The organism is Seongchinamella sediminis (genome assembly GCF_003457605.1).
In the GTDB taxonomy this organism is placed as follows: Bacteria; Pseudomonadota; Gammaproteobacteria; order Pseudomonadales; family Halieaceae; genus Halioglobus; species Halioglobus sediminis.
Genome location: NZ_QRAN01000011.1, coordinates 114,881 through 156,920, shown reverse-complemented (window position 1 = coordinate 156,920; position 42,040 = coordinate 114,881). Strand labels below are relative to the sequence as shown.

The 42,040-nt window shown below is 62.1% G+C and carries 40 protein-coding genes (1 of these 40 only partly in view); 23 read left to right on the top strand and 17 right to left on the bottom strand.

Going from position 1 to position 42,040, the window contains the following annotated elements; genetic code table 11:
- Positions 1 to 383: 383 nt before the first annotated feature.
- Positions 384 to 599 carry a YgdI/YgdR family lipoprotein gene (locus DWB85_RS11840; RefSeq protein ID WP_133300610.1) on the top strand — a complete coding sequence of 72 codons (216 nt, stop codon included), beginning with the start codon at positions 384 to 386 and terminating at the stop codon, positions 597 to 599.
- A gap of 54 nt (positions 600 to 653) precedes the next feature.
- On the opposite strand, the gene DWB85_RS11835 is transcribed toward DWB85_RS11840, so the two are convergent.
- Together DWB85_RS11835 and DWB85_RS11830 are read right to left on the bottom strand one after the other, a co-directional pair.
- Complete coding sequence (locus DWB85_RS11835; RefSeq protein WP_117954826.1) at positions 654 to 3,803, bottom strand: HD domain-containing phosphohydrolase; 3,150 nt, start codon at positions 3,801 to 3,803, stop codon at positions 654 to 656.
- Positions 3,804 to 3,929: 126 nt separating this feature from the next.
- Entirely contained in the window at positions 3,930 to 6,206 is a 2,277-nt protein-coding gene (locus DWB85_RS11830; protein ID WP_133300609.1) for an Ig-like domain-containing protein, read from the bottom strand.
- Between the two features lie 335 nt (positions 6,207 to 6,541).
- On the opposite strand from DWB85_RS11830, the gene DWB85_RS11825 reads away from it, so the two are divergent.
- The 4 genes from DWB85_RS11825 to DWB85_RS11810 are packed head-to-tail and all read left to right on the top strand — an operon-like array spanning position 6,542 to position 8,956.
- Positions 6,542 to 7,378 (top strand): glycosyltransferase family 2 protein, encoded by an 837-nt coding sequence (locus DWB85_RS11825; RefSeq protein WP_117954821.1) that lies wholly within the window; start codon positions 6,542 to 6,544, stop codon positions 7,376 to 7,378.
- Positions 7,379 to 7,430: 52 nt separating this feature from the next.
- Positions 7,431 to 8,096: a hypothetical protein gene (locus DWB85_RS11820; RefSeq protein WP_117954819.1), complete on the top strand. Its 666-nt coding sequence runs from the start codon at positions 7,431 to 7,433 to the stop codon at positions 8,094 to 8,096.
- A complete protein-coding gene (gene rimI, locus DWB85_RS11815) occupies positions 8,089 to 8,556 on the top strand; it encodes a ribosomal protein S18-alanine N-acetyltransferase (RefSeq protein WP_133300608.1) in 468 nt (155 codons plus the stop codon). The genes DWB85_RS11820 and rimI overlap by 8 nt, the downstream gene beginning before the upstream one ends.
- A gap of 1 nt (position 8,557) precedes the next feature.
- A complete protein-coding gene (locus DWB85_RS11810; protein WP_239017307.1) occupies positions 8,558 to 8,956 on the top strand; it encodes a hypothetical protein in 399 nt (132 codons plus the stop codon).
- Here DWB85_RS11810 and DWB85_RS11805 read toward each other — a convergent pair.
- The 7 genes from DWB85_RS11805 to metG all read right to left on the bottom strand — a co-directional run bounded on the left by DWB85_RS11805 (position 8,953) and on the right by metG (position 16,727).
- Positions 8,953 to 9,666: an electron transport complex subunit E gene (locus DWB85_RS11805; RefSeq protein WP_117954815.1), complete on the bottom strand. Its 714-nt coding sequence runs from the start codon at positions 9,664 to 9,666 to the stop codon at positions 8,953 to 8,955. The two genes, DWB85_RS11810 and DWB85_RS11805, sit on opposite strands and share 4 nt — an antisense overlap.
- Positions 9,667 to 9,668: 2 nt before the next feature.
- Positions 9,669 to 10,313: an electron transport complex subunit RsxG gene (rsxG, locus tag DWB85_RS11800; protein WP_117954813.1), complete on the bottom strand. Its 645-nt coding sequence runs from the start codon at positions 10,311 to 10,313 to the stop codon at positions 9,669 to 9,671.
- Positions 10,313 to 11,341: an electron transport complex subunit RsxD gene (gene rsxD, locus DWB85_RS11795; RefSeq protein WP_117954811.1), complete on the bottom strand. Its 1,029-nt coding sequence runs from the start codon at positions 11,339 to 11,341 to the stop codon at positions 10,313 to 10,315. The genes rsxG and rsxD overlap by 1 nt, the downstream gene beginning before the upstream one ends.
- Before the next feature lies 1 nt (position 11,342).
- A complete protein-coding gene (gene rsxC / locus DWB85_RS11790; RefSeq protein WP_117954809.1) occupies positions 11,343 to 13,367 on the bottom strand; it encodes an electron transport complex subunit RsxC in 2,025 nt (674 codons plus the stop codon).
- The gene (gene rsxB / locus DWB85_RS11785; RefSeq protein WP_117954806.1) at positions 13,364 to 13,978 is read right to left on the bottom strand and encodes an electron transport complex subunit RsxB; all 615 of its coding nucleotides are present in this window, start codon (positions 13,976 to 13,978) and stop codon (positions 13,364 to 13,366) included. Before rsxB ends, rsxC begins: the two co-directional genes overlap by 4 nt.
- 6 nt (positions 13,979 to 13,984) lie before the next feature.
- Positions 13,985 to 14,563, bottom strand: a complete 579-nt coding sequence (gene rsxA / locus DWB85_RS11780; RefSeq protein WP_117954804.1) for an electron transport complex subunit RsxA — start codon at positions 14,561 to 14,563, stop codon at positions 13,985 to 13,987.
- A gap of 121 nt (positions 14,564 to 14,684) precedes the next feature.
- Positions 14,685 to 16,727: a methionine--tRNA ligase gene (gene metG, locus DWB85_RS11775; RefSeq protein WP_117954802.1), complete on the bottom strand. Its 2,043-nt coding sequence runs from the start codon at positions 16,725 to 16,727 to the stop codon at positions 14,685 to 14,687.
- A gap of 238 nt (positions 16,728 to 16,965) precedes the next feature.
- On the opposite strand from metG, the gene apbC reads away from it, so the two are divergent.
- Together apbC and dcd are read left to right on the top strand one after the other, a co-directional pair.
- The gene (apbC, locus tag DWB85_RS11770) at positions 16,966 to 17,781 is read left to right on the top strand and encodes an iron-sulfur cluster carrier protein ApbC (RefSeq protein ID WP_117954800.1); all 816 of its coding nucleotides are present in this window, start codon (positions 16,966 to 16,968) and stop codon (positions 17,779 to 17,781) included.
- 14 nt (positions 17,782 to 17,795) lie between these two features.
- Positions 17,796 to 18,365, top strand: a complete 570-nt coding sequence (gene dcd / locus DWB85_RS11765) for a dCTP deaminase (RefSeq protein WP_117954798.1) — start codon at positions 17,796 to 17,798, stop codon at positions 18,363 to 18,365.
- An 11-nt stretch (positions 18,366 to 18,376) separates the two neighbouring features.
- Here the strand turns inward: dcd and DWB85_RS11760 are convergent, their stop codons facing one another.
- From DWB85_RS11760 to purM, 3 genes are read right to left on the bottom strand one after another with little or no spacing between them, the layout of a single operon-like run.
- Positions 18,377 to 19,096 carry a DUF3108 domain-containing protein gene (locus DWB85_RS11760; RefSeq protein WP_239017306.1) on the bottom strand — a complete coding sequence of 240 codons (720 nt, stop codon included), beginning with the start codon at positions 19,094 to 19,096 and terminating at the stop codon, positions 18,377 to 18,379.
- Positions 19,089 to 19,754 carry a phosphoribosylglycinamide formyltransferase gene (gene purN / locus DWB85_RS11755; RefSeq protein ID WP_117954797.1) on the bottom strand — a complete coding sequence of 222 codons (666 nt, stop codon included), beginning with the start codon at positions 19,752 to 19,754 and terminating at the stop codon, positions 19,089 to 19,091. Before purN ends, DWB85_RS11760 begins: the two co-directional genes overlap by 8 nt.
- On the bottom strand, positions 19,751 to 20,791 hold the full coding sequence (gene purM, locus DWB85_RS11750) for a phosphoribosylformylglycinamidine cyclo-ligase (protein WP_117954795.1): 1,041 nt from the start codon (positions 20,789 to 20,791) through the stop codon (positions 19,751 to 19,753). The genes purN and purM overlap by 4 nt, the downstream gene beginning before the upstream one ends.
- Positions 20,792 to 20,950: 159 nt before the next feature.
- On the opposite strand from purM, the gene DWB85_RS11745 reads away from it, so the two are divergent.
- The 5 genes from DWB85_RS11745 (at position 20,951) to DWB85_RS19870 (ending at position 24,928) form a co-directional block, all read left to right on the top strand.
- Positions 20,951 to 21,988, top strand: a complete 1,038-nt coding sequence (locus DWB85_RS11745; RefSeq protein ID WP_117954793.1) for a DUF2066 domain-containing protein — start codon at positions 20,951 to 20,953, stop codon at positions 21,986 to 21,988.
- Positions 21,976 to 23,058: an AI-2E family transporter gene (locus DWB85_RS11740; protein ID WP_117954791.1), complete on the top strand. Its 1,083-nt coding sequence runs from the start codon at positions 21,976 to 21,978 to the stop codon at positions 23,056 to 23,058. Before DWB85_RS11745 ends, DWB85_RS11740 begins: the two co-directional genes overlap by 13 nt.
- Before the next feature lies 1 nt (position 23,059).
- Positions 23,060 to 23,758: a DnaA regulatory inactivator Hda gene (gene hda / locus DWB85_RS11735; protein ID WP_117954789.1), complete on the top strand. Its 699-nt coding sequence runs from the start codon at positions 23,060 to 23,062 to the stop codon at positions 23,756 to 23,758.
- 172 nt (positions 23,759 to 23,930) lie between these two features.
- Positions 23,931 to 24,434, top strand: coding sequence for a methyl-accepting chemotaxis protein (locus DWB85_RS11730; RefSeq protein WP_117954787.1), 504 nt, complete (start codon positions 23,931 to 23,933; stop codon positions 24,432 to 24,434).
- Positions 24,431 to 24,928, top strand: coding sequence for a pilin (locus tag DWB85_RS19870; protein WP_117954785.1), 498 nt, complete (start codon positions 24,431 to 24,433; stop codon positions 24,926 to 24,928). Before DWB85_RS11730 ends, DWB85_RS19870 begins: the two co-directional genes overlap by 4 nt.
- A gap of 68 nt (positions 24,929 to 24,996) precedes the next feature.
- Here DWB85_RS19870 and DWB85_RS11720 read toward each other — a convergent pair whose 3' ends face one another.
- Together DWB85_RS11720 and DWB85_RS11715 are read right to left on the bottom strand one after the other, a co-directional pair.
- On the bottom strand, positions 24,997 to 25,695 hold the full coding sequence (locus DWB85_RS11720) for a LolA family protein (protein WP_117954783.1): 699 nt from the start codon (positions 25,693 to 25,695) through the stop codon (positions 24,997 to 24,999).
- Between the two features lie 61 nt (positions 25,696 to 25,756).
- A complete protein-coding gene (locus DWB85_RS11715) occupies positions 25,757 to 26,638 on the bottom strand; it encodes an AraC family transcriptional regulator (protein WP_117954781.1) in 882 nt (293 codons plus the stop codon).
- A 135-nt stretch (positions 26,639 to 26,773) separates the two neighbouring features.
- On the opposite strand from DWB85_RS11715, the gene DWB85_RS11710 reads away from it, so the two are divergent.
- The 5 genes from DWB85_RS11710 to mmsB all read left to right on the top strand — a co-directional run bounded on the left by DWB85_RS11710 (position 26,774) and on the right by mmsB (position 32,388).
- Entirely contained in the window at positions 26,774 to 28,270 is a 1,497-nt protein-coding gene (locus DWB85_RS11710) for a CoA-acylating methylmalonate-semialdehyde dehydrogenase (protein ID WP_117954779.1), read from the top strand.
- Between the two features lie 59 nt (positions 28,271 to 28,329).
- A complete protein-coding gene (locus DWB85_RS11705; RefSeq protein WP_117954777.1) occupies positions 28,330 to 29,490 on the top strand; it encodes an acyl-CoA dehydrogenase family protein in 1,161 nt (386 codons plus the stop codon).
- On the top strand, positions 29,487 to 30,275 hold the full coding sequence (locus tag DWB85_RS11700) for an enoyl-CoA hydratase (RefSeq protein ID WP_117954775.1): 789 nt from the start codon (positions 29,487 to 29,489) through the stop codon (positions 30,273 to 30,275). Before DWB85_RS11705 ends, DWB85_RS11700 begins: the two co-directional genes overlap by 4 nt.
- Positions 30,275 to 31,387 carry an enoyl-CoA hydratase/isomerase family protein gene (locus tag DWB85_RS11695; protein WP_162846102.1) on the top strand — a complete coding sequence of 371 codons (1,113 nt, stop codon included), beginning with the start codon at positions 30,275 to 30,277 and terminating at the stop codon, positions 31,385 to 31,387. Before DWB85_RS11700 ends, DWB85_RS11695 begins: the two co-directional genes overlap by 1 nt.
- Positions 31,388 to 31,500: 113 nt before the next feature.
- Complete coding sequence (gene mmsB / locus DWB85_RS11690) at positions 31,501 to 32,388, top strand: 3-hydroxyisobutyrate dehydrogenase (RefSeq protein WP_117954771.1); 888 nt, start codon at positions 31,501 to 31,503, stop codon at positions 32,386 to 32,388.
- Positions 32,389 to 32,416: 28 nt separating this feature from the next.
- On the opposite strand, the gene DWB85_RS11685 is transcribed toward mmsB, so the two are convergent.
- Positions 32,417 to 33,769, bottom strand: a complete 1,353-nt coding sequence (locus DWB85_RS11685) for a malonyl-CoA decarboxylase (protein WP_117954769.1) — start codon at positions 33,767 to 33,769, stop codon at positions 32,417 to 32,419.
- Positions 33,770 to 34,118: 349 nt separating this feature from the next.
- Between DWB85_RS11685 and recA the strand changes: the two genes are divergently transcribed.
- From recA to DWB85_RS11650, 6 genes are all read left to right on the top strand, one after another.
- The gene (recA, locus tag DWB85_RS11680; RefSeq protein WP_117954767.1) at positions 34,119 to 35,162 is read left to right on the top strand and encodes a recombinase RecA; all 1,044 of its coding nucleotides are present in this window, start codon (positions 34,119 to 34,121) and stop codon (positions 35,160 to 35,162) included.
- 94 nt (positions 35,163 to 35,256) lie between these two features.
- Positions 35,257 to 35,757, top strand: coding sequence for a regulatory protein RecX (locus DWB85_RS11675; protein ID WP_117954765.1), 501 nt, complete (start codon positions 35,257 to 35,259; stop codon positions 35,755 to 35,757).
- A gap of 363 nt (positions 35,758 to 36,120) precedes the next feature.
- Complete coding sequence (locus DWB85_RS11665; RefSeq protein WP_117954761.1) at positions 36,121 to 37,524, top strand: MBL fold metallo-hydrolase RNA specificity domain-containing protein; 1,404 nt, start codon at positions 36,121 to 36,123, stop codon at positions 37,522 to 37,524.
- Between the two features lie 39 nt (positions 37,525 to 37,563).
- Positions 37,564 to 38,334: a glucose 1-dehydrogenase gene (locus DWB85_RS11660; RefSeq protein WP_117954759.1), complete on the top strand. Its 771-nt coding sequence runs from the start codon at positions 37,564 to 37,566 to the stop codon at positions 38,332 to 38,334.
- Positions 38,335 to 38,422: 88 nt separating this feature from the next.
- Positions 38,423 to 39,943, top strand: a complete 1,521-nt coding sequence (exaC, locus tag DWB85_RS11655; protein WP_117954757.1) for an acetaldehyde dehydrogenase ExaC — start codon at positions 38,423 to 38,425, stop codon at positions 39,941 to 39,943.
- A gap of 138 nt (positions 39,944 to 40,081) precedes the next feature.
- Positions 40,082 to 41,209, top strand: coding sequence for an Rv3169 family protein (locus DWB85_RS11650; protein WP_117954755.1), 1,128 nt, complete (start codon positions 40,082 to 40,084; stop codon positions 41,207 to 41,209).
- A 93-nt stretch (positions 41,210 to 41,302) separates the two neighbouring features.
- Here DWB85_RS11650 and arfB read toward each other — a convergent pair whose 3' ends face one another.
- Together arfB and recQ are read right to left on the bottom strand one after the other, a co-directional pair.
- A complete protein-coding gene (arfB, locus tag DWB85_RS11645) occupies positions 41,303 to 41,722 on the bottom strand; it encodes an alternative ribosome rescue aminoacyl-tRNA hydrolase ArfB (RefSeq protein ID WP_117954753.1) in 420 nt (139 codons plus the stop codon).
- Between the two features lie 42 nt (positions 41,723 to 41,764).
- A protein-coding gene (recQ, locus tag DWB85_RS11640; RefSeq protein ID WP_117954751.1) for a DNA helicase RecQ crosses the window boundary here: on the bottom strand, positions 41,765 to 42,040 show its 3' end. It continues 1,539 nt past the right edge of the window; 276 of the gene's 1,815 nt are visible here — the last part of the coding sequence; its start codon lies beyond the right edge, outside the window; its stop codon occupies positions 41,765 to 41,767.

Below are 42,040 nucleotides of genomic sequence, written 5' to 3'. Positions count from 1 at the left end.
TAGTGTTCGCTGCTCCCACATGGGGAAGCCCGCTTTTTATATGGGGCTCCGGTGTGCCGGACCACCCCATGTGAAAACCCCTGTACCGCAGGTACGGGGTTTGGGCGCCGCAGGCGTTCCGAAGGAATTGCGAGCACTGCTCGCAACCCAAAGTAGGTCATGCCCGATAAGAAGCACGGCTGTCTTTAGCCGACCAAGCCGACCAAGCCGGGCAGCCAGTTCCCGGGCACCCCAAACCGCTCGCCCCGGAATTGGCGGGAATTTTTATCCCGCCTTACAGCCAAAATCTGCCAACTCCATCACAAAGCCATCGAAAGATGTGGCTGGCGCATTGGCTGAAACTGCCTTAGGCTAAAACTGAATTCAACAGCGGAGACCTGTTCATGCGTACCTTATTGGCAATGTCGGCAATGGCCCTGCTGGCGGGCTGTTCGACCCACGGTGTTGTGCACTACTCGCCCTATGACCTGGATCGTAACGGCGTGCTCGATGCCCGTTGCCCGGGCATGGAATATGACACCAGCGATAACACCCTTTACGGCTGGCGTTCGCACGCTTCCGGCGAGTGTGAAGAGCAGGCGCCGCTGGAAGATAGCTGAGTTTCTTACCCCGGGCCGCGCCTGAGAGCAGCCGGGAGACACTGTCACTGGAGTTCAGCTCAGGTACTGCTGCACGTCCACCTCATCGACCTGCTCCGGCTCCAGGTATTCCCGGGCATACCGCAGGTACACACCCGACTTGAGAAACAGCTCGAAGCAGTCGCGATCCAAGTGATTGTCTTCCACCATCTTGTGCAGGATGTCGATAGCCACGCTGACCGGCTTGGCTTTCTTGTAAGGCCGGTCTGAGGCGGTCAGCGCTTCGAATACATCAGCCACCGCGAGAATGCGTTCCGGTATGCTCAACTGGTCGCCGGGCAGTTTGCGCGGGTAGCCGCTGCCTTTCATGGTTTCGTGATGGGTGGAGGCGTAGCGGGGCACGTTTTTGAGCTCTTCCGGGAAAGGCAGGCTCTCCAGCATCTTGATGGTGCTGATCATGTGCTCATTGATCTTGAAGCGGTCCTCGGCGGTCAGGGTGCCGCGGGAAACCGAGAGGTTGTACACTTCGCCCAGGTTGTACAGGTGCTCGGGTACGTCCATGTTGATGCCCAGTTTGGGGTCGTAATCGGTGGAGCGGGTGCGCTCGATAATGTGTTCGGGCTTGTCGGCGAGCAGTTGCTCGGTTACCGGTGGTTCGGGCGTCTCCTGTGGCTGACGAAATTCCTCGACCGGCGACAGGCCGAGCTGGTTATCAAACCGGCGCTGCCAGGTCTTTTGGGCAATCTCCACCAGCCGTTGCTGTTTGCTCTCGTCGAGGTATTCACCGCCGACGTTACACTCGGCCACAAAGGCAAAATCATCCTGTAATTGTTGCTGGGTTTTCTCCAGGGCAGCTTCGTATTCTGCCTTCTTCGTGGGGTTACGCTGCACCGCCGCCCAGTACTCCAGTTCGGCGTCCCGTGACAGCACCTCAAAGCGCATACGCACCTCGTGAATCCGGTTGTAAATGGTTTCCAGCTTGCTGCCTTTGTCGACAATGTGCTCCGGTGTAGTAATTTTGCCGCAGTCATGGAGCCACGCGGCGATACGATATTCGCGCCATTGCTCATCGTCTTCCAGGGCAAAGTCGGCGAATGCCGGGTCATTACTGCGGTTGGCCGCTTCTGCCAGCAGCAGCGCGATCTGTGGCACCCGTTCACAGTGGCCGCCAGTGTAGGCCGACTTGTCGTCGATGGCCTGGGCAATCAGGCGGATAAAGGAATCCATGAGCTCCCGCTGGGCGCGCTCGTGGGCCTGGATTGACGCTACCATGCTCACCATGGACTCGGATAACTCGTCCAGTTCCTTGATCCGCGAATTGACCCGCTGCACCTTGTCGAATTCCAGGCGCTTTACCTTGTCATTTTCATCAGCCAGCTGCTTGACCGGCCGGACAATGGGTTGGGAAAAAAACCAGGAAAGTGGCAACAGGGCAAGCAGTATGCCGGCGGTGCTGGCCAGGCTAATGACCAGGCTGTCCAGAAATGGTCCCAGAATCGCCGACTCAGGAGTGATGATGCCGACGAACATCTGGTTGTCCTGTTCGCTGGTGGAGGTGGCGAACAGGACGTGATTCTCACCGTCTATCCGGTCCTTCTGCAACTTTCCGTGCAGAGAGGGGGTATTGGCTGCCTTAATCAACAGGCGGCTGGGTACGGTCTGCGATGCGCTGGTGCTCTCCATGCCTTCAGGGCTCAACCAGGTTTGTTCGAGAAAGCCCCGGTGCTCTGCCTTGATGGCAACAATGGCGCGGTCGATGAGTTCCCGCAACTGTGGCTCATCCGCTGGCGACAGGATGTAGAGTCCATCCGGTACCTGCTCCAGCCCCAGTTGGATCTGGTTGTTGAAGCGCAGGCCGGTCATAAAGTAGTGCTTCGCGACGTAGCGCAGGATGACTTCATTGTCCAGGGCGGCCATGACTTCCCCTGACTGCACTTTTTCAATAGCGTCAAGGGTCGATGTCGCTTCTACAATTTCGATTGCTGGCCATGCTTTGGCAATGAGTGGCAGGATTGACCATTCCCTGGGAATAGCCAGTCGCTTGCCGTTAAGTTGGTCCATTTGCTCCGGAGCCATTGCGGTGTCTCTGGTGAGCAGGGCGAATGGCAGGTCGAGGTGCGACACGCCAGCAAGCCCCCAGTCGCGGTTATCGGGGGTAAGTACAACCGGATGCAACAGGTCGATTTCGCCCAGTCGAAATCTCTCGACTAATTCGGGCCAGCTGTAGCCATTTTCAAACTTGATCGGTATCCCAAGTGCTGCGGCAATCATGCGGATAATGTCGACGGAGTAGCCGCGAGGCTGACCCTGCTGGGCATAGTCGATAGGTGGCCAGTCCAGTTCATTGGATACTGTCAGCGTGCCGAGACCGTCCAGATAGGCCCGTTCCTGGCGGCTGAGGCTGACCTGTGGCAGGGGCAGGCGGGAGAGGTGCTCCTCTGCCAGCAGGTTAGAGGCAATTACCTGGCCTTCGCTATCGTAAATGAACATCGAGCTTTCAGCAGAAATGGAATGGGTGGCGAGGAACTCGGACATCGTCGCCAGCGTCATGTCCAGGCCGACGACAGATTCGCTGTCGGCAATCCGCTTGGAGAAGGTGATGCCGGCGCTCGCCAGTTGCGCAAACAGGTAGGGGGCGCTGACTTCGGCGACGCCAGAAGACATGGCCGCCTGGTACCAGGGTCTTTCGGTAGCCGAATATTCGGTAGGCTCATCTCGGCTTATTCGCGGTCGCAGGTCCTGGTCCAGGTAAGTGTATGTGCGCAGACGCTGCCCATCGGTTTGACTTACGGTCATGACCAGCCAGCGATCAGGGGGCAGGGCGAGGACTTTGCGGCGGGATCTCTTATTGGCGTTCAGGTTGATCACTTCGTACAGGCTGCCATCGGGACGGCCCACGTATACGCCGTAGAGCATGGGATTTTTTTCCAGCACCTCCACGAACATTTTCAGCAAAGCCGTTTCCTGCCCCGCGTCCGCTATGGCAGGGTTGTCCGCCAGCAGGTCGATGACACTGCGGTTGGTTCTGGTGATACCGTTGATTTCGGAAGCAACGCTCACCGCTGTTGTGGCGTACAGTTCCGCTGCCGCTTCGTGTGCCAGTTTTTGACTGAAGTAATACTGCAGGCCAAGCGCGACCCCGGCGGTCAGGGCGGTGGCGAGAATAAACACCGTGACCACGGTCAGGCGAATCGTGGTGCGGGCTTGGCCGCGTACTTTTTGCATCAAACGATTTTGACCAGCAATAATTCAAATCCTAGCGAAGTATAGAGCACTTGTGCTTTGCCTGGTCCCGATTCAGAGGCAAAAAAAAGCCGCGTCGAAAGACGCGGCTTGTGATCAGGCTGGTTATTAGCCGCCTGCGCACAGTTCCACATTGGGGTCGCAGGGTTCGGGCTCTACCGGCTCGGGTTCGGGGGTACAGGGCCAGGACTCCGAATAGTCGGGGCCGCCACCGTTGGGGCTGAGGGTCACGGTTACTTCCCCAGCCTCTTCGCCAACACCGCCCTGGGAGAAGCTCACTGCAAAGGCACCGGGCGCCGTGGTGTTGGGCACTTCGAAGCTTTCCTTGCCGGTAATTTCGCAATCACCGCTGGCCTCGATGCTGACGGTGGAGCCGCCGGTGGGTTTGCTGTTGTAGTAGTCGGAGATATACGCGGTGTAGGTGCCGCCATTATAAGTCGTGCTGTTGGCCGGTGTGACGCCGCGGTAGAGCGCAATGTCCCAGTTGGGGTCGGTAGACAGAATCAGCACCAGGCTGTCATTGACGTTCAGCAACTCGCGGCTGCAGTACACGCCATCACCTTCCTTGGGACAGAGCAGACCGTTATACAGCGCCTGAACTCCCTCATCCGGGTAGCCGTTGAGCTCGTCATCGCCATTGGCATCGAAGACGCCATTGCTGTTGAAGTCGGTGAAGATTTCTTCGGAGCCGGCTTTGCAGGTCAGAGTGTCCGGGTTGTTGTTACAGGCGGTTGTAGACTGATCGTAGAAACCGTTCTCGTTGATGTCCAGGAACGCCTCGGACTGGTTGGCGAAGCGTTCGCCCTCGTCGTAAATACCGTTGGCGTTGCTGTCGATGAAGGACTCTTCACCGATTGCAGTGACCAGAATGGTAGAGCGTCCGCCGCGGATCATGCCCAGGTCGTCCGGGCAGGGACCACTGGAACCGTTATGGCTCGGACAGTCGTAACCGGGATCAAAAATGGTAACCACCAGGTCCTGGTTTTCGTTCAGTGTCGGCACGCGTGGCGCCTGGCTGTTCCAGGTTACGCTGCACTGGCCACCCACGGTTTCACAGGACGACTGGATGGCGCCGTATTCCGTGGTGAACACCGCCGCTGTGCCATCGGGTACCGGGTTGTTGAACTTGTCGGCCATGCGTACGGTCAACTGGCGGGTGACGCCGTCTTTGGTCATGCCTTCTTCGACCACGAAGTTACCGTCCACTGACAGGGAAATTGAGTTCTGGTCCGGCAGTCCGGTGCTGACTGTCAGCACGTCGGATACCGCCGAGACCTCTCCCAGGTCATCCGCTTCCGCTGTCGCCACGACACGCACCACGGTGGCCACGTCACCGGAAGATACGACGGTTGATGCGGTACCGTCGGCACCAGTTGTTGCTGACTGGGGAGAGAAGCTCAGCCCGCCAACGTCGGTGGTGAGGCTGAATACCACGTCCACGCCCTCCAGCGGCTGGGCATTGGCATCCACTGCCTGGAAAGTCACCTCAGACTTCTCCTGGCGAGTGGGGCCGCCGCCGGTGCCACGCAGTACAATCAGGTTGGGCTCGGCGCTGACGAAGGTGAGGCCGTTGGCGATAGTGTCGGAGATCTCAATGGTGCCAAAGGCCTGGGCGCCAACGCCGATGACCTCGGCGGTCAGTTCGTCCATGCCCTGGCAGCCAGCCGCGGTATAGGTGACCTCGACACGGCCATCAACTACCGGAATGGGGTTTTCCGGGCTCAGGCTGGCATCACCGATGTCGAGGCATAGGCTATTGATTTTGATGCTCTCGGCAGTGCCGATCGGCAGGCCTTTGGGGTCAACGATGGCCAGCGACAGAATGGCCTCGCCCCTGGCGGCGATGGGACCCTCCGGGGTGATGCCGATCTCGGCGTCAAAAAAGCTGGATCCCTGCAGGTGACCCAGGCGCAAATCGCCGATGCCGATCTGGAAGTTGACGGATTCCTCGATAACGACCCCGGCAGGGTCCTCCACGCTGACGACGATGGTGCCGGCGCCCCGATCCTGCCCGGCCCGCACGGTGAAGGTAACCGCACCCTCGGCATTGGTCAGGGCATTGCCGCTTGCGGGGTCAAGCAGGCCGCTATCGGTGCTTGCGGTGACGATGACATCGGGGACCGGGTCGCCTTTGGCGTTTTTCTCGGTGACCAGTACCTGCAGCGTGCCGGGAGAGTTGGAAGTAACGATGCTGCTGGGTTCGCCCTCGGAGTCACGCAGCGCCAGCTGGATGAAATAGGTGTCGTTGTCGGCGTCCCCACCGGAGCCGCCATCGCCCTTGAAGCCGCCTCCGCCGCCACCTCCGCCACCGCAGGCGGCGATAGCCAGTAATAGGGTCAGAGCGACAGCCATACGGCTGCTGAAAGTGGCGAATCGATTAGTCATCTTGGTCCCCTGTTGCCCACTGTCCAGTGAGTCTTTATATGATGATCCGGCATCTTCTGATTCTCGGTTGAAAAACCAGCGTGTCAACCATTCACTTGCCTACATTTTTACAGCTTACCACGGTGCCAGCCAAAAACCCCGTTTTAGCTAGCGACAGCTAAGTCTCATGCAGCGGTCCAGACCGCCCCAATACCTGAATGATAGTGAGATAGCATCGTTATTAAAGGAAAAATTCGGGAAAAGTTATAAAACTTCGCAGCTGCGCGAATTCGCAGGGAACGGCCAGATTGGCCGCCAGCGGCGACCGCCACAGATTGAACTGCTAACATGGCGCGATGAACCCGGATTCCGCCCACCTGCCCCGCCTGACGGTGACCATCGTGGTCTACAACAGCCCGCTGCCCTTGCTGGCGCGGACCCTGCACAGCCTCGTTGCCGCCTGTGAGTTCCTGCGCAACCATAGTATGAGTGGTGTTGCTATCCAACTGGTGGATAACGGCTCGAGCGCAGACTACCAGCGGGAGTTGACGCAGCTGCTGGCCGCCCAGGCGTGGCCAGACCTCACCCTGGAAACGCTGGACAGTAACCTGGGCTTTGGCGCCGGCCACAATCGGGCCCTGGCTGCGGGTGTGGGCGACTACCACCTGGTGCTCAACCCGGACGTGGAACTGGCCCCCGATGCATTGCTGCGGGGGCTGCGGACCATGAGCGGGAATTCTTCCCTGGTTCTGTTGAGCCCCGCGGCCTGCGGGGGCAATGGGGAGCCGGAGTTCCTCTGCAAGCGCTACCCCTCAGTGGCGGTGCTGTTGCTGCGGGCCTTGCTGCCGCGCCTGGGCCGGCGCCTGTTCCCGGCGTACATGTCCCGTTATGACATGAGCGACGTCTGCGGTACGGAGGACGCGGTGGACGTGCCGCTCGCCAGCGGCTGTTTCATGTTGCTGAGGGGGAACGCCTTTGTCGAGGTAGGCGGTTTTGACGAGTCATTTTTCCTCTATTTTGAGGACTTCGACCTGTCCCTGCGGCTGGGGCAACTCGGTAGCCTGCGGTACGAACCCACGGTGCACATAGTCCACCACGGGGGCTATGCCGCCCGTAAAGGCTGGCTTCACCTGAAGCTGTTTGCCCGCTCCGGCTGGCAGTTTTTCAGTCGCCACGGCTGGCGCTGGATATAGCAGTGACGCTAAAACTGGTAATATGGCCGACAGCAATTCCAGCGGGACGTAAATGAACGAGATCGACAGACTGCGCTACCTGCATGCCATGGGTGTGGATGCCTATGTATCCCGCGGGCAGTTGCCGGGCGCCGCACCGAGCAAACGGTTGCTGCTGGTGGCGGCCCCTGGCCACCAGGCGACGCCTGCCGCACCTGAGCCGGCCGCGCGCCCGGCGGCAACGCCCCAACTGGATGTGGTCAAGGACAAACCCGCCCCCCGGCCCGCGCCGGCCCGGGCGCAAACCCTGGCGCCAACAGTGCGGTTTCGCCTGGCAGCGGTGTTCTGCGGCGGTATCGCCTGGGTAGAGTCGCTGGGAGACCGGCCCCTGGCGCGGGAGCAGGTGCAATTAATCCAGGGTATGGCCCGGGCGGTGCATGGCAGCGCCGATACGCCGAAGGTGGCTCAGTTTGACTGGCCCATCCACAACAATCCCCAACTCGACCAGGGAGAAGCCGCGGCCCGCGCCGGGGTGCTGGCCTTTCTGCAGCGGCATATCGAGGAACAGAAATGCCGGGGCCTGGTCATCCTGGGCGAGGACGCCGCCGCCTACGTCGACGCCGGTGGCCTGGGGGCGTTGCCCCGGGTGGCTACCCTGAGTACCCTGCAAATGCTGGAGCAGCCCGCCGGCAAGCGCCAGGTCTGGGCGGATTTGCAGCCACTGGTGTTGCGTGCCTGAGGACCAGCCGTCGCGGGTGAGGCAGGCTAAAGCGGGTGAGCTCCCTGCGGTGCTGGCGCTGGCAGCGATGGTGTCGGCTACCCCCTGGAGTGAGCAGGCCCTGCAGCCTTACTTTCACCCCTCGCCGGGGGGCACTCACTGCGCCCTGATACTGGAAGTGGCGACAGAAATCGCTGGTTTCCTGGTTTACACCCGCTTGCTGGACGAGGCGAGTCTCGACAACATTGCGATTGCTCCCGAGTGCCAGGGAAAGGGCTGGGGCCAGGTTTTGCTGACTGCTGGTCTGGGACAGATGGCGGCAAGGGGCCTGGTGCGCTGTCTGCTGGAGGTGCGCGAATCCAATATTGCAGCGCGGGCGCTTTACCAGAACAATGGCTTTGAGGTCGATGGCATCAGGCCCCGTTACTACAAGACCGCGCAGGGCCGCGAGGATGCCCTGCTGATGTCGAGGAGGTTATAGCTTGGCGTTCAATGTGCTGGAAACAGAGTGGTGGAATCTGGCCGTGCCCCCCGAGTGGTGGGCGGAGTCGGAGGAGGAGAGTATTCTCATCGGTGATCACGATGGCGTCGGCTGCATCGAGATCTCCACGCTGCACAAGGAACAGGGCGAGTTCAGCCGCGAGGAGGTCGCGCAAATTGCCCGCGACGAGGCCGAGCATGCCCTGCAGTGGGAGTCTCTGAGCCTCGGGGATTTTCGTGGCGTCCGCTCCAGTTACCAGCAGGAGGGCGTGGCGATTCGTGAGTGGTATGTTGCCAACGGCCCCATGCTGCTATTCATTACCTACAGCTGTGAGGATGAAAACCGCGGCATGGACGATGCCGCGGTGGACGAGATCCTGGATACCCTGATGCTGTCCTAGCTGATAGTGCCGGTGACCCGCACCCGCTTGGAACCCTTGACCGGCTTTTCCTTCATTGCATCCATGCGCGCCTGGATACGGGTATCGATGATGTTCTTCACGGCGATAATCAGGCCGGTAAAGATAAAGGCCCCCGGGGGAAGAATCGCCAGCAGGAAGGGCTGGTAGTCCTCGATCACCACTATTTTCCAGCTCTCGGCCGCCGGGCCGAACAGCAAATCCATGTCCGCCAGCAGGGCGCCGGTGCCCGCCAGTTCCCGCAGGCCCCCCAGCAACACCAGTACCGCGGCGAAACCCAGGCCCATGATCAGGCCGTCGTACACCGCCGGCAGCAGGCTGTTCTTGCAGGCAAAAGCCTCGGCGCGGCCCAGGATCACGCAGTTGGTGGTGATCAGGGGCAGGAAGATGCCCAGTATCTGGTACAGCTCGTAGGCATAGGCCTGCATCAGCAGCTCGATACAGGTTACCGCGGAGGCGATAATCATCACGAAGGCGGGCAGGCGCACCGCATCGGAAACGATATTGCGGATCAGGGAAACCGCGGTATTGGAGGTGACCAGTACCAGGCAGGTGGCCAGTGACAGGCCAATGGCATTGACCACGGACCCGGTGACGGCCAGCAGCGGACACAGCCCCAGCAGCTGGACGATGGCCGGATTGTTTTTCCACAGGCCGTTGAGTGAAAGTTCCCGGTAGCTGACATCCGCCATGACTATGCTCCTCCCTCGGTGGCCTGGTCCGCGCTGCCATAGAGCGCCTGGTGGTTTTCCCGGGCATATTGCAGCGCCCTGTGGGTGGCGCTTACCACGGCTCTCGGGGTAATTGTCGCACCGGTAAAGGCGTCGAATACGCCGCCGTCCTTTTTCACCGCCCAGCCCTCGGCGCCCGGATTTTGCAGTGAGCGGCCATCGAATCCGAGTACCCAGTCACTCTTTGCCAGGTCTACCCTGTCGCCCAGGCCCGGAGTTTCCTTGTGGGTCAGCACGCGCACGCCGGCCACGCTGCCATCGGCGTTTACCCCCACAATCAGCTGGATGTCGCCGCTGTAACCGTCACGGGCGGTAACCGGAATGATGGCGGCGATGATTTCTCCCGCGGATTTTGCCAGGTAGACCCGTTTGCTCTCGCGCAGCCCCAGCCCGGCTGTTGCCGGGCCAACATCCAGGGTGTCGTCGAGCATGGAATTGTCGTGCCTGGCGCGGGGAATGATTTGCAACAGCGCTTTTTCCTCCGCCTTGCGAATTTCGCTGGCGATGCGTTCCTTGGTCAACAGGTAGCTGCCCGCCAGCAGCAGTCCAGTGGCCACGGCAAACAGGGCCAGCAGCAGCGAGTTGCGGGTAATGGATTTGCCCAGCATCAGCCGTCACCCCGGTTTCTGGCATGGCCATAGGTGCGCGGCTGGGTGTACTGGTCGATAAACGGTGCCGCGAGGTTCATGATCAGGACTGCGAAGGCGACCGCATCCGGGTAGTTGCCGAAGGCCCGGATCAGGTAAACCAGCACCCCGATCAGCGCTCCGAATACCAGCCGGCCGCGATTAGAGACCGCGGAACTGACCGGGTCGGTGATGATGAAAAACGCGCCGAACATGGTGGCGCCGCTCAGCAGGTGAAACAGCGGCGAGCCGCCACTGTTGCTGCTGCCGCCATCATAGAACAGGGCTGACATCAGGGTCAGGGCGGCCAGCATGGCAACCGGCGCGTGCCAGGTGTAAATGCGCTGGTACAGCAACCACAGCCCGCCCGCCAGGAAAGCCAGGTTGACCCACTCCCAGCCCAGCCCCGCCCAGCGGCCGAACTGTACGTTCTGCTGCCACAGGTCTTCCATCAGCAGGCTGTTGTTTTGCTTGAGCACGTCCAGCGGCGTCGCCATGGTAACGCCGTCATAGTTCGCCGGCGAAAAACAGGCCTGCAGCGCCTCTATCAGCCCTGGCAATTCACCCGCGCCCCGCGGCGGCGCCCAGCTGGTCATTTGCACCGGGAAGGAGATGAGCAGTACCACGTAGCCCACCATGGCGGGATTGAAGGGGTTGTAACCCATCCCGCCGTAGAGGTGCTTCGCCAGCAGGATGGCAGCAGCGATACCCACCGCGATCAGCCACCAGGGCGAGTAGGGGGGCAGGGCGATACCGAGCAATACCGCCGTCACCAGGGCGCTGCAGTCACCGAGATAGAATCCCAGCGGCCGTTTACGCAGGCTCAGCGCCAGGGCTTCGAAAGCCACGGCGAGTATGGTGGCCCAGACGATATTAACCAGTACGCCGAAGCCGAAGTAGTGGGTAAGGACAATCACCCCGGGCACCGTGGCCAGCAGTACATTCTGCATGACCCGGCTGGTGGTCATGGGACCGTGGGCGTGGGGCGATGTGATACGCAGCAATGCCACCTCAGGAGGCCTCCGTGTCAGCCAGGGTAGAGCGGGCTTCGGCGACCTTGTCCCGCAGGCGTTCGATAGTGGATTCCAGGGCAGTGATGATTTTTTCCTCGTCTCCGGCGGCGCGGCTCTGTTCCAGTCTTGCTTCGGACTTGGCCAGCCGTGCTTCCAGTTTGGCCAGGTTGTCCCTGGCTTTCTGTTCGGGGCTCTTCTCCGCTTCGGCGGCCCGGGCCGCCATTGCCCGCTGGATCGCCGCCTGGGCGGCATCGTTACCGGCTTCCGCCGCCGGTTCAGCGGGGGCGTTGGCCTGCCGGTATTCAGCCAGGGCTCTTTCCGCCGCCTCGAGTTTGGCCCGGGTCTTGTCGACCCCGGTTTGCAGGGCATCGACCAGGTCTGATCCCTGTTCCCTGGCGGCGGCGAGTTTGCTTTCTGCCGTGTCCAGGCGCTTGCGGGTAGTCGCTACCGCCTTTTCCAGCTTTTCCTGCTCGCTTTCACTGGCAGCGCCGGCGGCCTGAGCGGCTTTTTTTGCCCGGGCCCGTTCGATGGCAGCCTGGATGGGGTCCTCGCCGGCCTCTCCCTGCTCGGCGGCCAGTCGGGCTTTTTCTTCTGCGGCTTTCTTGCGTGCGGCGCGGCGTGCTTCTTTCTCCGCCACTTCCCGTTCCAGTCTGGCCTGGCGGGCCTCGAAACGGATGCGCGAGTGTTCCGACTTTTCGGCGTCCCGGCGCATTTGCACGACTTCCGCCTTGGCGGCCCGGTAGTATTGCACCAGCGGAATATTGCTGGGACAGACGTAGGAGCAGGCACCGCACTCGATGCAATCGAACAGGTTGTGCTGCTCGGCTTTCTCGAATTCCTTGCCCTGGGCAAACCAGTACAGCTGCTGCGGCAGCAGGCTGGCGGGGCACGCCTCGGCGCACATACCGCAGCGAATACAGGCCTGGGCCGGTGGCGGTGTTGGCAGCTCGGTCTCGCTGGGCGCCAGCACGCAGTTGGTGGTTTTGACAATGGGCACGCCCGGGTCGGGCACGGTAAAGCCCATCATCGGGCCGCCCATGATCAGGCGCCTGTTGCTGGCCGGTTGGTATCCGGCCTGCTGCAGCAGGTAGCTCATGGACGTGCCCAGCAGTACCTCGTAGTTGCGCGGTTCGCGTACGCTCTCGCCGGTTACCGTGGTGATGCGCGAGATCAGCGGCCGACCGTCGATTATGGCATCGCGAATGGCCACCGCGGAGCCAACGTTCTGGCAGACGATACCGATATCGGCGGGCAGGCCGCCGCTCGGTACCTGCTTGCCGGTGAGGATCTCGATCAGCTGTTTCTCGCCACCGGAGGGATACTTGGTGGGAAACACCACGACCTGTATGTCCGTGTCCTCGACCGCGGCCTGCAGGGCGGCGATGGCCTCGGGCTTGTTGTCCTCAACGCCAATCAGGGTTTCCTTTGGCTGCACGATGTGGGTGAGGATCCGGGTGCCCTCTATGATGCGCGCAGCCCGCTCCCGCATAAGCACGTCGTCGGCGGTGATATAGGGCTCACACTCGGTACCATTGATGATGAGCGTATCGATGGTCGCTTCCGGTTTGACCGCCAGTTTCACCGCGGTTGGGAAGCCGGCCCCGCCCATGCCGGCGATTCCCGCATTGCGGATCCTGGCCAGGAGTTCGCTGCGCTCGACCTGGCGATAGTCGGCAAGGCCGCTGTGTTCGATCCACTCGTCCTTGCCGTCACTGGCCAGCACGATACAGCGCGCGGTCAGGCCCGAAGGGTGGGCGATCTGCCGGTCCTCGATGGCGCTGATGGTGCCAGAGGTGGGGGCATGAATGGGGACGCTGACGAAACCGGCCGGCTCCGCGATCGGCTCGCCTTTTAGCACCCGTTGTCCCGGTGTCACCAGCGGTACCGCCGGGGCGCCGATGTGCTGGGACAGCGGCAGGACAAGCTCTTCCGGGATGCCTGCCGGCGTGATGCGAGCCCCGACCGACTGGTGCTTGTTTTCCGGCGGATGGATGCCACCGTGAAAATCGAAAATCTTCCTCATGCCGCTTCCTCCGCCGGGGCGGCATCGGTGGCGATGATGTCAACCCGGCGGCTGCCCGGCTCGGGCAGGTCCCAGGTCCAGTTTTGCAGTGATTCTTCCTCGGCTCTCATCTCGATGCAGTCGACCGGGCAGGGTTCAACACACAAATCGCAGCCGGTGCATTCACTGACGATGACGGTGTGCATATGCTTGGCGGCGCCGAGAATAGCGTCAACCGGACAGGCCTGGATGCACTTGGTACAGCCGATGCATTCTGCCTCACGGATGAAGGCAACTTTTTTAACGTCTTCTTCGCCGTGCTCCTCGTCCAGCGGGATCGCTTCCATGTCCAGCAAATCGGCCAGCGCCTGCACGCCGGCCTGTCCCCCGGGGGGGCACTTGTTGATGGCTTCCCCCGCCGCTATGGCCTCGGCGTAGGGCCGGCAGCCGGGATGGCCGCACTGGCCGCACTGGGTTTGCGGCAGGATCTCGTTGATCTGGTCGACAATCGGGTTGCCTTCGGTCTTGAAACGTTCTGCCGCATAACCCAGCAGGGCGCCAAATACCGCGCCGAGGCCAACCAGGGCAATCAGGGCGGCCAGCAGGGGTTGTTGGGCGATAAATTCGTACATGGCGGCTTACACCAGTCCGGCAAAGCCGAGGAAGGCCAGCGACATCAGGCCCGCGGTGATCATGCCGATAGCGGCGCCCTGGAATGGCGCGGGTACATCGGCCACCGCGAGTCGTTCGCGCATGGCCGCGAACAGCACCAGTACCAGCGAAAAGCCTACGGCAGCACCGAACCCGTAGAACAGCGACTGCATGAAGCTGTGCTCCTTGTTGATGTTCAGCAGGGCCACACCCAGCACCGCACAGTTGGTGGTAATTAGCGGCAGGTAGACTCCCAGGACCCGGTGCAGCAGGGGGCTGGACTTGCGCACTACCATCTCGGTGAACTGGACCACCACCGCGATGACCAGGATAAAGGAAATGGTCTTGAGGTACTCCAGGCCCAGGGGCTGCAGCAGGAAGTGATAGGTGAGGTTGCTGCAGGCCGAGGCCAGGGTCAGGACGAAGGTGGTGGCCATCGACATGCCCATGGCCGTCTCCAGTTTATTGGACACACCCATGAACGGGCACAGTCCGAGGAACTGCACCAGCACGAAATTGTTGACCAGGATCGCCCCGATTAACAGGATTGAATAGTCTGCCAGCATGGTGAACTCTGTTACTGCAACACCCCTGGGTGAGAAAATTTGCTACAGCCGCCAGTTTAACGCGTTGGCCGGCTATAGATCAGTAGATACCACAAACTAATGGGTGTTAGTCTAGCGGCATTTACTTGACCTGCATACCCGGTTTGGCACCGTCGTGGGGCTGCAGCAGGTAGATGTCCTTGCCGCCGGGGCCGGCGGCAAGCACCATACCCTCGGAAACGCCAAAGCGCATCTTGCGCGGTGCCAGATTGGCCACCACCACCGTGTGCATGCCCACCAGCTGCTCCGGCTGGTAGGCGGACTTGATGCCGGCGAAGACCTGGCGACTGCCCAGGTCGCCCAGGTCCAGGGTCAGCTGCAGCAGCTTGTCGGCGCCCTCGACGTGGTCCGCGGCGGTGATCAGGCCAACGCGCAGGTCGACTTTGGCGAAATCCTCGAAATCGATAGTATCGCTGGCTGTGTCGGCCTTGGCAGGCTTGGCTGCGGGTTTCGCCGCTGGTTCCTTGCTGTCGTCTGCGGCCGGTTTGCCTGCCGTCAGCATCGCCTCCACCTGCTTGGGGTCAATGCGCTGGATCAGCGGCTTGAATCGGGCCAACCGGTGATTGAGCAGCGGCGCCTCCAGTGCGGTCCAGTCCAGTGAGGTATTGAGAAAGGCCTCGGATTTCTCCGCCATGGCCGGCAACACCGGCTTCAGGTAGGTCATCAGCACACGGAACAGGTTGACGCCCACGCTGCACACGGCGTGCACATCGGCTTCCCGGCCTTCTTCCTTCGCCAGCACCCAGGGTTTTTTGCCATCGATGTACTGGTTGGCCTTGTCGGCAAGGGCAATCACCTCGCGGATGGCCTTGTTGAACTCGCGCCGCTCATACAGGGTCGCGATGGCCTCGCCGGCGTCGATAAATTCCGCCAGCAGGGCGGGCTCAGCGCATTCAGCTGTCAGGGTGTTGTCGAAGCCTTTGCGCAGGAAACCGGCGCAGCGACTGGCGATGTTGACGACCTTGCCCACCACGTCGGAATTGACCCGCTGGATGAAATCCTCGAGATTCAGGTCGATATCGTCCACTGAATCACCCAGCTTGGCGGCGAAGTAGTAGCGCAGGTACTCGGCATCGAGGTGAGCCAGGTAGGTGCTGGCGTTAATGAACGTGCCGCGGCTCTTGGACATCTTGGTGCCATTTACGGTGAGGAAGCCGTGGGCAAAGATGGCCGTGGGCGTGCGCAGGCCGGCGGAGTGCAGCATGGCCGGCCAGAACAGGCCGTGGAAGTTGATAATGTCCTTGCCGATAAAGTGGTACAGCTCGGTGTCGCCGCCCGGTTGCAGGTAGCTGTCGAAGTCGTGGCCGGTGCGCTGGCAATAATTGTCAAAGCTGGCAATGTAACCGATGGGGGCGTCCAGCCAGACATAAAAGTACTTGCCGGGCTCGCCCGGAATCTCGAAGCCGAAATAGGGCGCGTCGCGACTGATGTCCCACTCCTGCAAGCCGGCGTCGGTCCACTCCCTGAGCTTGTTGGCCACCTGGGGCTGCAGTGTGTCCGAATCCAGCCAGGCCTTGAGCATGGCCTCGAACTCCGGCAGCTTGAAGAAAAAGTGGGTGGATTCGCGCTCTACCGGTGTGGCGCCGGAAATTGCTGAAACCGGGTCAATCAGGTCCGCGGGGCTGTAGGTGGCGCCGCAGGCCTCACAGTTGTCACCGTACTGGTCAGAGGTCTTGCATCGCGGGCAGGTGCCCTTGATAAACCGGTCGGCGAGGAACAGTTCCCGTTCCGGATCGAAGGCCTGGGTGATTTCACGGGAGGCAATGTGGCTGTTGGCCTTCAGTCGCTGGTAAATCTCCTCGCTCCACTTGTGGTTTTCCGGCGAGTGGGTGCTGTAGTAGTTGGCAAAGTCAATCAGGAAGCCGTCGCTGTCGCGGATATGCTGCTCGCGCATATTGTCGATGTGTTGCTCCGGGCTGATGCCGAGTTTTTCTGCCGCCAGCATGATGGCGGTGCCGTGGGCGTCATCGGCGCAGACGTACAGGCAGTCGTGGCCGCGGGATTTCTGGAAGCGAACCCAGATGTCGGTCTGCACCTGCTCCAGCATGTGCCCCAGGTGCAGGGGGCCGTTGGCGTAGGGAAGGGCGCTGGTTACCAGAATTTTGCGTGCTGCGTGAGCGGCCATAGATCAGCTGTGTCCGAGTGGGTAAAAATGGGGCGCTACTATAGCGGTTTTACCCCCGCTTTTCATTACTTTGCCGCGGCTGTGGCGCAGCACCGCGGCCCCGCTGGACAAGGGCGGTGAACGCAGGGCGCAGAACCCGCCCCGGTAGTGGCCGCGGCCGCCTTCAGTCCGTATACTAGCGGCCTCAGTAGCGGGCCGCCGCCCCCGGCTTTGGCCCACAGATTCGACGCGAAATCCCATGAATGAAATCAAGCATATAATCGCCATTGCCTCGGGCAAGGGCGGAGTCGGCAAATCCACGACGGCGGTCAACCTGGCGCTGGCGCTACAGGCCCGCGGCGCCGCGGTGGGGCTCCTCGATGCCGATATTTACGGACCCAGCCAGCAGTTGATGCTGGGCGTGGCGGAGGGCGAGCGGCCGGAGCAACAGGGCGGGCAGTACCTGTTGCCGATCAAGGCCCTGGGCCTCAAGACCATGTCCATGGGCTACCTGGTGACCGAAAAGACCCCCATGGTCTGGCGCGGCCCCATGGCCGGCGGTGCGCTGGCGCAGATGCTGGAGCAGACTCTCTGGGGGCCGCTGGACTACCTGATCATCGATATGCCGCCGGGGACCGGCGATGTGCAGCTGACTCTGTCCCAGAAAGCCTCGCTTGCCGGCGCGGTGATTGTGACCACTCCCCAGGATATCGCCCTGCTGGACGCCCAGAAGGGCATAGAGATGTTCCGCAAGGTAGATGTGCCGATTCTCGGCGTGGTAGAGAATATGGCGTTGCACCGCTGCAGCAATTGCGGTCATGAAGAGCACATTTTTGGCGAGCAGGGCGGCGAGCGTATTGCCGCTGAATACGGTGTGCCGCTGCTGGCCAGCCTGCCCCTGGACCGGCGCATCCGGGAACAGACCGACGCCGGCAGTCCGACGGTGATTGCCGACCCGGAGTCGCCGGTCACTGCCCTGTACCTGCAGATGGCCGACCGTTTGATGGCGGCACTGGATGCGGCGGGAGGCGATGCCGTGCGGCATTTCCCCGAAATCAAGATTTCAGACGACTGAATGGAAACCAATACGTGAGTATCAAAGCAGACAAGTGGATCCGCCGTATGGCGCAGGAGCACGGCATGATAGAGCCCTATGAGGCCGGCCAGGTACGTACTGGTGAGACGGGGGACAGGCTGATTTCCTTCGGCACTTCCAGCTACGGCTACGACGTGCGCTGCTCTGACGAATTCAAGGTGTTTACCAATATCAATTCCGCCACCGTTGACCCCAAGGGCTTTGACGAGGGCAGTTTTGTCGATGTGAAAAGTGATGTCTGCGTCATTCCTCCCAACTCCTTTGCCCTTGCCCGCACGGTGGAGTTCTTCCGCATTCCGCGCAACGTCTTGACTATCTGCCTGGGGAAGTCGACCTACGCCCGCTGCGGCATCATCGTCAATGTGACCCCGCTGGAGCCGGAGTGGGAAGGGCACGTCACGCTGGAATTTTCCAACACCACTACCCTGCCGGCGAAAATTTACGCCAACGAGGGTGTGGCGCAGATGCTGTTCTTCGAGTCTGACGAAGTGTGCGAGGTCAGCTACAAGGACCGTGGCGGTAAATACCAGGGCCAGACCGGGGTTACCCTCCCCAAGGCCTGAGTCCCCGCGGCTCAGTCGGCCTTGTCGCCCACGCTGGCGCTGGTGAGTATGGCCTCCACGGGCTTGCCATCTTCCACGTGGACGGTTTTCACCATGAGGTAGTCCAGTGCAGGTGCCACCCAGGTGTCTGACTTGCGATCGGGGTCGTCGTGGAGACGCTCGAAGTGCAGGGTCTCCAGCTTGCCCACGGGGGTGTCCAGGGTCTCTTCCCCCACGTACTGCAGCTGGTAGTCCTTGACGCGCTTGCCGTCGGCAACGGTCATGAAAATATCTTCTCTTGGCGTGGGATCATTGAGCAGGAACAGGCGCACCTGCTCCTGCTGGCTCATCCGGTCCAGGGTGCCCTCTTCGTAGGGCAGGTCGTACCACTGGTCCTTGTACAGGCTGCGGAGCGTCTCGCTACCCGGGGTGAAGTGTACCTCGCGGCGGCGATTGATCAGGCCGGTACCCTGGTACACGTAGGACTTGGGAATAATGGTTGCGCCGTCAACCGAGAACACACTCATCTCGTGAAAGCCCACTACCATGATCTTGCCGCCATTGGTGAGGGTGTAGCTGCCGTCGCCGTTTTCTTCCAGTTTGCGATTGAGGGTGAGCGCGAGGCCCCGGGCAGTGGTCTTGTACTGGGCGGAGTAAGGTTGCAGTTTTTTCTGCTCCCCGGCGAGGGCAGCCGGGGATGACATGGCGAGCAGTGTCGCCAGGGCCGCCACAGGCAGGGCTTGATTAATCAATGCCCGGTACATAGTCGATGCCCGAGGCAGGTATGCGTTTACCATCCAGTGTTGCTCCCTGTTCATCGAGTTGCAGTCGGTGCTGCAACTGCCATTTTGCGGCAATAGGGTAAATGACATGCTCCTGCACAATTACTCTTGCTGCCAGTGCTTCCGGCGTGTCGCCGGGGTTTATTGGGACTCTTGCCTGTATGACCGGCGGACCACCATCAAGTTCGGGAGTCACGAAGTGCACGGTGACGCCGGCTTCGCTGTCGCCCGCGGCAAGCGCCCGCCGGTGGGTGTCCAGTCCCGGGTATTTTGGCAGCAGGGATGGATGAATGTTCAATAATTTCCCGGTAAAAGGTGTAATAAATACCGGTGTCAGTATCCGCATGAAGCCCGCGAGGATCACCAGGTCCGGCTCCACTGGCTGCAGTTTGGCCACCAGTGCGGCATCGAAAGCCTCGCGGCTGGGGAACTCGCGGTGATTCACGCAGGCTGTGGGAATACCCGCGGCGGCGGCGCGCGCCAGGCCCGCCGCATCCGGGTTGTTGCTGAGTACCAGGGCGATCGAGGCGTCCAGGTCCCCGGATTCGCAGGCATCGATAAACGCCTGCAGGTTGGAACCGCGCCCGGAAATCAGTATGGCAATGCGGGCTTTGCCGGAAGTGTTCACGGCGTGAGCTCTACCTCGTTGGTGCCGGCGGTAATCACCCCGATTTGCCAGGCCCTATGACCGGACTGTTGCAGCAGGTCGATGGTGGCCATGGCATCTTCGGCGGCCACACAAACGACCATGCCGACCCCGCAGTTGAAGGTGCGATACATTTCGCGGGTTGCCACGTTGCCCTGTGCCTGCAGCCACTGGAATACCTCGGGCCATTGCCAGCTGGCGGTATCAATGCGGGCATTACAGTCGTCCGGTAAAACCCGGGGAAGGTTTTCCAGCAGACCGCCCCCGGTAATGTGGGACAGGGCCTTCACCTCCACTGCGGCAAAGAGTTGCAGCAGGGCCTGGACGTAAATCGTGGTGGGGGCCAGCAGCGCTTCCCCCAGGGTGGTGTCCGCCAGCGGCTGGCCGAGATCGGCGCCGCTGACCTCGATGATCTTGCGAACCAGGGAGTAGCCATTGGAGTGCGCACCGCTGCTGCCAATGCCAATCAGTGCATCGCCCTCGCCAACCTTGCTGCCATCGATAATGGCGGATTTTTCCACCACCCCGACGCAGAAGCCGGCCAGGTCGTAGTCCTCGCCCTCGTACATGCCCGGCATTTCGGCGGTCTCACCGCCGACCAGCGCGCAGCCGGCCAGTTCACAGCCGCGACCGATACCCTCGACCACATCGGCGGCGGTGTCCACGTTGAGGGCGCCGGTGGCGTAATAGTCGAGGAAAAACAGCGGCTCGGCGCCCGCTACCACCAGGTCGTTGACACACATGGCCACCAGGTCGATGCCAATCGTGTTGTGGATGCCGAGGTCCATGGCCAGGCGCAGCTTGGTGCCTACCCCGTCGGTGCCGGAAACCAGGATCGGTTCCCTGTAGCCCGCCGGTATTTCACACAGGGCGCCAAAGCCTCCCAGCCCGCCCAGCACTTCCGGCCTGGCCGTCTTGCGCGACACGCCCTTGATGCGTTCTACCAGGGCATTGCCTGCATCGATGTTGACCCCAGCGTCCTGGTAGCTGAGGGAGGGCTGCTTGCTGTCACTGCTCATGGTGTCGGGCGATCCGTGGAGTTAGGGAGGGGCGCCATTTTAGTACGACTCGGCCTGGGGCGCACCTGTCATAATGCTGAAATTGGATCGCGCTGCACCTGTCCGGAAAGGAAAGGGCTGCTACAATGCGGCGTTCTCGGGTTTATTCAGGATTCCAGCGTGTCCAAGTCCATCCAGTGGCTGTTTATGGCCCTGACCCTATTTGCCGGGGCGGCCGCGGCAGAGGTGGTCAGGAACCTGCACTCTGCCCAGGTGCCGGTCAGCAACCAGAGCAGCAGCGCCCTGGCCAGTGCCTCCCGGGACGCCCTGGCTGAGGTCCTGGTCAAGGTCTCCGGCAGTGAAGAGGTGTTACAGCACCCTGATATCGTCACCGCGTTGGCGGAGGCGCGCAGTCATGTGCAGCAATACGCCTACGTCCGCAATGACCGGGACAGCGATGAGCTGAGCGCCCGGTTTGAATTTGATGACTCCTACATCAATCGTTTGCTGACCAATGCCCGGCTGCCGCTGTGGACGGCCAACCGGCCCCGGGTGCTGGTCTGGATGGCGGTGGAGATGGAAGGGGCCCGCCAGTTGGTGAGCTTTGCCGATACCCCGGAACTGGCTGCCCAGCTGGTGACCGCGTTCGAGCGCAGGGGGGTGCCGCTGCAACTGCCGCTGTTCGACCTGGCGGATGCGACGGCGATCAGCGTGGACGATGTCTGGGAGCAGCGTGGCCCGGTGGTCCAGTCTGCATCGGCGCGCTACCGCGCGGAACATCTGCTGGTAGGCAGGGCGGTGGTGTTATCCAGCGGCCAGTGGACGGGTGACTGGAGTTATTTCTTCGGTATTCATCGCCTGGACCGCGGCAGCCAGACGCCCGCCGCGGCGGGCTTTATACGCGACGGTGTGGCCCTGGCCGCCGAGGAGATGGCATCCCGGTATGCGGTGGCGCCGACCGGGGCGGCGGACGACAGGGTGCGCATGGTGGTCAGTGGCGTGGTGAGCTTCAGTGATTACACCGCTATAGTGAACTGGCTGGAAAGCCTGGAGCTGATCGAGCACGCCAACGTCGAGTCCATCAATGGTGAGCGGGTCGAATTCGGCCTGGATACCGCCGCTGACGCCGCCCAGCTTGCCACCATTATCGAACTCAACAAGCGCCTGCAGCGCGAGGGCGACCTGCCCGGGCAACTGGTTTACCAGTGGACCAACTAGACCCCTCGGAACGCATGGACATGTACCGCTGGCCGGTGGCCCTGGCGGTCGCCCTGTTACTGGGTGTGGCGCTGTACCTGTTACAGCCCATTCTCTCGCCTTTCGTGCTGGGCGGCCTTATCGCCTATCTGGGTGATCCGCTGGTGGACCGGCTGGAAGCAAAGGGGGTGGGGCGTACCCTGGCAGTGGCGATTGTGTTTTTGCTGTTCACCGCGATTGTCGCTGTCGCCCTGGTGTTTGCGCTGCCGATGTTACTGATCCAGCTGGACGCGCTGGTCGGCAAGATTCCGCAAATCTATAACTGGTTTATCGGCGAGGCGGTGCCCTGGCTACAGCAGCGCCTGGACCTGCCGGCGAAAACCCTGCCGCGGGTGGACTGGACGGGACAGCTGGCAGACAACTGGCAGTCGGTGGGCAAATTCACCGCCCAGTCATTGAAGAAAATTAGCGGCTCTGGCGCCAGTATGCTGTTGGGGCTGGCCAATCTTGCCCTGGTGCCGGTGGTTGCGTTTTATCTCATGCGCGACTGGGACCGGCTGATGAAAAAGACCCTGGCGCTGTTCCCGCTGGCCTGGCAGGAAAAGACCGTGGAACTGGCGGCGGAAGCGGACGAGGTGGTCGGTGCCTTCCTGCGCGGCCAGTTCCTGGTGATGTGTGCACTGGGGGCGATGTACTCGGCGGGCCTGTGGCTGGTGGGCCTGCAGCTGGCCATGCTGCTGGGGGTGATTGCCGGGCTTGCCAGTATCGTCCCCTACCTGGGCTTTATCGTCGGTATTGTCGCCTCGCTGATCGCTGCCTGGATCCAGTTCGGCGACTGGACCATGCTGCTCTGGGTGGGCCTGGTGTTTGCCGTTGGCCAGGCAGTGGAAAGCATGCTGCTGACCCCGATACTGGTGGGTGACCGTATCGGCCTGCACCCGGTGGCGGTGATCTTCGCGCTGATGGCCGGGGGCCAGGTTGCGGGGTTTGTGGGGGTGGTGCTGGCGCTGCCGGCCGCCGCCGTGATCATGGTTTTCCTGCGCCATGCCATGCACCACTACCGTTCCAGCGACCTGTATGGGGGGGACTAGCATGGCCCAATCCGGCCGCCAACTGCCGCTGCTGGTGCAGTTGCGGGACGATGCCACCCTGGACAATTTCCTCGCCGCCGACACCTCGGCCGCGCTGCTCGAAGCCGTGCGCGAGATGAGCGCGGGACAGGGTGAAGCGATGGTGTTCATTCATGGCGCCCAGGGCAGCGGCAAGTCCCACCTGCTGCAGGGGGCCTGCCATCTGGCCGGTGACAACGCCCTGTACCTGCCACTGCGGGAACTGTCGGTCTACCCCCCGGAAGAGGTGCTGTCGGGCGTGGAAACCCTGGGGCTTGTGGCGCTTGACGACCTGGATGTGGTGATGGGGCAGCAGGCCTGGGAGCACGCGCTGTTCGGCCTCTACAACCGGGCCCGGGAGTGGGGCTGCCGCCTGTTGATTGCCGCCGATGCCGCGCCCCGGGTCCTGGGTGTGGAGCTGGCGGACCTGCGCTCGCGGCTCAGCTGGGGTGTGGTTTACCAGCTGCTATCCGCCGATGACGAGCAAAAGCGGGCGATTTTGCAGTATCGCGCCTCCCGCCGGGGACTGAACCTGGGCGACGATGTCGCCGGCTTTATCGTCACCCGCGCGCCGCGGGACCTGAGCCAGCTGCTCGACCTGCTGGACCAGCTGGACCGGGCGTCCCTGGCCCGCAAACGGGCACTTTCCATTCCCTTTGTGAAGCAGGTACTGGGCTGGTAAGCAGTGTGCCCGCCAGGGGCCACCCAGAGGGCCATGTGGCAGCAACCGCGCGCTCAGGGTAGTCAGGCTGTGAGCCCGGTCACAGTCTTAACCGAGGATTCTGCTTTCGCGGTTGTTACCGGCCCTGCAGTTACCGTATTCTTGCGCGATAACAGGGGTGATAGGGGCAGTCATGCAAAATCGGCGTAAAACGGTAGTCATCAATCGAAAATTCCAGCATCACTATGCCATTGTGCTGGTGGCGATGACAGTGCTGGTGGCAAACCTGATTCTGATTGCCGGCATGTTGATGCCCGGGGACCTGGCCCTGCAGCTATCCTCCTCTTCTGCGCTGCTCATAGGGCTGGTGGAGTTGCTGCTGGTGTGTGGCGTCTGGTACCTGAGCCTGCGCTCAACCCACCGTATCGCCGGCCCCATTTTTGTGTTTTCCAGGCAACTGCGCGCCTTTGGCGCCGGCGACCTGACCGTACGCATAAGCCTGCGCGACAAGGATATGTTCCAGGACGAAGCCGCGGAGATTAATGGCGGCCTGGAGCAGTTGTGCACCACGGTGGCGGAGGTGAAGACCCTGGCGGAGGAAGCGCGGGCTGCCCAGGCGGCCGGTGGTGACGTGAAGGCCTCGCTGGACAGGTTGCTGGCGGTCACGGGGCAGCTGAAGACGGAGGCGAATTCATGAGTATGAAACCTGAATCTGGACGCCTGCCCGCAACTGGTCCTGCCTCCGGGCAGAGCGGTTTTACCGTGATCGAGCTGATGATCGTGGTCACCATTGTCAGCATTCTGGCGGTGATCGCTATGCCCGCCTACGTGGAATACGCCACCCGCTCCAAGGTCTCGGAGGCGATGGGGTTTATGGGGGAGGCGAAGACCTCGGTCAGCGAGTACTTTTATACAAACGGTTACGAATGGCCTGATAGTAATGAAAAGGCCGGATTGCCCACAGCTGACGACTACGATGCCTATGACTATATTCTGAGGTTGGAAGTCTCCTCGTCGACTCCCCCCACGGGCGTTATCACGGTCACTCTGGATTTACCGAACACTCCGGCAGACGAAAAAAAGCTGCAACTGGTGCCCAGTACCTCCACGGGCGAGATTGTATGGGTCTGTAAACCTGCCGACACAGACGGCGTCGAGAACAAATACGCTCCCGCCAACTGCCGTATCTAGGCGAACCACTGTCGGCGCCCATCCCCGGGCGCCGACAACCTTAAGCCAGGCGAAGCCAAACGCCTCCGTTATTTCATCTTCTGTTTGTCAGTGTCCCGGGGCCAGCGGGTCGAGAACAGTTCGGGATTGAGCTGCAGGTTGCGGGCGACGAAGCTGTAGGTCAGGGTAATTTCCTCACCCTGCGCGGAGGCAGTGAGGACCTGCTGGGTCGGCGTCCACGACGCCTGGTCTATCCACAGCTGGGCCTTGCCCATCACCGCCCGGGTCTTTTCCTCCTCCGGGGTCAACTCCAGCCCCAGAGTGCGGCTGTCGGCGATGTCCCGCTCACCCAGGGAGGTCAGCAGGTAACCGTCCTTGAGGTCCTTGCCGCTGTCGGTGAAGCCCAGGCGGATGAACGGTTCCATGCGGTTCTTGTGGCGCGACAGGGAGTACTCTTCCACCCGCTTTTCCGCCGGGTAGTGAATGTACAGCGTTTTCTTCTCAACCAGGTAGGTGCGCTCCTTGGGGGCGTCGGCATCCAGCCGGATACGCCCCTTCCTGTCCATGAAAACAGTACCCTGTTCCCGGCTCAGTTCCTCGCCCCCGAGGTCGCGGCGGACAACTTCCACCCGGGCCATGACCGTCTCGAAGTCGTCGGCCTGGCGGTCCACCTGTTTCAGCGCGTCGTCCAGGTCCCAGCTGATTTTCGGGCCATCGGCCAATGCCGGTGCCGCCAGCAGGGCACAGGCGGCGATTGGCAGGCTGAGGTGCTTCAGTGTGCGTAACATGGGCAGCTCCCGTTGCGTGTTGTTGCTTGCAAGATTAGCGCAATTCGCTCGCCTGTGGCAGTCACTTGCGGCTGGAGGCCCGATATTGCCGTGCCGAACTGCCGATGGTCTGGCGGAACAGGCGGGAAAAGTACAGCGGGTCCTCGTAGCCCACCCGGCGGGCGATTTCCCCGACGCCGAGTTCCGTGGTGTCGAGCAGGTGGCAGGCGTGTTCGATTTTCATGTTGAGGAAGTGGCGGATGGGTGAATAGCCGGTGAGTGCTTTGTAGCGACTGGAAAAGTGGTACTTGGACATGTTCGCCACCTGCGCCAGGGCATCCAGGGTCAGTGGCTGGTCGATGTGTTCGAGCATGTAAGCCTGCACATGTTCCAGTTCGAAGCCGGTCTGCAGCCTGCCGGCGTGGGCGCTCATTTCCAGGGAAATCTGGGTCAGCAGGTGGCGCAGCTGGTTGGCGGCATTGATAAAGGCCCGGGTGGAGTAGCCCGTGCGGCGGACTTCCAGCAGGCTGGTGAAGGCCCCGATCAGCAGCGGCGAGACCCCGGCGTCGGCCAGTGGTCGCCCCTCGCGGTAACCCAGGTACTGCATGAGGATGCCGGTGCTCGCGCCCTGGAAGTGCGCCCAGTACAGCGTCCAGGGCTCGATGGGGTCGGCCTGGTAGGCATGGGCCAGGCCCTGCGGCAGCAGCATGATATTGCCCGGTGCGACCTCGCCGGACCAGTCGCCGGCGCGCAGGATGCCGCCGCCGGCGGTGCAATATAACAGCAGGTTGTCATCGTGCCGCTCGCGCTGCATGCGGTGCCCGGCGGCGGCCGGGTAGTAGCCCATGGCGGTGGGGTAGCAGTCCTTGGTAAGCGGGTGACGCGCCAGTTTTTCCACCATAAACGCCGGGGTCAGGAAGCGTATGCCCTGCTCCGGCAGGGGCCACTGGGACGGTTTGCTCATGCTGCTGTGACGACCACTCTCGCTTTGTCTTTGTAGCAATATAGTCCATAAACTTAGCAATTTCGTCAATGTGCAGCAGTCTGGCCGGGTGCTACCTTAGGCGACTGTTTTTTGTCCAAACGCATGGTGATAACAATGACCCAGCAAGTCCCCCTGTTTATTAACGGCGAGTTTGTCCACAGCAAGTCCACTGAGAAGATGCCGGTGACCAACCCCGCCAACCAGCAACTGCTGGCCGAGGTCCCCTTTGCCACCCACGAGGAAGTTGAGGCCGCCGTCGCCTGCGCGAAAGAGACCTTCAAGACCTGGAAGGACACCCCGGTGATGGAGCGCTGTCGCCTGATGATGCGCTACACGCACCTGCTGAAAGAACACCACGACGAGCTGGGTGAGCTGCTGGCCCAGGACACCGGCAAGACCTTTGAGGACGCCAAGGGGGACGTGTGGCGCGGTATCGAAGTCGTCGAGCAGGCGGCCAACACCGGCTCCAACATGATGGGCGAAACGGTGGAAAACGTGGCCAGCGGCATTGACACCTACAGCTACCTGCAGCCGATCGGTGTGGTGGCGGGCATTACCCCGTTCAACTTCCCCGCCATGATCCCGCTGTGGATGTATCCCCTGGCGATCGCCTGCGGCAACACCTTCATTCTCAAGCCTTCCGAGCAGGACCCGCTGACCCCGGTGCGCCTGGTGGAGCTGTTTGTCGAGGCCGGCGCGCCGAAGGGCGTGCTGAACATGGTGCACGGCGGCGCCGAGCAGGTGGACCAGATCCTCAACCACCGGGACATCGCCGCGGTGTCATTCGTCGGCTCGTCACGCGTGGGTGAGCACATTTACCGGACCGGCACCGCCGCCGGCAAGCGCGTGCAGTGCATGATGGGCGCCAAGAACCACATGGTGGTGATGCCCGATGCCGACAAGAACGCCACCCTCAACGCCCTGGTGGGGGCCTCCGCCGGCGCCGCCGGCCAGCGCTGCATGGCGATTTCCGTGGCGGTGTTAGTGGGTGAGGCCAAGGATTGGGTCGAGGAACTGGCCGAGCGCATGGCCACAGCCCGGCCCGGCGCCTGGGATGACGCCGGTGCCGCCTACGGCCCGATCATTTCCAAAACCGCGCACCAGCGGGTGATCAGCCTGATTAACAAGGGCAAGGAGGAGGGCGCCACCTGCCTGCTGGACGGCAGCGATGTGGTGGTCGAGGGCCTGCCCGACGGTAACTGGGTCGGCTCCACCCTGTTTGCCGACGTGACCCCTGAAATGTCCATCTACAGGGAGGAGATATTCGGCCCGGTATTGTGCTGCATGGCGGTCGACACGCTGGACGAGGCCATCGAGCTGGTCAACAGGCTGGAGGTCGGCAACGGCACCTCTATCTTCACCCAGTCCGGCGGTGCGGCGCGCAAGTACCAGCACGAGATCCTGGTGGGTCAGGTGGGCATCAACATTCCCATCCCGGTACCCCTGCCGATGTTCTCCTTCACCGGCTGGCGCGGTTCCTTCCGTGGCGACCTGCACGCCTACGGCAAGCAGGCGGTGCGTTTCTACACCGAAACCAAGACCATTACCGCCAAGTGGACCCACGTGGAAGAGACCAGCAAGCAGCCAAATATGAGCATCAACCTGCGCTGATAAGTAAAAGGAGGGACTTTAACTCCCCCCTTCTGCCACAACAATAAGGAGGCACCGCGGTGGATTTTTCCCTCAGTGAAGACCAGAAGGCCTTTGTCGACAGCGCCCGCGCGTTCGCCGCGGGCGCCCTCGCGCCCAAGGCGGCAGAGTGGGACGAGGCGTCCTTCTTTCCCAAGGCGGTGCTCGCCCAGGCCGGTGAACTCGGCTTCATGGGCATGTACACACCGGAGTCCGCCGGTGGCCTGGATATGTCGCGACTGGATGCCAGCCTGATCGTGGAGGAACTGGCCAGGGGCTGTACCACCACCGCGGCCTTTCTTACCATCCACAATATGGCCACCAGCATGGTGGGAAAGTACTGCTCCCAGGCTGTTATCGACCAGTGGTGCCCGGAGCTGGTAATGGGTACCAGGCTGGCGTCTTACTGCCTGACCGAGCCCGGCGCCGGCTCCGACGCTGGCTCCCTGCGCACCAGCGCCCAGCGCGACGGCGACCATTACCTCGTCAATGGCTCCAAGGTGTTTATCTCCGGCGCCGGCGACACCGATGTGCTGGTGGTAATGCTGCGCACGGGCGGCGATGGCCCGCGGGGGATTTCCGCGTTGCTGGTCCCCGCCGATGCCGAGGGCATCAGCTACGGCAAGAAGGAGGACAAGATGGGCTGGAACGCCCAGCCCACTCGCATGGTCACCTTCGACAATGTGCGGGTGCCGGTGGCCAATCGCCTGGGCGAGGAGGGCCAGGGCTTCGCCATCGCCATGGAGGGGCTGGATGGCGGTCGTATCAATATCGCCACCTGTTCCATCGGTACCGCCCAGCAGGCGCTGGAGGAAGCGGTGGCCTATGTGCAGGAGCGCCGGCAGTTCGATACTGCGATTGCTGAATTCCAGGCAACCCAGTTCAAGCTGGCGGACATGCTGACTGAACTGGTCGCGGCCCGCCAGATGGTGCGGCTCGCCGCCAGCAAGCTGGACAACAGGGACAGCCAGGCGTCAACCTACTGCGCCATGGCCAAACGCTTCGCCACCGATGTCGGTTTTACTGTCTGTAACGATGCGCTGCAGCTGTTCGGTGGCTATGGCTATATCAAGGAGTACCCGATGGAGCGGCATGTGCGCGATACCCGTGTGCACCAGATCCTGGAGGGTACCAATGAAATCATGCGCGTCATTATTGCGCGCCGCCTGTTAATGGAAGGCGCCCTGGAGGTTATCAAATGAGCCTGAGCAACACTGAAAAACTGAAGGTCGAGGTAGTCGGCCACGTGGCGAGGATTACCATCGACAACCCGGCGGCCAATACCTGGGATGCCGAGAGCCTGCCCGGTCTCGCCGACCTGGTGGAAAAACTCAACGCCGACCGGAATATCTATGCGCTGGTGATTACCGGCGCCGGGGAAAAGTTCTTCTCCGCCGGCGCTGACCTGAAAATCTTCGCCGATGGCGACCCCGGGGCCGCCGGCGCAATGGCGGCCCACTTCGGCAAGGCCTTTGAAACCCTGGCGGACTTTCGCGGGGTATCCATTGCCGCGATCAATGGTTTCGCCATGGGCGGCGGCCTGGAAGTGGCCATGGCCTGCGATATCCGGATCGCCGAGGAACAGGCGCAAATGGCCCTGCCGGAAGCCCGGGTCGGCCTGCTGCCCTGCGCCGGCGGCACCCAGCGCCTGACCCAGCTGGTGGGGGAGGGATGGGCCAAGCGCATGATTCTGTGCGGTGAGCGGATCAGGGCCGCCAGGGCGGAACAGATTGGGCTGGTGGAAGAGGTGGTGCCGGGCGGTACGGCCCTGGAACACGCCATGGCCCTGGCCGAGCAGGTGGGCGAGCAGAGCCCGATCTCGGTGAGCGCCTGCAAGCGGCTGATTCACAGTGCCCGCGATATCTGCATTGCCCAGGGCCTGGCAGATGAGCGCAGCGAGTTTGTTGAGCTGTTCTCCACCGCCGACCAGCGCGAAGGGGTCAACGCCTTCCTGGAGAAGCGCAAACCCGAGTGGAAGAATCGCTGATGGTTGCCCCGGTTCTGTTTGCAGAGATCCCCGCCGCGGCGGGCAAGCTGGGGCGGATTACGCTCAGCGTCGAGGCGACCCTCAATTCCCTTACCCTGGAGATGGTCGACCTGTTGCAGCAGCGGCTCGATGCCTGGGCCGCGGATGACAGCATCGCCGCCGTCTTTATCGAGGGCGCCGGCGACAAGGCGTTTTGCGCCGGGGGCGATGTCCAGGCGCTGTATAGGTCTGCAGTGGAGCAGCCCGGCGGCCCCTGTGAGTACGCCGAGGCATTCTTTGCCCGGGAATACCGCCTGAATTACGCCTTGCACACCTATGCCAAACCGCTCATTTGCTGGGGCCACGGCATCGTCATGGGTGGCGGCCTCGGGGTGATGGCCGGCTGTTCCCACCGGGTGGTGACCGAGCGCACCCGTATTGCCATGCCCGAGATCACCATCGCCCTGTTCCCGGATGTTGGCGGCAGCTGGTTCCTCAATCATGCACCGGGCAAGACCGGCGAATTCCTGGCCCTGACCGGAGCCTCGATTAATGCCGCCGATGCTATCTACATCGGCATCGCTGATCGCTTTATCGCCAGCGAGCACAAGGACGCGGTGATCTCCGGGCTGCTCAAGCAGCAATGGGACGCCGAGCCGGCACTCAATCACGCCTTGGTGCGGCACGTGCTGCGACCATTTGCGGAACAGAGTATTGCAGCCTCCCCGGCGGGGCAGGTGGAACCCCATGCGGCGACCATCGCCCAGTTGCTGGATGGCGATGACATCCACGATATTATTGACAAGATTACTTCCCAGGATACCGACGACCCCTGGCTGGCCAAGGCCCGCGACAGCCTGGCTCAAGGCTCCAGGCTGGCAGCCCTGTGGATCGACCGGCAACTGTGGGAGACCCGGCACGCCGGGCTGGCGGCAATATTCCAGGCGGAGATTCAGCTGGCCACCAATATCGTCCGTCACCCCGAGTTTGCCGAGGGGGTGCGTGCGCTGCTGATCGACAAGGACCGCAATCCCCGGTGGCAGTACTCGGATTCGCGGGACATTCCGCCGGCCTTGCTGGACCAGTTCTTTACCCCACCCTGGGGCGAGAACCCGCTGGCGGATCTGGGCTGATCCGGCAGGCGGACACTGACGGTGGTATCCCGGTGCGGTCCGGGAGCCGCTGAGTTTAAAAAATAGAGGGCCGCGCCGGTTTGGCCGGAGCGCAGGAAACAAGGGAGAGCAGCATGGCAAAAGTAGCATTTATCGGCCTGGGCAACATGGGTGGCCCCATGGCCAAAAACCTGGCGGCAGCGGGTCACGAGCTGACGGTTTTCGACCTTGTACCCGCCGCCTGCGCGGAACTGGCTGAAGCCGGCGCCGCCGTCGCCGAGTCTGCCGCGGCAGCGGTTGTCGACAGGGATTACGTCATCTCCATGCTGCCCGCCGGCAAGCACGTGGCCGCCACCTATCTGGGCGCCGACGGCCTGCTGGCCCGGCTGGACAAAGCCACCACGGTACTGGACTGTTCCACCATCGACGCCGCCACCGCGCGGGAAGTGGGCGAGGCCGCGGCTGCTGCCGGTATCGGCTTTATGGATGCCCCTGTCTCCGGTGGTGTCGCCGCTGCCGCCGCGGGCACCCTGGCCTTTATGTGTGGTGGCAGTGCCGACACCTTTGCCAGGGCGAAGCTGATTCTCGCCGCCATGGGTAAAAACATTTTCCACGCCGGTCCCGCCGGCGCCGGTCAGGTGGCCAAGGGCTGTAACAACATGTTGCTCGCCATTCACATGATCGGCACCTGCGAGGCTCTGGAAATGGGAGCACGCAATGGCCTGGACCCGGCGGTGCTGTCGGAAATCATGCTCGCCAGTTCCGGGCGTAACTGGTCGCTGGAGGTGTACAACCCCTATCCCGGGGTCATGGCAAATGCCCCTGCCAGCAATGACTACAAACCGGGGTTCATGGTCGATCTGATGGCCAAGGACCTGGGGCTGGCGCTGGAAATCGCCGAGCAGGCCGGGGTGGACAATCGCATGGGCCAGCTGGCCGGAGCACTCTACCGGGCCCACCAGGAGGCGGGAAATGGCCGGCGGGATTTCTCCAGCATACTGGAGCGCCTCCGGGAGCCGTAGTCCGGGCGGCCGGCGCACCGGGTAACGCTCAGTCAAGCAAACGGGAGACCGATCGGGATACGCTGATCCTGCCCTCGTCGAAGTATTCCTCGTGGTTGATTTCGATCTTCTGCAGGTCGTACAGGTAATTGACCATGATGCTGGCGGATTGCTCGCGGCCATTGGCGGTGGTATCGGCGCCCCAGTGAATGTTGTGCAGGCGGGCGCCATTGCCCAGGTGGAAGCGGGCGACCGGGTCCCGGGCCAGGTCCCCTGATTTCTCGTTGATCAGGTAGTGCGCGCAGAGCCGCATCAGCGCTGCCTGCACCTCTCCTTCCACTACCCGGCCCACCGGTTGCCGGACCTTGTCATGAAGCTTGTCCGCCACCAGTCCATCCAGGTCCGCCTTCTGCAACCAGCGCCGGAAACCCGGCACCGGTGACAGGGTGACAAAAGTTTTGAGCCCAGCCATTTCCTTGTTCAGTACCTCGACCACGTTCTTGATCAGGAAGTTGCCGAAGGAAATGCCGGCCAGACCGGGGTGACAATTGCTGATGGAATAAAACACCACGGTGTTGACCGCGGCAGCGGCGATGGTCTCGCGGCCCGGGTCCAGCAGCGGCGCAATGGCTCCGGGGACGGCATTGGTGAGTGCGACTTCCACAAACACCAGCGGGTCATCCCCCATGGCAGGATGGAAGAAGGCAAAGCAGCGCCGGTCCTCGCGCAGGCGGCCGCGCAGGTCGTCCCAGCCGTTGATCTGGTGTACCGCCTCGTAGGCAATGAGTTTTTCCAGCACATTGGCGGGGGAGGTCCAGCCGATGCTGCGCAGCTCGAGAAAGCCCTTGTTAAACCAGGAAATGAACAGGTGCTTGAGGTCGGAGTCGACCGCCTTCAGTTCGGGATTGGCGCGCAGGACCCGGAGCAGGTCGCCGCGCAGGGCCACCAGCGTGCGGGTGCCTCCCGGGGCCATGTTGATGCGGCGGAACAGCTTTTGCCGGGGCGCCTCCACCGCCCGGCTGATGGCCAGCAGGTGATCCAGGTCCGGGCACTCGCGATAGCGTTCGCTGGCCGCCAGGATGGCGTCCCGGTCGGTGTCGAAGCGGGTGGCAAGTTGCCGGAAAAAGGTCAGCTGCTCGTCGCCGGAGAGCCTCTTGTAGGCTACAGTGATCTCCTGGGCCAGGGCCAGCCCCGAGGCCTCGCCGCGATGATCCAGGAGTTCGTCGCACAGCGCCACCTGGGATTCGGTGGCCCCGCGGGGAGCGTCACCGAACGGTCGCCGTTTGGCGAGAATTTCCCGGCCGGCGGAGATGACCGAGGTCAGGGCCCGGCCCAGGACAGTGACATTCTCCTCCGGGGGCTGCAGGGGTATTTCTTCCTGATCGCTGTCGTTCGGTGACATGGGTAAAACTCTCTAAGCTATGCTGTACTTTGGTTGCGGCCCACTGGAACTCGCCAGGGCGACGCCGGCCGACAGACAAGAATACAACACTTGCCGGCAGCTGTGGTGCCGACATCCGCCGGCCCCGGTCCCCTCTACGGCCCCGTTGCGGCTTGCGGCTCCCGACCACCTGTCGCCAAATCACACAGGTGATTCCTGCTGACCGAATTTAATGGCTTGCAGGGCTTGCAATTCAATTTCAAAGCACTGAGTATATGTACAGTAGTTTTACTGTATGGCCCCAGGGACATACGCCGGATCACCAGGGGATAAATGACAAGTGGTAAAAAAGCGTAACGGGAGCAAGAACATGGATGCGAACAAAGAAAAAGCGTTGGAAGCGGCACTGACCCAGATCGAACGGCAGTTCGGCAAGGGCACGGTCATGCGCATGGGCGACAGGGAGCCGGAGGCGATTCCCGCCATTTCCACCGGATCGCTGGGCCTGGACATCGCCCTCGGCATCGGCGGCCTGCCCAAGGGCCGGATCTGTGAAATCTACGGCCCCGAGTCCTCGGGCAAGACCACGCTTACCCTGCAGGTGATAGCGGAGGCCCAGAAGGCCGGCGGTACCGCCGCGTTTATCGATGCCGAGCACGCCCTGGATCCCCAGTACGCGGAGAAACTTGGCGTACAAATGGACGAGTTGATCATGTCCCAGCCGGACACTGGCGAGCAGGCACTGGAAGTGGCCGAAATGCTGGTGCGCTCGGGCGCGGTGGATGTACTGGTGGTGGATTCCGTTGCCGCACTGACCCCCAAGGCCGAGATCGAGGGTGAGATGGGCGATTCCCACGTGGGCCTGCAGGCCCGCCTGTTGAGCCAGGCCATGCGCAAACTGACCGCGGCCATCAAGCAGACCAACTGCCTGGTGATCTTCATTAACCAGATCCGGATGAAGATCGGCGTCATGTTCGGCTCTCCGGAAACCACCACCGGCGGTAATGCGCTCAAGTTCTACTCTTCGGTACGCCTGGACATTCGCCGGATCGGCGCGGTGAAAGACGGCGATGAGGTGGTGGGCAACGAGACCCGGGTGAAGGTGGTGAAGAACAAGGTGTCGCCGCCCTTCAAGCAGGCCGAATTCCAGATCATGTATGGCAAGGGTATCTACCACATGGGCGAGGTGATCGACTGGGGCGTCAAGCTCAACCTGGTGGACAAGTCTGGTGCCTGGTACGCCTACAAGGGTGACAAGATCGGTCAGGGCAAGGCCAATGCCTCCAAGTTCCTGGAAGACAACCCGGCGGTGGCAAGTGAAATCGAATCTGCTATTCGCGCCCAGACCCTGAATGTGGGCAAGCCCGGCGCGGCGGAAAAGGCGACTGCCGGGGCCGACGCTGAGCAGGATTAATTCTGCTCGATGCCTGAAACTTTTCTGACGTTTCCCACGAGGCGCCGGGGCTCCACTTATCCCACACTCGGCCCCGGCGCCTTTTTTATTTTCCATGGCTGATTCCCGGTACAGCGACGACTCCAGCGAAGGGGACCTCGGGCCGCTCACGGCGGTGAATCCCGCCGATATTCGCATGGCTGCGATGGATCTGCTGGCGCGCCGCGAGCACTCCCGGCGAGAGCTCAAACAGAAACTGGCCCGGCGCTTTGCCGATGAGGGATTGATTGAGGAGCAGCTCGATCGATTGACGGAAGAAAACCTGCAGTCCGATGCCAGGTATGCCGAGAGCTTTTTGCGGCAGCGGATTTCCCGCGGCCACGGGCCGATGCGGATTCGCCAGGAGATGCGCCAGAAGGGCATCAGCGACGGGGAAATCACTGCCGCCCTGGACGCCGAGGGAGCGGACTGGTTCGCACTGGCCGAGCAGGCTTTCCAGCGCAAGTTCGGCGTGCTCCCGGCTGCAGATATCAAGGAAAATTCACGGCGCAACCGCTTCATGCAGTACCGGGGCTTCTCGCTGGAACACTACCAGCACCTGCTCGAAGAGTCCTGATCAGTATTGGACGGCTTGCCCGCACCTTCTTTATCGCGCCGCCAGCCGGAGTAAACACAGGCTGTACGCACCGCAAGAATGAGGCATACTGGCTGACTGTTTACGCAAGCAACGGGGAGGCTTGCTGCACGTGAACTATCGTCTATTGACCCTTCGGTGTCTGCTGACCCTTGCGGTCGCACTTTTTGTCTGTGGCCTGGCTGCAGGGGAGCCCATTCGGTCCCACCATGCCGCCAGGACGCTGGAGATATACCGGCACATAGTCGAGGTCGATACCCCCAAGGCCGCCTTTTATGGCGCGTTTGACCACTACAGTATTGTCTTGAAAACGCTCGCCGGGCGAGCAGATTAGTGGAATAAATAATGGCTGACCTGACTTTTCTTGGCGCTGCACGTGAGGTGACGGGCTCCTGCCACCTGCTGGAATCACCCGCCCTGGGCAGGGTGCTGCTGGACTGCGGCATGCACCAGGGTGGCGATGCGGTGGAGCGAATCCAGGATGAGGAGTTCGCCTTCGACCCGCAGACTATCGATGCGGTGTTGCTGTCCCACGCTCACCTTGACCATTCCGGGCTCCTGCCCCGCCTGTACCGGGAGGGATTTCGCGGCATGGTTGTTTGCACCCGGGCCACGGCGGAGTTGCTGGACATCATGCTCCACGATTCGGTGGGCCTCTACCTGCGCGACCTCGAGCGCACCAACCTGCGTCGCACTCGTCGCGGGCGCAAGCCGGTCGAGCCGGTCTACGACCAGGAGGACGTGGAGGGCGTGCTGGGGCTCTGTAAGTCCTGTCGTTACGGGGAGTCCCGCCCGCTGGGTGATGGCGCCGCCGTGGTATTTCATGATGCGGGCCATATTCTCGGTTCCTCTATCGTGGAGGTGCACCTGCGGGAACAGGGCGAGCAGAAAACCCTGGTCTTCTCCGGCGACCTGGGCAAGACCGACTCGGTGCTGATGAACGAGCCCACGCAGCTGCAACAGGCAGACGTGGTACTGATGGAAAGCACCTATGGTGACCGGGAGCATCGCGCGGAAGAGGATACCCAGGTGCAACTGGGGGAGATCCTGCGGGAGACCTGGCGCCGGGGCGGCAGTGTGATGATCCCCGCTTTCGCCGTTGGTAGAACCCAGGACGTCCTGTTTCACCTGGGATGCCTGTACCAGGCCGGCGAACTGGATAACTGGGAAGTTTTTCTCGATAGCCCGATGGCGATTGCCGTGACCCGGGTCTACGACCGCTGGCTGGATCTGTTGGACGGTGACGAAGTTCGTCACCTCAGTGACGCCCACCGGGCCTCCCTGGAAACCTTCCTGCCCACCCTCAAGCTGGCAGTTGATACTGAAGATTCAATGGCGATTAACCGCATCAAAAGTGGCGCGATTATTATCGCCGGTAGTGGCATGTGCACGGGCGGGCGAATTCGTCACCACTTCAAGCAGCGGATCTGGGACGATCGCAACACCATCATCTTTACCGGCTACCAGGCCCGGGGAACCCTCGGGCGCATACTCGTCGATGGTGCCCGCAAGGTGAAGCTGTTCAATGAGCAGTATGTGATCAAGGCGCAGATAGAGACCCTCGGCGGGCTATCGGCTCATGCGGGTCAGGCCGGGTTGCTCAACTGGATATCTGCTTTCAAGCCCCAGCCGCGAACCCTGCTGGTGCACGGGGAAGCCGATGCCCAGAAAGCGCTGCAGGCGAAGTTACTGCAGGACCAGGGCCTGGCGGTGGAGATTCCCGGCCGCGGCGAACGTGTCCGCTTTTAGTTGCGCCGGTATCCAGGACTCAGACGAGGAGACAATTCAATGCAGCGACTAGAGGGCAAGGTAGCGATTGTAACGGGCGGTGCCAGGGGGATGGGCGAGGCGACCGTCCGCCTGTTCGTCGAGCATGGCGCCCGCGTGGTGATTGGCGATATCGCTGAACAGCAGGGTACGGCCCTGGCAGAAGCACTGGGCGATGCCGCCGTTTTCTGCCCGCTGGACGTGACCCGTGAAGAAGACTGGGGCCGCGCAGTTGCCGCGGCCCAGGCACTGGGTCCGTTGAACGTGTTGGTCAATAACGCGGGGATTGTGCACATGGCCTCTATCCTCGACACCTCCCGCGAGGATTTTATGCGCGTTGTGGAGGTCAACCAGTTGAGCACCTTCCTTGGGGTGAAATCCGTGATCGAACCGATGAAGGCCGCCGGTGGCGGTTCTATCATTAATATCTCATCCATTGATGGCCTGCATTCCTGTTCCGGGCTTGGAGCCTACTCAGCCAGCAAGTGGGCGGTGCGCGGTTTTACCAAGGCGGCGGCGATCGAACTGGGCCAGTATGGGATCCGGGTCAACAGCGTGCACCCCGGCGGGATATTCACCGAGATGGGAGGCAAGGGCGTCGTCTCGGAGGAAGACCTCAATAATTCCCTGTACAAGGACTTCCCCATTCCGCGCACCGGGCAGCCGGAAGAGGTGGCCTATGTCACCCTGTTCCTGGCTACCGACGAGGCCAGCTACAGCACTGGTTCCGAGTTTGTCGCCGACGGCGGCTGGTTTGCCGGCATGCGCCGGCCGGGCATGCCCTGCTCCTGAAGCTGGAGGCTCCGGGAAACGCGCGGGCAATTGGCCAGATCTGGTCTATAGTGAAAGCGCTGATCACCGATAACAAGGAGCAAAAACCATGTTGTATGCAATGCCCGGCAGCAAAGATGCGCTGTTTGATTTCAAGCCCAGGTACGAGAACTACATTGGCGGCGAGTGGGTCGCACCGGCGGCAGGCCGCTACTTTGAGAATATTACCCCGGTGACCGGTGAGGCGTTTTGCGAGGTGCCGCGCTCCGATGCGGCCGATCTGGCCAAGGCCCTGGACGCGGCCCATGCCGCCGCCGACGCCTGGGGCAAAACCGCCGCGGCGGAACGCTCCAACGTGTTGCTGAAGATCGCCGACCGTATTGAAGCGAACCTGGAAACCCTGGCCTATGTCGAGACCTGGGAGAACGGCAAGGCTATTCGCGAGACCCTGAACGCGGATATTCCCCTGCTGGCCGACCATTTCCGCTACTTTGCCGGCTGTATTCGCGCCCAGCAGGGCAGCGCTGCCGAGATTGACGCCAACACCGTTAGCTACCATTTCTATGAGCCCCTGGGGGTGGTCGGGCAGATCATCCCCTGGAACTTCCCGCTGCTGATGGCGGGATGGAAGCTGGGGCCGGCGCTGGCTGCGGGGAACTGTGTGGTGCTGAAGCCGGCGGAGCAGACCCCGGCGTCAATCCTGGTGCTGATGGAGATGATCGGCGACCTGCTGCCGGCGGGCGTGATCAATATCGTCAACGGCTACGGCGGGGAAGTTGGCCAGGCGCTGGCCAGCTCCGACCGGATCGCCAAGATCGCCTTTACCGGCTCGACCGCGGTCGGCCACCAGATTCTCGCCAATGCGGCTAAAACCCTGATCCCGTCCACTGTCGAACTGGGGGGCAAGTCCCCCAACATCTATTTCGAGGACGTGCTGCGCCAGGAGGACGACTATATCAGTAAGTGCGTGGAGGGCGTGCTGCTGGGCTTCTTCAACCAGGGCGAGGTCTGTACCTGCCCGTCGCGGGCCTTGATCCAGGAGAGCATTTATACCGACTTCGTCGAGCGGGTGCTGGAACGGGCCAGGCTCATCAAGCAGGGCAACCCGCTGGACACCGAGACCATGGTGGGAGCCCAGGCCTCGAAGGAACAGTTCGACAAGATCATGAGCTACATGGACGTCGCCCGCCAGGATGGCGCCCAGATCCTCATGGGCGGTGACAAGGCCGCGGTAGGCAGTGATATTGCCGGCGGCTATTACGTGCAGCCCACCCTGCTGCAGGGTACCAACGACATGCGGGTCTTCCAGGAGGAAATCTTTGGCCCCACCCTGGGCCTGACCAGCTTCAAGGACGAGGCTGAAGCGCTGGCGATTGCCAACGCCACCGAGTACGGCCTGGGCTCCGGGGTCTGGACGCGTGACACCAACCTGGCTTTCCGCGTCGCCAGGGGCATCAAGGCGGGACGGGTGTGGATGAACTGCTATCACGCCTATCCTGCCCACGCGGCCTTCGGCGGCTACAAGAAGTCCGGCATTGGCCGCGAGACCCACAAGATGGCACTGGAGCACTACCAGCAGACCAAGAACATGCTGGTGAGCCACGACATCAATCCGCTGGGCTTCTTCTAGCCGACAGCACAGGCATCGCCAGCGACCCCGGTCTGCGGGGTCGCTATTCCCGCGCCGACAGTGCAGACAGGCGGCTGGCCAGTGGGGGCCGAAGTGTTTACTATACGGCTGTACAGTTAAGTGACATCGAGGCCCCAGATGCTGTCAAAATTTGACGATTACCCCATCCACCAGACCGCTGAGCCGGTGTTTCATACCGCCAGCAGCGATCGCTTCCACTACGACCGCTACTGGTACAACGCCCACGCTCGCGATGGCAGCTTCTACTTCGGGGTCGGGCTTTGCCGCTACCCCAACCTGGGCATACTGGATGGTTCCCTGAGCCTGGCGATTGACGGCAGGCAGTACGCGTTCCACGGTTCCTGCCGGGCGCCCCACGAGCCCACGGACCTGACCATCGGTCCCATGGCCTTGCAGATCCTGGAACCCATGGGGCGCCACCGGCTGCTTATCGCAGACAACGAAACCGGCATTTCCTGCGATCTGCTGTTCACTCCGCGCACTGCCTGCATCGAAGAGGGCAGGCAGACTCTGCGCAATGAGCGCCACGTGGTCATGGATGCCACCCGCCTGGACCAGTTTGGCTGCTGGTCGGGCTGGATACGTTACGACGGCAAGGAGTTGCAGGTCGATGGTGCCACCACCTTCGGCTTGAAAGACCGCTCCTGGGGCATCCGTCCGGTGGGTGATGCTTACACCGGAGGGGCACCGCTGGCGGAGTTCCAGGCCGTGCATTTCAACTGGGTTCCCATCCACTGGGAGGATGAATGCAGCCTTGCCGGCTGGTTCGAGGATGACAGCGGCGACCAGTGGCACACTGACCAGGGCTTCCTGCCCCGGTACGCCAGCGCGGACGCCATTCCGGGAACTGTCGATCCGGCCGCGCGCACCTGGAAAGGCAGGGTCGATCACCGCCTGAGCATGGTCCCGGGTACCCGGCGCGCCAGCGGCGGGGTGATTACCATGAACGACAGGTCCGGTGAGTCGCTGGAAATCTCCCTGGAGCCGGTGTTGTGGCACCGGATGAAAGGGCTGGGCTACCAGCACCCCGAGTGGGGGCATGGCAGGTGGCAGGGGGAGCTGAGGATAGCCGCGGAGAGCTGGACTGATGCCGACCTTGACCCGCTGGCGCTGGAAAACCTGCATATCCAGCAGGTCGTGGTGGCCCGCAGCGGCGACCGGGTCGGTCACGGCGTGCTGGAGCAAATGCATATAGGCCCTTCCGCCAGCCACGGATTCGACGACTGGTTCGATGGTGCGAAGTAGCGGCGGGATTATGCTTGCAGTGCCCGCCTGGCTGGCGGTCCTCCGGCTGGCGCCGGCGCCAGCCGGGATGCTGGAAACGGCTACTCGCCGTCGTCAGTAGTCAATCTTGCCGCGCATGGACTTGAGCTGGCCGCGTTTGGTCTTGCTGTCCATGCGCTTTTTCTGCGAGCTGCGGGTCGGCCGGGTGGCCCGCCTTACCTTCTGGGTAACCGCCGCGCTGCGGATAATGTCGCGCAGCCTCTCCAGGGCGTCTTCCCGGTTCCGATCCTGGCTGCGGAAGCGCTGGGCCTTGATCACGATCACGCCATCGCCGGTGATGCGGCTGTCCCGCTTCTGCGCCAGGCGTTGCTTGTAAAAGTCGGGCAGGGATGACGCCGCGATGTCGAAGCGCAGGTGAATGGCGGACGAGACCTTGTTGACGTTCTGCCCGCCGGCACCCTGGGCGCGGATTGCCTGGATCTCGATTTCGTCCAGCGGCAGGGTGACCTTGTTCGATATTTCCAGTCCACTCATGGTTAATCCTTGCTGGCGCGGCTGGCAGCGACCGCCAGTGCCTCAGCCGGTGGCCAGTGATTGCCGTTGCAGGTGATTTTCAACAACTTCGATGAACGACTCTCCGTACTTGTCGAGCTTGCGCCCGCCGACACCGGTCAGGCGGCCGAACTGGCTCAGGCTGCGCGGCAGGGCAAGGCACATCTCCTGCAGGGTGCGATCGTGAAAGATCACATAGGGCGGCACGCCCTGATCCTCGGCGAGTTCGCGGCGTCTTTCGCGCAGCGCTTCCCACAGTTCGACATCGATGTTGTCCGGTAATGCGGTCCGGGTCTGCTG

Coding starts and splice junctions, on each gene's coding strand:
- DWB85_RS11840 (WP_133300610.1), top strand. CDS start 384: ATGCGTACCTTATTGGCAATGTCGGCAATGGCCCTGCTGGCGGGCTGT.
- DWB85_RS11835 (WP_117954826.1), bottom strand. CDS start 3,803: ATGCAAAAAGTACGCGGCCAAGCCCGCACCACGATTCGCCTGACCGTG.
- DWB85_RS11830 (WP_133300609.1), bottom strand. CDS start 6,206: ATGACTAATCGATTCGCCACTTTCAGCAGCCGTATGGCTGTCGCTCTG.
- DWB85_RS11825 (WP_117954821.1), top strand. CDS start 6,542: ATGAACCCGGATTCCGCCCACCTGCCCCGCCTGACGGTGACCATCGTG.
- DWB85_RS11820 (WP_117954819.1), top strand. CDS start 7,431: ATGAACGAGATCGACAGACTGCGCTACCTGCATGCCATGGGTGTGGAT.
- DWB85_RS11805 (WP_117954815.1), bottom strand. CDS start 9,666: ATGGCGGATGTCAGCTACCGGGAACTTTCACTCAACGGCCTGTGGAAA.
- rsxG (WP_117954813.1), bottom strand. CDS start 10,313: ATGCTGGGCAAATCCATTACCCGCAACTCGCTGCTGCTGGCCCTGTTT.
- rsxC (WP_117954809.1), bottom strand. CDS start 13,367: ATGAGGAAGATTTTCGATTTTCACGGTGGCATCCATCCGCCGGAAAAC.
- rsxB (WP_117954806.1), bottom strand. CDS start 13,978: ATGTACGAATTTATCGCCCAACAACCCCTGCTGGCCGCCCTGATTGCC.
- rsxA (WP_117954804.1), bottom strand. CDS start 14,563: ATGCTGGCAGACTATTCAATCCTGTTAATCGGGGCGATCCTGGTCAAC.
- metG (WP_117954802.1), bottom strand. CDS start 16,727: ATGGCCGCTCACGCAGCACGCAAAATTCTGGTAACCAGCGCCCTTCCC.
- apbC (WP_117954800.1), top strand. CDS start 16,966: ATGAATGAAATCAAGCATATAATCGCCATTGCCTCGGGCAAGGGCGGA.
- purM (WP_117954795.1), bottom strand. CDS start 20,791: ATGAGCAGTGACAGCAAGCAGCCCTCCCTCAGCTACCAGGACGCTGGG.
- hda (WP_117954789.1), top strand. CDS start 23,060: ATGGCCCAATCCGGCCGCCAACTGCCGCTGCTGGTGCAGTTGCGGGAC.
- DWB85_RS11730 (WP_117954787.1), top strand. CDS start 23,931: ATGCAAAATCGGCGTAAAACGGTAGTCATCAATCGAAAATTCCAGCAT.
- DWB85_RS19870 (WP_117954785.1), top strand. CDS start 24,431: ATGAGTATGAAACCTGAATCTGGACGCCTGCCCGCAACTGGTCCTGCC.
- DWB85_RS11720 (WP_117954783.1), bottom strand. CDS start 25,695: ATGTTACGCACACTGAAGCACCTCAGCCTGCCAATCGCCGCCTGTGCC.
- DWB85_RS11715 (WP_117954781.1), bottom strand. CDS start 26,638: ATGAGCAAACCGTCCCAGTGGCCCCTGCCGGAGCAGGGCATACGCTTC.
- DWB85_RS11710 (WP_117954779.1), top strand. CDS start 26,774: ATGACCCAGCAAGTCCCCCTGTTTATTAACGGCGAGTTTGTCCACAGC.
- DWB85_RS11700 (WP_117954775.1), top strand. CDS start 29,487: ATGAGCCTGAGCAACACTGAAAAACTGAAGGTCGAGGTAGTCGGCCAC.
- DWB85_RS11695 (WP_162846102.1), top strand. CDS start 30,275: ATGGTTGCCCCGGTTCTGTTTGCAGAGATCCCCGCCGCGGCGGGCAAG.
- mmsB (WP_117954771.1), top strand. CDS start 31,501: ATGGCAAAAGTAGCATTTATCGGCCTGGGCAACATGGGTGGCCCCATG.
- DWB85_RS11685 (WP_117954769.1), bottom strand. CDS start 33,769: ATGTCACCGAACGACAGCGATCAGGAAGAAATACCCCTGCAGCCCCCG.
- recA (WP_117954767.1), top strand. CDS start 34,119: ATGGATGCGAACAAAGAAAAAGCGTTGGAAGCGGCACTGACCCAGATC.
- DWB85_RS11675 (WP_117954765.1), top strand. CDS start 35,257: ATGGCTGATTCCCGGTACAGCGACGACTCCAGCGAAGGGGACCTCGGG.
- DWB85_RS11665 (WP_117954761.1), top strand. CDS start 36,121: ATGGCTGACCTGACTTTTCTTGGCGCTGCACGTGAGGTGACGGGCTCC.
- DWB85_RS11660 (WP_117954759.1), top strand. CDS start 37,564: ATGCAGCGACTAGAGGGCAAGGTAGCGATTGTAACGGGCGGTGCCAGG.
- exaC (WP_117954757.1), top strand. CDS start 38,423: ATGTTGTATGCAATGCCCGGCAGCAAAGATGCGCTGTTTGATTTCAAG.
- DWB85_RS11650 (WP_117954755.1), top strand. CDS start 40,082: ATGCTGTCAAAATTTGACGATTACCCCATCCACCAGACCGCTGAGCCG.
- arfB (WP_117954753.1), bottom strand. CDS start 41,722: ATGAGTGGACTGGAAATATCGAACAAGGTCACCCTGCCGCTGGACGAA.